Here is a 57671-nt window from a genome sequence, read left to right on the forward strand (position 1 = left end):
AAGCGCCAAAATTCACTAAGGCTAAAGCCATTTCCAAATCAAATGATACCGCAGACAGCGCCAGCGCTCCCACCAATAAGACATTAAATGCAGGGGTACGCCACTTAGGGTGGATATAAGCAAACCCTTTACGTGGCAGCATGTTATCTCGCCCCATCACATACAAAATCCGTGCAACGCCAGCGTGTGCAGCCATGCCGGATGCCAACACCGCCACTGTAGTCGCCACTAATACGATGGACTGAAATAGGTTTCCTCCAACGTAGAGTGCGATTTCGGGCAATACCGCATCAAGCTGCTGGAAGCGGGAAATATCGGGGAAATAAAGCTGAAGGAAATAAGACACGCCGACAAAAATCACCCCACCAATCAAGGCAGTCAACACGATAGCGCGAGGAATAACACGCTGCGCATCCTTCGTTTCTTCGGTCAGCGAGCTCAAACCGTCGAAGCCGAGGAAGGAAAAACACAAAATAGTGGCGCCAGTAAATAACGGCACAATCGCCATATTATCGGTATAAAAAGGTCGTACGCTCGCAATCGCACCTTCGCCTTCACCAAGGGAAATGCTATAGGCCATTAATGCTATAAACACGAGAATAATGGCGATCTGCACAAACACTATCACCCCATTAAAGTTAGCCACCAAATCAATCCCTTTAAGATTGAGCAGGGTCATTATGGTCACGAGTGCGAAAATGAAGATCCAAGGTTCGACAGTGGGGAACATGGCGGTTAAATAGATTTTTGCCAACAACATGTTGATCATTGGCATAAACATATAATCAAGCAGTGACGACCAGCCCACCATAAAGCCGACATTCGGACTAAAGGTTTTCTGGGCGTAGGTGTAGGCTGATCCCGCGTAGGGATATTTACGCACTAAGTGGCCATAACTGAACGCGGTAAACAAAATTCCCGCCAGCGCGAATAGATAAGACGTAGCCACATGGCCAGAGGTAATCTCGGAAACAATACCAAAGGTGTCAAAAACAGCCATAGGCGTGAGATAGGCGAGCCCCATCACTACCACTTGCCATAAATTGAGGGTCTGCTTCAAACCCGGTTTGTGTTGACTCATGATCACGCCCCCATTGCACAGGGTTGAACAGCTAACCATGCATCTGCAATTGGTTTTGGCATGTGACTCACCATCAGCACTTTAGGCTTAATGGCTAACTCAACAACTTGATTTACGGCAATGACCGAAAATTCGGCGCACAACAGCCCCATTGATTTGTCCTCATTAAAATAGGTTCAGCCGAACCTCATATCATTTCCGGATGTTTACCGGCCTCAATTGTTTTAAAACGCATACTCTCTAAATAAATTAACCGAGATACTGAGTACCTCGGCCATTTTTTCGGCGCGCATTCTCCCCCAAAACCAATAAGAAGACAACCCAACAAGGGCACTTTGCTGGCTATCTGCGCGATGAGAGTTAACTTAACGGAATAAGCAGGGATAAGCTCAAGACAGGATAATTTTTCATTTGTATTAAATTTGTTATTGGAAATGAAGCAGATATAGATATAATCGTTCGGCAAAACTAAACAGGGGCCGTTTAATTTGCGAAGCGACTGCTTCATTTGTTTTATCGCATCAAAAGGAAGATGACATGCGTAAAATTACTTTAATCTCTCTGGCCATTGGCAGCTGTTTTCTCGCCGCCTGCGCCGCAAAACCACCTATTATCGCTCAAGAAAAAACCGTTGAAATCGATGGTATTAACCTAGTTTTTGGTGGCAGTTTTGATACAGAACGCAAAAACATTTCACTCTCAGTAAATGGCGACTCTGTTATGAAAGGCACTTTCCCTCCTTATACTCCGACCCAAAATTTGAGCGGCAAATACAAGGATTTCAAGATTTCTAGCCAATGCTATTTCGGCTCAGTGCTCAGCAGCCAAGGTGGCGCATTTGGCGCGATTGCTGGCGTCATTCAAGCGACTAAGTCGAGCTCAGGCGATAAGTGCGATATGCTCGTGGATGGTAAAATTGTTGAAAGTCTCTACTTCTAAAGATTAATTCCAGAAGTACCTAAACTGCCCCTGTAAAGTACAAGACCTGTAAACACTCGCGAGATGCTCTGTCCCGCGAGTCCCATCAAAGCTGATTAGCTTCAGCCAACAATCTCGCTCTGCGCTTAATACCTAAGAAAGCTAAGCCGAAGAAAACCGCAAATAAGCCCCAGAGTTGTAGCCACTTGGGCATCACACTCGCCCAACTTGCGCCCATTTGATTGAGTTCTAACATGCCCATAATTGCGGGAACGGCAGGGATAAACTGCGAACCTAAAACCAGTGGTTCAGGAATGAGCGCTATCGGCCAGACAAAACCTGACACGAATAGAATTGGCATTGAAATCAACAGTAGCACTTGGGTCGGTAAATCGCGGCGGGTAAACAAGGTGCTCATGGCGACCCCAGCAGCGGCGGTAGCCAATAAAAAAGGTAACAACCATAACGCGACAACACCCAGACTTGCCTGAATGCTGACGTGATACCAGTGATAACAATAGCCGACGTAAAAACTAGTAAAGAAAAGATAAATCAACATGAAGGCGAGTATTCGCCCACATAAAAGTTGTATGGGCGAGACCTGCTGCCAATAGCCTTTCTGGCGCCATTGCCCTGCCCCTAAAATACCTGTGCCTATGAGCAAGGTTTGATGCAAGATCAGCAAAAATAGTCCAGGTACTACATAGGGCGTATAACCTAGGCTTGGGTTAAAGGCGGGCACGCTATTGAGGTGAATTGAGTTGACACTCTGCTCAGCCTGTTTAGGATTTGTGCCTTGGGCCAACATGCCAATCAATTGCACTTGCTTGCCCGCGTCCATACCCGCGCTCACTAAGCCTTCGACAACCGCGGAGTAAATCAGGAAATAACTGGCATCGCCGCCATAACTTAACGTCACTCCCTTACCCAGCATTAAGTCACGGCGGAAACCTTCTGGGATCACCAGTAAGCCGTGGGCCTTGCGCGTCTCAATAAAACGCTTCGCCTCGGTAATCGAACCCACTTGGCCTATGACTTGGATTTTTGCACTAGCGTCAGCATGGCGGATCAACTGGCGGCTTAGGGAGGAATGATCTAAATCTACCACGATCAGTTGTTGCTCGGTCGGCACTTGGTTCAGATAAGGTAAAGGATATAAAATCGAATAAAACAGCACACCACCAAACAAGGTCACTGCGATCGCTTTATCGCTAATAATGGCCTTAAGTTCAGTTAATATCAGTCGCCACATATTCATCCTATTGCTCCTTCGCAGGTAAGGCTGCGTCCGAGTCATATGCAGTCACGATAGTATTGGCGGTGATCGTGATGGGCAGTAATTTACGCGATAACAAATAGATCAAAGGCAGCAAACAGATAAAGCCCCAATAACTGCTGAGCTGGCTCGCCACATTAGGCCAAGCGGCGCCGTAACTGACGACGCTCACATGGGACTCAATATAGTGGCTCGACGGCATTATCTGTCGCCACCACTGCGCCAATTGCGGCATATCATGGGTGGGGAAAGTGATCCCCATAAAGGCAAAAGCGGGCGCAAATAAGGCTGTGCAAAAACTGATGACCCGCGCACTGTCACGCATTACCACAAAGATTAATAACACCACACTCCAGACCGCCAGCAACATCACTAATTGCGCTAACAGCAATAGGGCTAAACTGCCGGCCATCGGCAGCGCGAGATACAAGTACAGCCAAGCTAAAATAAAGCCGCCCTGCAGCATCAATATCGGCGTAAACAACACTAATTTGGCCAGCACCTTAGGCCAAAAATGCTCGGTTAAGGTATTTGCTATGCCATTGACCTGAGTCGTGGGCGCTAAATGCAGCTCTCGATTTAAGCTGTTGGCCATGACCAACATAGATAATAATTGCCACAGCGCAACGAGCACTGGCGGCACTAAGAAGCCTATATAGTTGTTATTTCGGTTAAACAAAGCCGTTGTTTGGCTTTTGATTGGGCTTAAATTGACTGCCACTTGGGATTTAGGTGTACCGTTGGCGAGCTGTTTTAAACCCGCGACTTGCAACAAACCATCACCCAGACTCAGCTGAATTTGGCTTGAGAGTAACTTGCCCACCAGCAAAAATTGGCTGTTGTAGCGCACATCTATGGTGGGCTTGTGGCCAGTGAGCAAATCTTTTTTCATATCATAGGGAAAGACCACGATAGCGTAGACTTTCGCCTGCTGCATCGCCGACACAGCCGCGGCTAAATCGGTGAAGTTTTGTGGCTCAGTCACAGGATTTGCCTTTAGCTGACGGGTCAGCATGCGGCTTAACTGACTGTGGTCTTGATCGACAATCGCCACCGGTAATTGCCTTGGCAACCCCGCACTGAATAGCCACCACAGGCATAACATCCCGATCAGCGGAATATAACTGATCAACGCCAGCTGCCAAGGGTCGCGCCACAGCGCATTGAGCTCACGGCGAACTAACGCGATGAGCAAGGCCATAAAGCTTCTGCTCGATGGCTGTGATTCATCCTTAGTTTTGTCGACCGTATTGGCGTTGGGCGTGCGTTCAGTCACGGCTTTTACTCACTGCGCAGCAACACAGACATACCGACACGCAGATCGGCAATCGGCTGGCTTGGACGCAATTCCACTTCGAAGGTGCGCATATCAAAATCATGACCACTTTCGGTCGAACGCCAAGTAGCAAAATCGCCCATCACGCTGATATGGGACACAGTAAATTCCACATCTTGCCCGAGTGCTGGAATATTCAGCTGAACTTTTTGGCCTTGCTTGAAGCGCTTAAGTAGGTCTTCGCGCACTTGGAACACAGCCCATGAATCCTGCATATCAATCAGGCTCACAATCGGAAAACCGCTAGGCGCTAATTCACCCGCCTGCAATAACACGTCGCTGATTTCACCCGACTTAGGCGCGCGCATTTGGCTATCTTGCATAATGGCGTTAACTTCTTTTACCGCACCTTCGGCCATACGGGCGTTACCTGCGGCAGCGGCTTTGGTTTCGACCCGCGCGCCTTCCTGTGCCATTTGATACATGGCTAACGCCGCTTGCTCTGTGTATTTCGCCGCTTGCCATTGGGTAAAGGCTTCATCGCGTTTTTGTCTCGCGGCCACACCTTCGTTGAAGAGATTTTCGACGCGAGTATAAGTGGTTTTAGCCAGCGTTGCAGCTGCCTGTGCCTTGAGCCATTGCTCTTTGGCCGCCATCACTTCTTGGCTACGGGCACCGTTGTTAGCTTCAAGCTGCATCGCTTTAGCGGCATCGCGGCCACCTTCGGCTTGCATCAACTTAGCATCCAACTCAGGGCTGTTGATGGCGAACAGCAAATCACCTTCGGCCACACTGTCACCACGGCGCACCAGCACTTGCTCAACACGGCCTGGCACCTTAGAGGAGACATTGTATTCGCGGGCTTCAATCTGGCCCTGTAACAGGCTCGGCTGCGGACTGTAAGCCAGCTTGAGGCCATAGGCCAAGATAAGGCCTAATGCGACCAACGCCACAAGGGCAAGTATTCTGTTAGCGCGCATTGTTTGTCTCCTGCACTTGGGTAAGGGCTATGGTACGACCGATAAATTCATCTAATTGACCACTGATGGCCATTAATCTGGCATAGGCTTGCACATAACGATAACGGGCGGCCAGTTGTTGAGTTTTGACTGCGCTGAGTTTCAGCTCGGCATCGACTCTGTCGATAGAAGTTGAAAGCCCTTGATTAAAGGCGATTTCACGTAGGCGCAGGTTTTCGGTGGCGAGTTCGAGTGAGGTATCGAGCGCCGTCACTTCTTCTTCGGCCTGTAATAATTGGCGATAGCTTTGGTCCAGTAACAGACTCAAGTCTTGCCGAGTTTGCGCCTTGGTGTAACGGGCTTGCAAGAGTGCACTCTTGGCAGCTTCGACCTTACCACTGCGACCGTCGCGGCTGAGCAGAGGGATATTTACACCGACACCTACCATCCAGTTAGGCGTAATACTCGACAATAAAGTGTCTTCTTCATACAAGGTATAGTTACCAAAGAGAAAGACCGTTGGATGGTATTTGCCTTTTTCCAATGAGATTAAACCGTTTGCTTGAGCTTCTTTTGCTTCGAGTAATTTGAGTGCAGGATGTTGGCTCAGCGTCACTTGGGTGAGCTGACCCAAAGACGGCGCATGCGGCAAGACAAATAAAGGTGACTCAGTGCCGACATCGCTTTGCTGCAACATACGCGACAGGGCGATAACCGCCATTTCATGTTGACGGCGAGCGCTGCCTAAATTGACTTTGGCATTGTCTAAGGCGACCTGCGCATTGAGGCGCTCAACCTTAGCTATTTGCCCTTCTCGCTCTAACGCTAGCGCATGATCAACATGCTTAGTTAAAGAGCCAACGAGATCGGTTTGGGTGTTCACCAATGCCAGCGTGACATCAACAGCGTAATATCTGTCCACCAGCAAGGTAAATAAATCACGGGTGGCAAGCTGTAATTCTTGTTGCTTCTCAGCCACCATAGCCGCGTGTATGCCTTGGGCTGCGGTGATCTGCCCGCCCGTATAAATCGGCCACATAGCCTGCAAACTAGCATTAAAAATATCTTGCTCGCTTAAGGGCAACGGGGGAATACCCGCAATGATGCCCCCCAGCGAAGGCGGGATAGATATAACTGAATTTAACTCTTTTAAATCAAACTCTATCGGTTTATCTAGATGAGTATAGCTACCGTGAATTTCTAAAGAAGGCAGATTTAAGCTCTCGCCCGCCTCTTCTTCACCTTTAGCGCGATTAACTTCCTGGGATTGCGCTTGCAACTTGTCGCTCACCTTCAGCACTTGTTGCCAAGCGTCGGTGAAGCTCGTGGGCTGGGCATGGCCAGCCAAAGGCAATAAACAAGGCAAGGGCAGTAAACACAGCCAAGCCACACGTGATAGTTTCATTAACACCTCTAGAGTAGTTACTCTAATTTCCTTTGCGAATGATAACATCCATCATGGTAAGCGGCTAGAAGGACGATCACAGAGGATCGAACCTAGTACTCTTCGACCGAGCGACTAAGGCGATTTATCTCAGTTTTGCTCCTTGGCGCTCAACATGCTCATGCGCTTAAGCATGAACATGAGCATACATTTCAATATGAGCATGAAGCCGAACAAAGCCTTGCCAGTTAACGCACTTATCGCCATCGCGCATCTACAAGCTCAACGAATACTAAGCCGTACCACCCACAGTTAAGCGATCTAACTTCAAGGTTGGTTGACCTACGCCTACAGGGACACTTTGACCGTCTTTACCGCAAACGCCAACACCTTGATCTAAAGCCATATCGTTACCGACCATAGAAATCTGACTCATGGCCTCAGGGCCGTTACCGATTAAGGTGGCGCCCTTAATGGCTTGTGTGACTTCACCATTTTCAATCAAATAGGCTTCGGATGCGGAGAACACAAACTTACCCGAAGTGATATCCACTTGGCCACCGCCAAAGTTCGGGGCGTAAATGCCCTTCTTCACTGACTTGATGATCTCGCTTGGATCCGACTCACCCGCCGTCATATAGGTGTTAGTCATACGTGGCATAGGTAAATGCGCGTAAGATTCGCGGCGACCGTTACCCGTTGGCGCAACGCCCATCAAACGAGCATTGAGTTTGTCTTGGATGTAACCCTTTAAAATACCGTCTTCAATCAATACGGTTCTTTGAGTCGGCACACCTTCATCGTCGATGCTGAGTGAACCGCGACGATTAGGCAAGGTGCCATCATCGACCACAGTCACTAACTTAGAGGCGACTAACTGACCCATCTTACCGCTGAAAGCACTGCTGCCCTTACGGTTAAAGTCGCCCTCTAAACCATGTCCAACCGCTTCGTGGAGCAATACGCCGGGCCAGCCATTGCCTAACACCACTGGCATTTCGCCCGCTGGCGCATCAATAGCATTAAGATTGACCTGCGCTTGACGCACAGCTTCGCGGGCAAAGGCGAAGCACATAGGTAAACCTGTGTCATCGCTTGCCATTAACACGCCGTAGTCATGACGACCACCGCCACCGGCACCGCCACGTTCACGTTTACCGTTTTCTTCTAAGATCACGCTACAGTTAAAGCGCACTAAAGGACGAATATCGGCCGCTAAAGTGCCATCGCTGGCAGCGATAAGGATTTCTTCGTGCACGCCCGCAAGGCTAACAACGACTTGAATAATGCGGCTATCTAAACTGCGAATAAAAGCATCTGCTTCTTTCAGCAGATTGATTTTTTTGACTTCTTCCATCGCCGCAATCGGATCTAAACTGTCGTATAACGCCAAGGCTTTTTGACGTTTAAAGGCTTGAACCTGAGTTTGCTCACCGGCACTGGCAATGCCGCGTGCGGCCTGTGCGGCAGCGCTTAGGGCTGCTGGCGTAATATCATCGGCATAGGCGAAACCGGTTTTTTCACCGCTGATCGCACGCACGCCTACACCGCGTTCGATATGGAAACTACCGTCTTTAATGATGCCGTCTTCCAGCACCCAAGACTCGTGGCGACTACCTTGAAAATAGAGATCGGAATAATCGATTTTGTGCTGATGTATGGTGTTTAGATAGGTTTGCAGCCCCTCTAACGCTAACCCATTCTTCAATAAACTTTGCTCTACTTGTGCTAAAAATGGCATCTATGCTCTCTTTGACCCCAAGGGATCTTGATATTCTGAGTGTAAATTCGCTGTACTAATTCTGTACGTAAATCGCTGTCTAATTCGGTATTGCCGCTCGCCAGTGCGGGCGGTTATTTCAAGCTTGGCTCAAGGAAACGATTATGCTGCATCACGGGCATTTTACGGCGAATACTGTGCAGTTCGGTTAAATCGACCTCGGCCTGCACCCAACCCGTACCCGTTTTACGTTCAGCCAAAATATTGCCCCAAGGACCGACTATCATGCTCTGCCCCCAAGTTTCACGACTGCCTTCGTTATGCTGTCCCCACTGAGCTGCAGCAAGAATAACGCATTGGGTTTCAATCGCTCTGGCCTGTAACAAGACTTGCCAATGGGCTTCACCTGTCACTTTGGTAAAGGCCGATGGCAAGGTAATGATCTCGGCCCCCGCAAGACGCATCGCCCTAAATAAGTCGGGAAAGCGTAAATCATAACAGATGGCTAGGCCAATTTTGCCAAAAGGTGTATCGATAACGCTAATGTGATCACCGGGGCAGAAGGTTTCGCTCTCACGATATTGCTTTGTACCATCGGCAACATCCACATCAAAGAGATGCAGCTTATCGTAATGCCCTAAAGTATCACCTTTATCATCAAACAGATAACTGCGGCTATAGACGCGGCCATCCTCAGCCAGCGCCGGAATAGTACCTGCCACCATAAATACCTGATATTTGGCGGCCAGTGCACTTAACGCCGATTTGAGCGGGCTCTGATGAGCATCACCCGCATAGGCGAGTTGCTGACTTTCGTGGCCACCAAACAGTAAACTGCATTCGGGCAACACGACTAAATGGGGCGCATCGGCATCCCGTTTGAGTTCGTTAAGCTGCGATTCGATAAACAGCAGATTGGCGCTGACGTCGCGACTGCTCTGACATTGCAACAGGCTGATGTGCATTCTGATCTCCCTGAATTTGCTTAATCGGTTCTACTGCTGGCTGATTCTCTGGTGTGGCAGGCGTGTTCGGCGCTTCAGGCGAAGGCGTTGCTTGAGGTTGCACCAACTTTAAATCGGGCGCTTTCATTTGATCTGTGGCTGGCTTTGGCTCTTCTGACTTTGATTCTTCAGTTCTGGCCTCTTCAGGCTTAACGTCTTTTGGCTCAAGCGCTTCTGATTGTGCTTCTTGAAGCTGTGGCTCAGATTTCGTCTCTACCGGCTGAGTGATATCGGTATTATGACTTGCGGCTTCGGTCGGCGCCGCTGGGCGCTCAACTCCAACAACAGGTAAAATGGCCTCAGGAATTTCAATTTCTTTACTCTTACGCTCCAGCTCTTCAACCACAGGTTCAGCCATAGTGCCGGTCACCCGAAAACGAATTTCTGAAATCACCTCAATCACAGGCTCAAGCACTTTTGTCAGCGCAAATGCGCCCAGACCGAGCGTCCACGCACTGGTACTGAGCAATACCACAGTCGGCACACTCGAGGCTAATTGCGGCACAAAGCGGATGTCGTAATTCAAACTTTCAGTGGTGAGATCCGTATAGCCACGGACCTTCATATTGCCCGCAATCGCATCCATTTCGGTATCAGTGGTTTTCACTACACCGTTATCAATTTGCAGATTGCCATTGAAGGAGTTGAAATACATGCCCTGACCGAAGACATCGGTGAAATCCAGCGACAGTTTGCGTACCAAAGAATCTAAGCTGAACAAGGAAAAAATGCGCGCGCCCTTATCACTCACCTGAGATAAATGCCCTTTGCCTAAGTCGAACTTCACCTTGCCATTTAAGGTTTCGAGGGAGAAAGCATAAGGCGCACCTTGCCAAGACAAATCCGCGTTAACCTTTAATGGCGCTTCATTGACGCCGGGATCTATGCCCAATTGGGCCGAGAGGTAATTAAACTGAGTGGCGTTCAATTCGACACTCAAATCAGTTTTATTCTGCCCTGCCTGTTGTTGCCAAATACCACTGCCCTGCAAGGTCACATTGGGCGTAGTCAACGACAGGGTTTGGATTTTATAGCCTGCCGCTTGTGGGCCCGCCTGCAAGACTAGCTTGCCAAAAGGCTTATCGAAGAAACGAAAATCCTCCACATTCACGGCCACGGGTGGCAGGTTAGTGAGCACTTGATCACTGGCAAAATCGGCATCGGTATCCGACTTAACCTCGGGTGAAAAATAGAATTTGCTCGCCACAACTTTGAGGCCTTGGGTTCGCCAGTTGGGATAGAAATCGACCCAGCCGTCAAATTCGTTGGCAACGGTATTAAAACGCCAGCCCGTTTCATTGGGTTTCGCATTGAGCCTAAGCTCGGTCAGCTGTTGTCCTAAAAGGTCGAGGCGGCCAATATGGGAATCGATACTCGCCACCGCAGGGAATAAACTGTCATGGGCGATATCGTCGACGAGGATGCCGGTTTTAGGTAATTTCTCTTGGCCAACAAAGGCATTAATCACAGGTAACCAGTCGGCTAGTTTCGCCTTACCAAGGTCAATTTGAATATGACCTTTCTCAGTATTTCGGGCTTCATCCTCATCGAATAAACGCCCCAATAACAAATCAAAATAACTAAAGTTAGCGCCTTTTTCAGTATCGAAACCACCGATAAACTCGGCATGACTCGCCAGCTTTACATTTAAGGTCGCATCATTTTGATCGCCAATAAACTCAGCGACTAAAGGCCGCGGCTCATCTTCGGGTTTGGCAAAATATCCCGGGAATGACAGTTGAGTGCCAACCATATCCGAAGTCACTTTGGCTTGGATTTGATAACCTTTTTCAGTAAACAGCATAGTCATAGCGCCGTCCCAACTGATTTTACCCTGATAAAAATCACTCAAAGGATTATGCAATTCTTCGGGGAGACGATTCAGATCCCAACGACTTTTGAGTAATAGATTAAGGCCAAAATCTTTGCCTTTAGGCTGAGTATCAAAGGTTAAGTTGAGCGGCTGTTCGAACAAACGCGCTTTAATACCTTTACCTGTCACCACCTCATTCGCAAAGTCGACGATACCCGTTACGCCATTAAGCTGCAGTCCGGGCTGGGCAATATACACAGGCGTGTTATCAAAACTAATTTGACCACGAATATCTTCTGCGCCTCCTTCATACAGCGGAATACTGATATCCAAATTGCCAGTCACAGCGCCTTGCACTTGCACGACATCTAAGGTTTTACCCACTGAACCCGCCAAAGGCGAGGCTTGTAACACCTTAGTCGCCGCGCTGCCTTGGGTGGCAAGTTCAGCTTCAATCCTTAGCAGCGTGTGCTCGCCAATCGCGGGAATAAATACATGGGCCCCCGTGGCATCCACGTTCATTAGCTTGCCTTGGTTGAGCCAAAGGTCCATACGGGCATTTTCAAATAAGGCATTAAGGGATAAGTCTGTGACTGCAGGCCAATCGGGTTGAAACTGGAATTGGGCATCCGTTAAAGTAAATGCCGCTTGAAACACGCCGCTATTGTCATCGAAGGGGAACCCGTTTAAGGGACCACGCCAAACGACCTGTGCATCTTGAGTCTGACCCGATTTAAGCCCTGTATCCAAATATTCAGCCAGCGATTCGCCCATCGCCTTATTGGGGAAATACTTGTCGGCATTGGCGACATTATTGATATGAACATTAGCGGCCAGCGCCATATGCGCCGCAGCACTGAAATCCAATTTAAGCGCAGCATCTAAGCCTATGTCATCGTTCTCAAGCTGCAACTGCGACACGTTTAAACTCAACTCTGCAGTATTGAACTGACCATCAATTGCCGCACCGTTAAAGACGAGTGGCGCCGAAAATTCATCCCCAAAATCCACGCTATAAACTTGTGCTGGCAAAGAGAAATACAGCGTCTTGTCTTGCCAATGTAAGTTCAGATCTAAAGGATGGGTATTGGGGATACCGTCGACCTTCTGCCAATGTAGCTGTTTCACTTCAGTAGTGGCGAGCAAAGGCTGATCGGCCTTTTGATACAGTCGAATGGGCCCAATGCTGGCTTCAGGCGCTAAAGCATGCCATTGATGTAATACGGTTTTATCGACTCCGGGGAATAGCGGTAACAGGGGTAATAGGTTTTGAGTGTTAACTTGATTCACATAGGCAAAGAATTCGTCATGTTGACGCTTAGCCGCCAGCGTTAACTGCGGCCAATGCTCACCGTTAGTGACAAAGTCGAGCCCTGAGCTCTGTACTTCCCAGCCTGAATCCTTTGGCTGCCAAATGATATCACCCGCTTGGATTTCAAATCGTTGTGGCGCTTCCTTTAAGGTCCATTGCAACCAACTCGGCTCAAAATGCACCATGGCAGAGCTGATGCTGCGATCGGCAAACGTAAGCCAAGCCTTAAGATTAACGACCCCTTCTAAGGGTAATTTTTTGCTCGCATCATAGGGGTTAGGCTGACGCGACGCCCACTCACCTAAGTCTAATGAGTTCGCCGCCAGATAAATCTGTCCCGTTAAGCTGTCGGGATTAGCGCCATCGCCATTGAGATCTAACTGTAATCCCAGAGATTCATGCTCAGAGGCATTATCATCGAGATACAGTTCCCCTGCACCGCGGTGACGCTCACCGTTATTGCGCCAGTTTAGCTGGCGAATATGGATCGGGCGAAACTCTTGGCGCAAACTCAGCAACTGCACTGTGGCATGGGTTAACGAAAATCTGTCGAGTTGCTTGAGCAATAGGGCATAGAGCCAATCAACTTGCGGCGCTTTATTGGTTGCGTCGGGATTATTTTCGGTCAGCTTGTCCATATTTAACGCGATATGGACACCATCAAAATTGACATCTTCGATACGCGGCGTGAAGGTCAGCAGCGATTGCCAAAAATCTAACTTCACTTGTACATTCTTGATAATCAGGGTAACAGGCAGCTGCTCCTGCGGCGGGATAACTAGATTATCTATGTTAATTGCCGGACCAAACGCTTGCCAGTGGGCGGATAATTCCCCCACTTGCACATCAACCTTATATTCGCTTTTTACGTAATCAACCAGTTGCTGGCGCACCCCATCAACCTGTGGCAATAAGCCACGGATCAAACTCACTGCAAGCGCAAATAGCACTAAGATTAGCGCGATAAATTGCCAACAAAAACGACTTAGTTTTTTTGCAGTAAAAGGTGCCGCCACTACATCATCACCACATCGTATTTGTGCTGTGAGTACATAGGCTCATTTTGCAAACGGATACGCTTACCTATGTAAACCTCAAGTTCAGCAATCAGATGATTTTCATCGGTATGCAGGCTTTGATACACGGCTGGCGAACAGTACAACAGGAATTCATCGGCATCATAGGCGCGGTTTAATCGAATGATTTCGCGAAACACTTCATAGGAAACGGTCTCAACCGTCTTCATGCTGCCCGTGCCATGGCAGGCGGGGCATTCGCCGCAAACCACATGCTCTAGACTTTCGCGGGTTCGCTTACGGGTCATTTCAACTAAACCTAAGCCAGAGAATCCACTTACATTGGTTTTCACTCTGTCTTTAGACAAAGCGCTGGTTAAGCTGCTGAGCACCCGAGCCTTATGATCCGCCGTCATCATGTCGATAAAATCGATAATTATGATACCGCCGAGATTACGCAGACGTAACTGCCTCGCTATGGCTTGGGTCGCTTCGAGATTGGTATTAAAAATGGTTTCTTCAAGATTTCTGTGCCCAACAAAGGCGCCGGTATTGATATCCACAGTCGTCATGGCTTCGGTCTGATCGATAATCAAATAGCCGCCAGACTTGAGCTCAACCTTACGACCAAGCGCGCGTTGAATTTCGTTCTCCACATCGTAGAGATCGAAAATAGGCGCAGGCCCTGAATAATGCTCAATCTTCTCGGCAATCTCAGGCATAAACTCTTGGGCAAAGGACTGTAACTCGGCAAAGGTGCGGCGAGAATCGACTTGAATACGGTCAAGTTCAGTACCGACAAAGTCACGCACAATCCGCACGGGTAAGGCTAAATCTTGATATAAGAGCGACACACCGCTGCGCTTACGTCGCTCGCTCACCTTTGACCAAACTCGCCTTAAAAACGCCGCATCTTGGGATAATTCATCCTCACCCACACCTTCGGCGGCAGTGCGGATAATAAAACCACCGTCATCATCGACATAGGGCAAAGTGATTTGCTTGAGGCGACTGCGCTCTTCTTCAAGCTCGATACGCTGGGAAACGCCAACGTGGCTAGAGCCAGGCATAAAGACTAAATAACGGGAAGGCAAAGTGATATCGGTAGTCAGGCGTGCGCCCTTAGTGCCCAGCGGATCTTTAACCACTTGCACCATAATGTCTTGTCCTTGACGGACTAATTCGGCGATATCACGGACAACAAAATGACCTTTCTCAACATCGGCAACGCATTCAGTGTGCGGCACTATGTCGGAAGCATGTAGAAAAGCGGCTTTATCTAAGCCAATATCGACAAAGGCGGCTTGCATACCGGGCAACACACGGCTGATTTTACCTTTGTAAATATTGCCAACTAAACCCCGTTTCATGCGGCGTTCAATGTGTACTTCTTGCAGCACGCCATGCTCAACTAAGGCTACGCGCGCCTCAGAGGGGGTTACGTTGATCAGTAATTCTGAACCCATCTTGCGCTGTATTTTATTTGGATTTAAGCGACTGGTATTCACGACTCACCCCATTCGGGAAACTAGATTAATTAATCGAAGTTACAAACTAGAAGTTACCCACTATCTAAGCATGAAAACCGAATAAAGGATCAAGGCTAAGGGTAACTTCATGGAGATACTCGATTAAGAGCCTAAAACCTCCACAAGGTTCATTCTAACCTCAAGCCGCAATACCAGTAACAAGGCGTTAAATCAGCCCAACCTCGGCTAACAACTCACGTGTTTCAACCAAAGGTAAACCCACTACGCCAGAATAACTGCCTTCAATCTCAGCCACAAAGCAACCGCCAAGCCCTTGGATACCGTAACTACCGGCTTTATCCATTGGCTCTTGTGAAGCGACATAAGCGTCGATATCGGCGGCCGATAAAGCGCAAAAACGCACTTGTGTTTCGACTAAGCGCACTGAGGTTTTGAAGCTTAAATCTACATCTGCTTGGTAAGTCAGCGCCACAGCGGTCATTACTGTATGCGTTCGGCCAGATAATTCAATGAGCGTACGCTTAGCATCGGCCACATCCAGTGGTTTGCCTAATATTTGGTTTTCAAGCACAACGATAGTATCAGAACCTAATACAGCAGGCTGTGACATATCTGCGCATAATGCCAGTCCAGCATGGGCTTTTTCGGCGGCTAAACGTCGTACATAATCCCTTGGCGCTTCACCTTGCTGCACGGTTTCATCGATATCTGGAGCCACTTGCGTGAAACAAAACTCAGGACGACCGAGTCCAATGTGTGCCAATAATTCTTTGCGACGTGGCGAAGTTGAAGCTAAAACTAAATCCACAGTTAGCGAACCTTATAATGACGTCGAACCCGACGTAGAATCCAAAATATCCAAGGCCAGATCACTAATCCTGAAATCGCAGGTAAGAATAGATCCGTATCGAAGACCGCCTCTTGCATGACAAACTCGACCCAGTAAATCACTAAGTGATACATACAAATGAGCAGCATGATCACCAACGACTGTTGCCACTTAGGGAAATTTCGCAATCGCTGGCAATGCAAGATGGCGACATAAATCACCAAAGACATCGCTAAAGAGCGCACACCTAAGGTGGCACCCAATAAAATATCCAACACTAGGCCTAAGACCCAAGCGGTTAAAATGTTGTATCTATGGGGTAATGCGATAGACCAGTAGAGCACAATCATCAACAACCAGTCGGGACGCCAAGCATCGACCACACTCGGCAAAGGCATGATCTGGCTGATCACGCCGATAAATAATGTCACCCAAACAATGAAGCGCCCATTGGCTGCTTGAAAACTCATTGGTGCACCTCAGTCGCTGGAGGAGTGGTTTCCGTTGCCGGTTTGGCCACAGTGGCTGCGGGTGTAGTCACAGGCTTAGTCGTGTCTGCAGATGTACCTTCCGCTGGACTCGCACTGCCAATTTTTGATGAGTTTTCAATAAGCGAATGATCCGCAGCGGGGACTGTAGGCTGATTAGGCAAGGTCACACCCGAATCGGGAGACGGCCAAATCAACAACACATAACGAATACGATCTAAAGCGGCTAACGGTTGGGCCGTGACTCGAGCGTAACTTTGACCATCTTCAGTCAAAACCTCCATGACTCGCGCAACGGGATAACCTTCGGGGAAACGATTGCCTAAGCCTGAAGTCACCAATAAATCGCCGACACGAATGTCAGTACTCTTGGCCACATGGCGCAGTTCTATCTCATCAAGCTCACCCGTACCATTGGCGACAAGGCGCACATCATTACGGGTAATACGCACAGGTAATCCGTGCGATACATCGGAGAGCAATAACACCCGGCTGGTCATTTCACTGACCTGCACCACTTGGCCGACAACACCTTGTGCATCCACCACGGGCTGACCGACAAATACCCCGCTACGGGAACCATGATTCAGCACCACGTAATGATGGAAAGGATCGCTGGCGACCTCTAGCACTTCGGCCACCATCTTGCGCGAATCCAGATAGGCGGGTGAGCCTAACAGTGCACGCAAACGCTCATTTTCTTGGCGTAAGTGTTCGAAACGCTGTAAGCGTTCACTCATCAGCAGTTGTTGCCTGAGCAGCTCTTTATTTTGCAACGCCAGCATATTGCGGGTGGCAAAACTTTCAGATGACCAGTCAAGCGCCGCACCGGGCACGCTGGCTAAATACTGTAATGGACTAAAGACAGAGGATAGGTTTTGCCGCACAGGATCGAGGCGATGATTAGCCACAAGCAAGGCCACCGACAAAATAATTGCCAGTGTCAGACGGAATTGGTTTGAAATACCACGAACAAAAATTGGCTTCATAGGAAAGCTAAGGCGGTGATTAACCGCCCTATACCGAAGTTAAATTAGGTTTCTTCGGAGAACAGATCGCCGCCGTGCATATCAATCATTTCGAGGGCTTTACCACCGCCACGTGCTACGCAGGTCAATGGATCGTCCGCCACCATTACTGGAATGCCGGTTTCTTGCATTAATAAACGGTCTAAATCACGCAATAACGCACCACCGCCAGTTAACACCATACCGCGCTCAGAAATATCTGAAGCTAATTCTGGTGGAGATTGTTCTAACGCCACCATCACAGCACTTACGATGCCAGATAATGGCTCTTGTAAGGCCTCTAAAATTTCGTTGCTGTTCAGTGTAAAGCTACGAGGTACACCTTCAGCCAAGTTACGGCCGCGGACTTCGATCTCTAGCACTTCATCGCCAGGATAAGCAGTACCGATAGTGTGCTTGATACGCTCAGCCGTGGCTTCACCAATTAAGCTACCGTAGTTACGGCGAACATAGTTGATGATCGCATCATCAAACTTATCACCACCGATACGGACGGAAGACGAATACACTACGCCATTCAGCGAAATAATCGCGACTTCAGTGGTACCACCACCGATGTCCACTACCATAGAACCCGTCGCTTCAGATACAGGTAAACCCGCACCAATCGCAGCAGCCATAGGTTCTTCAATCAAATACACTTCGCGAGCACCAGCGCCCATGGCTGATTCACGGATCGCACGGCGTTCAACTTGAGTGGCGCCAACTGGCACACACACTAGAACCCGTGGACTTGGACGAAAAAAGCTATTGTTGTGCACTTGTTTGATAAAGTGCTGCAGCATTTTCTCAGTCACATAAAAGTCAGCGATTACACCGTCCTTCATTGGGCGGATAGCTTGGATATTACCAGGCGTTCTGCCGAGCATTTGTTTAGCTTCTGTGCCGACCGCGGCAACAGATTTCTGACCGGAGCCACCACGCTCACCACGTATAGCAACAACAGAAGGCTCATTGAGCACTATGCCTTCGCCACGAACATAAATTAATGTGTTAGCTGTACCCAAATCGATCGATAGATCATTAGAAAAAATGCCGCGTAGCTTCTTAAACATGTAACTAGCCTGTATTCTGTGGAGTCAGAAGAAAAGAAAAATCAGCTAACTTTATCAATGCCACCCTGATTCCACAAGACCGAGGAGGTTAACAATCGCTAATGAAGTGATTTTTTTTCAAATCGTCCTCTAAAAAACAGTATTTAAGCGGAAAATACTGTTTATTGACGAAAATATCGACAACCGAAAACGAAGAAACATACAAACCAACAACAAATGTCAAACTCAGAAATTGCATTTAGAATCTGTCGCTAGGGTTTCAATCGACCTTCAATAAATGAAACTGATGCGCATTTCATACGAAAGACTCAGCTCGATTCAATAGCTGAGATAACTCAGATTAGTTTACCTCACGCCAATAGATAATTTTGTCATGCCCTCGGTAGCGACCAAAATACGCACTTGCCCGCGGATCAGTAAGATCTGTTGGTGATACACTATTCCAATTCCAGTACCATTCAAGCCATGTCGGCACATCCAAGGGCGCAGTCACTTGACCGCGGTATGGCGCACCACTTGAGGTGACCGCTTGCCAGAGCAACTCAAATTGGCCAGCTTGGAACGTTGCAGTCCCGCCAGAACGAGTAACACTTTGCCCCACCACTAAGTCGGGATCAAAATTGTAGCCAAGGCCGGCATTGTCCACTTGCGAACCCAAACCATACACTGCAGTGGTGCAGCTATCGTTGGTATTCAATACCCAACTGCTACCATTCCAATATTCGGCCCGAGTCGGCATACGCAGTATTTCAGTTTCAGGACCATAGGTGTTATCCATCACCACACGGCCATGACGATATTTCTGTTGGTTAGCGGATAATACAACTGCATCACAATTGCTACCGACACTGCAGTCGCCAAGGGTGGCAGCATTCATATTGGGTGTTGCTACTGAACTCACATTACCGTCATTATCAAATACTTTAATCCCCAACAGCATTTGTTCATAGGTACCATCAACTTCACCACCTACTAAAGCAGGGAGGCGCGAGAAATGGGGTTGATAATCTATGTTAGCCTCACCTATCACCCAAGAACTCGATTGCAAAGGTACAACCACGTCATTTAATCGTGCCTGCATATCATTACCATCATCATTATTTTCCCCCACCAGCAATCCCGATGCCTTAGCAAAACTGCCACGATAATTTTCTGTCACAACGCCAGCGATATTTAGCGCTTTAAGATTAAATGCCACAGCAAAATTTTGATCCATATAACTAAAGCTATTGCTACATGCAGGCATTACGCTCGGTGCGTTCACCCCAAAGCGGTCAGGAACAAATCGGCCTATGTTGGTACTCTTTGCCAGTGGTATTGAGTAAAAACTTGATCCCAAGTAACTCGCGGGCGGCGCAGCACTAAAGGTAAATACCCCCACCTCACTGATACTTTGAACGACTGTATTGAGATTATTTGTCGCGGCCACTTGATCGTAACTGGCAATACCTACTTCGCCCTGAGCACCGGGACTTGGCGCCACCAGTTGGCTCGACAACGCAATACCGGATTGAACGTAATTGGGCGTGCTTGGGTTATCGCAATAATTACTGTCGTTATCAATAACCCAGGCTTTTGCAGCAATCTGCAAATTAAAACTCTCACCGGCTTTTTTATATACAGCGCAACTAACGTCTCCCGCTGGGCACAAAGCACCGCTGTCTTTGGGCGTGATACACAGGCCAACAGGAAAACTGACGAAGGGATCGCTACCTATCATCACCAGCCCTTCATCGGGCGTGCCAGCAACACCGGTATATTTGGCGTTTAGCTCAACTTTACCAGCGTCGCTATAATTGACCGCTATCGTTGCTTTACCGCTGGCATCAAAGGTTAAATTCTGGGAAGAAGGTGACAAACTCGAACCGCTGATAGAAGCTGAGTTAATGCTAACGGCTGTTGGGGTAAACATAGATGTAGCGACAGGCGAAATATATTGACTCCATAAATCGACCCTTTTTGTTTGACCAGCAAACGTCGGCACGCACTCTAGGTTGTCATTTGACTTTCTGACCGCAGAAATAGTCGCATTTTGGGCTTTATTGGCCAGTTTATCTGGCATATCAATTAAAAAGCCGCTATCTGCAAATGACAGCGTACAAGCCGCGGTTGATAACGCGCCAGCGCCACTGCGGCACAAGGTATTACTACCAGGGACGGTGGCAGGATTTGAACTCGATACTCCGATTGTGACTGGGGTGGTGACATTATGACGTAAGTCAACAGAGGCGATTCCGTTGATGAAACCGACATTACTAACACTACTGCCATTTTGGTACCAACCGCCATTACTAGCAGGATTCAGTGACAATTGCGCACTAACAGGATCAGTAAACAGGGTACAAGGAATATTTCCATCAGCACACGCTCTGATCTGCATAGGCTCTGCCTTACAGGTGAGCGGTGATGATGAGTAATCAAATTCAAAATGATGTACTTGTAAGCCAATCGGTTTGGATTTTATTGCACAAACTTTAAAATTATCGATTTCGTGGTTGTTATTGGCGCCACCAGTAGAACCCGTAAATGACAGATAAAAATCGGCAGGAACAGAATCTTGACCTGATATCGCTCTCGCATTAAATCGAGGGACAAGTACCTGATATCCATTACCATCACGCACATCTCTGTCTAGCGATACCCAAGCTTGACCTGTGATAGTTGAATCAACTTTAATCCGATATTTATGATTGGGTGCTGCGGTTGACGTACTACGAACATCAATTCTAGGATTCAAATTCGCCGCGGTACCAGCCAAATACTGATAATTTGCCGCCACAGAACCGCGTAATGTTACCGATTGAGATCTAAATCCAGGGCCACCGATCTTCCCCTCATTCGGATTGGAAAAATTACCATACTCATCTAAACCGACACCAATCCAACCTCCCGCAAAGCCCGGCGTACCATCATCACGTTGTGCATATCCGAGTGAACCGCCAAAGCTGCCAGGTTGCGGTGTAACAGAAGCGTCCGATAAAATAACCGCAACCCCATCACCTCCCGTTCCAGATGTAGGTGACCAAGCATAATAATCAAACTCTATCGTGACGAGATTGCCTTCAGCAGGAAATAACCGCTGGTAAGTACTTGCAGTGGCCTGATTACCCAATGCTGGCGTTATTCTTAGTCGTCCCCCGTTGATAGCCGGCGGAGTAGAAGAACCCAGCACTTTCGTTGCCCAATCGTTACCTAAGCTGCTGCGGGAAAAGTCATCAGTAAAACACTCTTCAACTGGCGCGACTTTCTCCAGCGCAACAAAGCCATAGTCTTCAGCAAGATGACTACGCTCACTATCGCCATAGGTATCTTCGTCGTTCACCATACTGACTTGAGTTGCACTCAAATTACAGCGTCTTAGCCAGCCACCATCGCCACCTCGACGAGAATCTTTCCCCGCGACTAAAGTCGGAGGATTAACAAATCCAGTCAAACTCGTGTTGTAAGCACATTGCTCAGCCAGCGTTTTAGTATTTCCCCCGCCTGTGTGGGTAAGTGCAGTACCGAATTGATAGTGAACATCCTCACCATTCAGTATGACTGTGCCAACACTGGATTTTACCGCTAAATAACCAATCGTTTCTGATTGTAAACTTCGCAGATTACCAGGTTTACATTGAGTTCCAGAACGGACCTCAGAGGTATCTAAATTGAGTTGAATACCACTCGAATTTAACTGTGCCACGCTTGTCAGCCAGCAGGAAGAATTATTGCGCGTCTGCAACTGATTCAATACGACATTCAGAGACGTATTCAGCGGCACATTCGTCCAGGCAGAGTTACTCATGTTCAATGCGTTAACGGTAGAGATTCTACCTGCTTCAAGTTGACTGCCATCGGATAAAACATGTGAACCTGCCGTCACAGCAATCCAATGCACTTCCGGCATACTATTCGAAGCGATATAGCGGTTTGAGGGACTCGTTGGTTCACTTTGCACCCAAGTAAATCCGGTATTAGTCACAGATGATACAAAGGTTGATGCAGGTCCATCGTTGCTAGTATTCGCCGTTGATATTGTCGGCATAAGGAAAATAAGTGGTTTCACGCCAACAGGGAAAGCATTGGCAAACGTCACTGAAGTAGTGGTCGCTTTACCAAACTGTAATTGTAGCGGTGCAACAGGCAAATCTTCATTAATACTGCCACCACTCATGACTAAATAACGACTCGTGACACGACCATTAATAATCGAGTTATTATTTAAACTTAATGTTGCATCGCTATAAACTCGCCCATTGAGTAAAGCATCACTATTTAGCTGAATATCGCTATAACCGATAATAAGTGCAGAAGCCGTATTATTTTCATTAAATTTACCGCCATTTAACTCAAATTTTTGTTTGGTAAAAATGCGGACATTACCTTGCAAAATCACCTTAGCATTTTGGTTCAAGGTAAAACTATCTACCCAATAGTCCCCCTCGGATAAAACGAGCGTCGCCCCGCCCCCAATAGCGATAGTGTTAAATCGATACTCATTTTGAGTTGCCGATAGAGTCAGAGTACAAGCAGAATAAAGCGAAACATTGCTAAACTGATTTTGCCCATTAGCACCAAGTGTTAATTGCTCGCCACTATTACAAGAACCATAACCGCCACCAGCGCCGCTACTCGATAAAAAAGCATTGCTCCCAGTTAATTTTAACCCTCGAATATCACTGCCATCGATAGTACATTTACGCACTCCACCAGAACCGTTATCACAACTGTTATTAGCAAGCCCGCTGCCATCGTTACTCGAACAATAATCTAATGCAGCACCACCAGTACCATTAATAATGCCATTACCGTTTATCATCAGCTGTGGCGATGATATCTGATGGCATACGTTAGAGTTATCGCCATGATGCCCTTGAGCAACCTTGGCAAAAATAACACTCTGGTCAATAGGGTCGAATGCCATCACAGCAGAAGGGAAACTCAAGATAAGTACTGCCAATATGGCACGATGAAAAAGATTAATTCCCACGGGCTTCTACCTCAACTTGTCGGCTGACGCGCGTTTCGCCGCTTTCGCATACCGCTTTACTGCTGATTCGATATTGAGTGACTGTGTCTACCGCATATGCTGTACAAGTCAACGTCACACTACAGGCATGAAAACCAGTTACATCGGGCGGTGTCCAAACATCTGATGCTAAACACGTTCCAACATTGCCATTCAATGGAAACAGCTTAGCCAGCAACGCATCGGCGCCACTGTTCGCCGCTGCAAAGGCACGGGTTCCCCATACTTCTTGGGTGAGCCCAACATCACCGTCTTCCACAATATTGATCAGTGCCGATGCCAGCAGAAACATCACGGTAATCACAAACACACCAATGATTAACGCACTACCACGCTGGCGCTCAGGCAGTGCGTAAGATTTTGATCTTGATAGTGATGATCTGGATGCTGAATTACGCCCTATCGAGCGACGCTGTGAATTAAGGAACATTGATCACCTGCACTTGATGTCGATATTGGAACGTCTCACCATTTACATTAAACCGCGGTTGTAAATGCACCATAGCATTATTCACTAGGCTAGATGGCGTTAAAATCAGCGGTAAATCAGCACCATTATTTAAAACATTTGCCACACTTTGCGCCATTAGCACGCCCGTGCCCATAGTGGTAGGCATAGCGGCAGGATTTGGCTGAACGGCATTAAAGTTATAACCAGCATAACGCAATAATTGTAATTCATTGCCGCTTGGCCCCTTTTCAAAGCAATAGCTCACTGGACTCGAACCAAAATAGATCCTTTGCCGTGGTGATGCTTCTGCAAAACGTGTTGGCGCAGTAAAAGTCAGCGTAACTTGATGCTCCAAAGGGGAAGGCGAAGTAGCAATCGTTTTAACCTGTGCCCGCTTTTGTCTCGCGCTGCTATACACATCGGCATCAATCAAGGGATAGATCCAAGCGAATTGATTCACGCGAATCGCACTCACCGTATTATCTAGAATAACTATCCCAGTGCTCGCGGCAGCATCGGGGATGATTGGCATAGTGAGATAAGTCGTGCTGGCTTCGATAGGCACAAACTCGATACATTGATAGGTCAGCGAATCGGTATTAACTCGCACACTATTAGGCAAAGCACTACGCAGCTCACGGGTCATTCGCTCAACGGCAAAACGGCTCTGGCTTAGTACTTGATCGACTGAACTCGACTCAACAAAAATCCGCATACCAAAAATAATAAAACTACTCACCCCGACCACAAGAATCCCCAGAATCAAGATAACTGTGACCATCTCGACTAAGGTAAAACCCCGCTTGGATGTTTGCATACGCTTTGCTGAAAAAGAGCCCATTAGTAATTGCTCCTTACCAGATTGTAAGTGATCACTTCATTGTCCGGCGTCGTCACATTAATGGTCACTAGCTTAGTATTGGGCGCAGGCCCATAGGCGACAGTGACACTTAATTGATAGTTAGGATAAGCAGCGGCATACGTTTGGGTTGAGTTGAGCATAGTCGCTGTTTCATTTAAGCCGTTGTAATCGTCCACATCATTAAAGCTGTTACGACTCTCACCCACCTCTGGACCCAAGGAAGTGGAACAATTGCTTCCTAGCGGACTATCACAGGCCGGCGTTCCACCATTGGCATTAGTGTTTTGATCATAACGCTTGCCCCATATTTCATTCATCACCGAATGGGCAAGCTCAGCACTGCGTACTCTATGTAAGGTGCTGGCCGCACGATCTGCTTGGGGAAATAACATGCTGGTTAGCATCACTATCGCAATGCCAATCACCAACATACCAATGACTAATTCGATAAGGGTAAAACCTAATTGACGGGCTTGAATATGTCCTTTAAAGAGAGCATTAGTTGGCATAAATATAACCCTCGCTGGAGACGTTAATCATCACAGTGTCATTAGCAATCACATTAATGCATGGCCCATTACAAGCCAACGAAAGTCTACCGTTGATATCGAAATCGAGGGTGAAGTTGCTGCTGTTAGTGCTCACTAGCACTAATTGAGCACCACCTTGAAAAGCCTGGCTATAAAGCGGGTTTGGCGATAACGCAGTGCCAGAACAAGCTGCCCCATTTCGGGCAGAGAATTGACTCACTTGATAACCAGTGACAGAAACAGTTACACGAAAACACCTGTCGGTATTATTGAGCGCTTTTTGCTGTACTTGACGCAGCTCGCTAATGAACTCATTACGTAAACTATAGGCACTGTAAGAAGATTGGGTAAACAGGCGAGGCAGCACAACCACAGCAAGAATTGAAATCAAGATGATGGTCGTCACTAATTCGACTAAGGTAAATCCGGCCTGTTTTGACATAGAGAAGTTAAGCATCGCTCTGGTTAATTGCTGATTTCAAGTGCTAGGTTCAGTTTCTGCCAACGATATAATTAACGCAAATAAATGTCAGCAAATCCTTGGCAGACTCATTTCTTTAAAATCATGTAAGAACCGCATTTTATCTAAAAAAAAGGCCTGCTAGGCAGGCCTTTAAGAGTATTAATCAACTAGCATTTCGATGCGTCTGGAATTGCACTATAAGTTGGAGTGCTTGTCGCTGTCGCTGGTGTATAAATCAACACACATGAATCTGGCGCGCCATTTTGCCAAAATGAAACTGTACCGTTATCTGAAAACATAGCCCAATCTTCACCATCAGTAGTAGTGACATTTCCAGTAGCAGGAGCAGCACCCAATGTCTCCATGCTTACTTCTAACGCCGTAGGGAAGTTAGTTTCCGTATCATCCATATAACCAAAAATAGTCGATACTGTATCACCTGCAGCATTTATCGTTACGTCGGTTGCTGTAGTATTTTTATCAACACCAGCGATTGCCGCCTTAGAATAAACTAAAGTATTTGCACCTTGAACCGATGCTTTAAAACCCTCTAATGTCGACACACGAGCATCAGATTGCAGGTTAATAAACTTAGGTGCCGCTGTGACAGCAAGAATACCTAAGATAATGATCACTACGACTAATTCAATTAAGGTAAAACCTTGTTGTCTTTTCATATCAAACTACCTTTCTTTATCAGTGAGTACTCGTGTGAGTACTAATTAAGTTAAGTCACTTCTGAACTAAGTTACTTAAAACATGAACAAAATAAAACTGTTAATTACAGCCTATGGCACAAATGGCGTTTGAGTAAAGCTTAGCACTTTACCTGTGCCTGGGTTATACACGATTCCTTTCGCACCAGCTGTTGATAAATCCGGTGTAGGAGTGGGTACGCCAGTTGTTTGATTTAGCACCAGTGAAGCAACTTGGTGATAAACACATAAATCTAAACCAGCAACGACAGTGCCTGTAATCGAATTAGCGCTACCACCTGCGCCATCAATCACGCGCACGGTATAACGTTGATTACGCGCATCTTGAGTGTAGAGCACATTACGAGGAGCGCTCTGCAGCACGGTATTAAATACTTGTTGGCAACTCGCATCAGTCATAGCAGTCACATCCGTCACTGAAGTTCCCGTTGGATAACCAAAACGAGGATCGAGCGAAACTGACGTACCATCTAAGATCACACTGCTATTTTGGCGCCCATCGACTTCCCACTGCGAACGCACAAAGCTAACGGCAGTCGATAAACCACCGGCCACGCCGTCAACACTGGCGTCTTCAGCATCATCGGTGACATTTAAAAATCGTGGGATCGCGGTTGCAGCGAGTAGCCCTAAAATCACAATCACAATCACAAGCTCTATTAATGAGAAACCTGTTTGCTTAGTTTTCATATATATGCCCCATACTTAAGAAATTTTATTCTAACAGCTAAATCAATTTTAAAAAGCCTTTGAGTTAACAATATTTTAGGGTGCAGTCAAAAAAATGACCCTGCCAGAGTTCAGTTGATAGCCTAAACTATCGCCATTGTGCGACCGATAGTGACAGCTGTTATCCTTAACTAAGTAATCTGCAACTAGCCCTGCGTTATCCACTTCTGCGCCCATAAGTTGCTGCCATAAATCTTGGCAACCTTGGCCGTTTAACTGTTTAGGTTGCGGCCAACCTAAACCATTCACATCAACGACACTTGGCTCAGTTTCCTTTGCGGAATTGTCAAACACTTCCCAGTTCAACTGCATCTGCGGCGGCTTACCCAAAGATAACCATTGGGAGCGCGCCATCACCAGTACATTTAAAAAACGCGCATGATCCACTTCTAATCCACGGGCCGCAATTTGCGGTAGGGTAAAAAAGTACTTAGCTCCAATCACCGCCATGATAACCAACACTAACCCTATGGTTATCATACGCCCATAGATGCGTAATAGATCGCTTTCTGCCTTTTGCTGAGTCTGCATTTAACCTCAGCCCCACACATAAGATAGAAGATAAACATTATCCATATCGATTATTTACCGCCCTTGACCACATTAAGCATATCCCACATGGGCAGGTATATCCCTAAGGCCAACACGAGTACAATCACGGCCACAAAACCGATCAAAATAGGCTCCAATTTAGCGGTGAGGTTCTTTAAATCATAGTCTACTTCGCCCTCATAGAAGTCTGCCGCATCATTGAGTAATTGATCGATTTGCCCCGTCTCTTCACCCACTGCCACCATTTGCAGCACCAACGGCGTAAATAACTTACTCTGATTCGATACCCTTAGCATAGAGTCACCAGACTCAATTCCACGGCGCATACCGACTATTTTGTCGTGCATGTAGGCATTATCTACCGCATCAGCCACTAAACTTAAGGCCTGCGTCATCGGCACGCCAGCGCTCAGCATCATAGAGAAACTACGACAATAACGGGCTAACGTCGAGCGCTCGATAATCGATCCTACGGCGGGGATGTGCAGTTTCCACTTATCCCACTGTTTCTCGCCCTTTTCCGTATGGTGCCAATAACGGATGCCGATAATAGTGCCGATCAGCGCCACCAACATCAGGGCCCAATAATTCACAAACAGATTCGATGTACCAATCAGCACTTTTGTCGCCCAAGGTAAGTCGGCGCCAAAGCGGGAAAACATCTCGGCAAACTTAGGGATCACCATAATATTGAGGATCACCATAGCGAGCGCAATCGCAATCAAGACAAACATGGGATAACGCATGGCCGATTTAATTCGCCGCCGTGTTTCCTGCTCACGCTCGATATAGCCCGACAGCTGAATAAAGGCATCTTCTAACTTACCTGTGTTTTCGCCCACGTGCACCATAGAAACAAACAAGGAATCAAATACATCGGGATGTTGATTCATGGATGATGATAAGGGTCGGCCTGCGGTGAGCTGCTCAGAAATATCATTGAGCGCATCTTTCATCCGCTGGGAATGCGCCGTTTCAGACAAGCCCGCAATCGCCCGCAAAATCGGGATGCCAGAACGGGTCAAGGAGTACATTTGCCGAGTAAAAATCTGTAATTCTTCTAACGCGACTTTTCCACCAAATAACTTAGTCAGTGAGAATGACTTAACCACTTTGGCGACTTTGACCTCAAGGGGGATAATCCCCCGCGCCAATAGCATGTCAGCAGCGGCACTTTCCGATGCCGCATCCAATTGCCCTGTAACGGATTGACCTTGACCACTGCGTCCACGGTATTGATAAATCGGCATAATTACGCCTCAACGCCTTGTTGGCTAATAATATCCTTCGACAAAGGTATCTGTGATTCACTCACATCCTCTACCAGCTTAGCCACCTCTTCAATGGTCGTCATGCCTTCGCTCAAATATTGCAACGCTGACTCGGCGAGCGGAGTAAAATTCGGGCTCTGCAACGCGGCTCTGGCAAAATCCTGCGGATTACCGGTACGCATCGCATCGATCATCTTTTCGTCGAGCTCGAGGATCTCAAAAATACCAATACGACCACGATAACCACTGCCGTTACAACTCTGGCAACCGGTACCGATTCTAAAGTTTGCATGGGTAAAATCTTTACGACTCACGCTACTCAGCCAGGCTTTTTCCTGCGATGTCGGCTGATACTCAACACCACAGTTATGGCACACGCGGCGCACTAAACGCTGGGCAATAATCACCCTTAAGGCACTGGCAACTAAATAACTCGCAGCGCCCATATCGAGTAAACGCAGCGCACTGGTGACCGCATCGTTAGTGTGCAAGGTCGATAGCACAAAGTGACCCGTTAATGCGCCCCTCAGGCCAATCTCAACGGTTTCTTGGTCACGCATTTCCCCTACCATGATGATATCGGGGTCTTGACGTAAGGTAGTTCGCAATACGTTGGAAAAGTTTAAGCCAATCTTATGGTTAACTTGTACTTGGTTGATCCGTGGCAATTGATACTCGACCGGATCTTCCACTGTGATGATCTTACGGTCGGCGGTATTGAGCTCGCTCAAAATACCGTACAAGGTGGTGGTTTTACCGCTACCCGTGGGACCAGTGACCAACAACATGCCGTGGGGGCGTTTAATCTGTTTACGAATACGCGCCAAAATAGCAGGCGGCATACCGGTTTCGTTTAGGGTCAATAACCCCGCCGATTGGTCGAGTAAACGCATTACCACAGATTCACCGTGGTAAATCGGCATAGTCGACATACGCACATCGATATGGTGACCTTTGATTTCCATGTGGAAACGGCCATCCTGCGGCAAACGTTTTTCAGAAATATCGAGTCCAGCCATCAACTTAAGTCGCAATACTAAAGCCGCGGCAATATTAACTTCATTCAGAATCGTTTCGTGTAGCTGGCCATCGATACGCTGGCGAATACGTAGGGCTTTATCACCGGGTTCGATATGGATATCCGAGGCGCGCATTTGCACCGCATCCTCAAAAATCGACTGTAGCAACTTAACCACTGTGGTTTCATTGTCACTGTCACCCGAAGTCAGACTGGCTAAATCGAACATCTCATCGGCGGCGTATTCTTCTTCGAGCTTACCGGCGATCTGAGCAATTTGGTCTGTACGGCGATATAAGTTATCAAACGCTTGCAGCAGTTGCTGCTCGGGCGCTACCGCTAACTTCAAACGCTTAGGTGCGATAAGCATTTCGAGGTGATCGAGCGCCTGCAAATCGGCAGGATCACTCATAGCGACCAGTACGCTATCGCCCCTGTCTTCAACCGCTAAAGCGCGGAAACGTCGGGCTTGCACCTCAGGAATAAGATGCACGACTTCCGCTGGGATCGGCATTTTACTGATATCAAGCAAAGGCACATTCAATTGCTGCGACAAGAACTGCAACAACTGATGCTCAGTAATCGATTGCAGATCAATGAGGGTACGACCCAGTTTTTTGCCCGTATTACGCTGCTCGCCTAACGCCTGTTGCAACTGCGCTTCGGTAATAATGGCTTCTTGAACTAACAGATCGCCCAAACGCATTTTTAATCTGGGTTTCATTGGCTATCTCCTAGCTGAGTCAAACGTTGTTCGATAAAGGCACTCGCCTGCGCCGATAAGCCTCTGTGGCCTAACGCAGTCCGATAGGCTTGGCGTGCTTGGAGAAATTGCTGCTGCGAATCAAGCGCATAAGCCAGTCCCATCCACCATTTAGCCTGTTGAGGTTCTTGTTGTAATAACTGCCTGTAGGCTTGTTCCGACACTGAAAACTGCCCTAGCTTTTGTGCCAAATCCGATTGTGCCATCCACTTTTGTCTCGCCAGCGGATGCGTATCAGGTATGTTAGCTAACGTCACTAATGCGAGATCAGCCTGACCAGCGGCTTGCTGAACCCGAGCGAGCAATAAGGCAAAGTCTAACTGCTGCGGGAATAACAGCATGCCTTGCTGCAACACTTCACTGGCTTTGGCTAATTGACCTTGGCCATAATGCAGTGCAGCTAATTGCTTGCGCGCTTCGTGCATGCTGGGTTCAAGCGCCAAGGTTTGCTCATAATAACTAATGGCATCTTTGAGCTTGCCATCCCTTTCTGCCTCACTCGCTAACGTAAACCGCTTCTTTGCCAGCTGCTTTGGCGTTAACTTCACCTCAGTAATCGCCATTTGCCCTTGTTCTTTGGGCGCGAGTCGATTAGTGCCTGCATCAGCGTCGTTAAGCCCATTGCTCGCATTACCTTCATTATCGGCGGCAACACTGGCCCGCTCCGACATCATTAACGCAGAGGGTGCAGCTACAGTGACCTCGGCGCTACGCACACTCGATGTCGCACTACTTGGCTGTGAATGGCTTGGCTGCGAGTGGCTTGGCTCGCTTACCGTATCAACCTGATCATTTGCGAGTTCAAGGCTCACGTCTGCTTGTGGTTTTTGTTGGGGTTGCGACTGAGACTGAGCTTGTTGCTCATGCTCAGCTTCTTTTGCGGTTCCCAATTCTGGTGCCTGACTCGATGCCACTTCGGTGGCACTTGGTTCAAACTCTTCACTATTGGCTGTCATCGCCGCCGCAATCTTCTGTGTCGTCGCAAGCTTCAATGGTTTAGCAGCGGCATCGACGTTAGGTGAAGCTTCTTCTGAGGCAACACTGTCGATCCGCACAGACTCAGTTTGGGCGGTTAAAGTATTTTGTTCCTGCGCTTGAGATGAAGCTGTCGCTTCTGCAGGCTCTGCCATGAAAAATTGCCAGCCATAAACCGTGCCGCCACCGAATAGCAGTGAAAAACCACAGAGCAGCAGCCAGTGAGATGATGAACGCCTGCGAGCTAAATATTGCACCTGCGGTTGAGTGACGTTACTAAGTTCGTGCCCCTGCTGACGTTTGTCGAGATCCTGCAACATCTTGTTGATCACGCTCATACAACACTCCTCAAAACGTGTTGTAATCCCAAACCGAACACCACAGTTATCAGAGAGAAAAAAGGTAGCCATTTCCACGACAATAATCGGCGCACGCTCGCATCTTCAGTGTCTTGAATCGCCGCTTTAACGTGGGAGGTTTGCACACGCGTAGCGCCCTCGCCGAAACTCAGTAACAAGGCTTTGTGGGCAAGAATATTGATCAATCTGGGGATCCCTCGGGACGCATAAGCAATCTGACGTGTTTCCCGTGATGTAAAGAGTGGTTCGCCCGCACGCCCTGCTATGGCTAATCTGTGACGAATATAAGCATCGGTTTCATCCCATGTCAGTGGGCGAAGGTTGTAGCTAAAAGTAATACGTTGTCTTAATTGCCTGAATTCTTGGCGTTTAAGTCTTTCATCAAGTTCGGGTTGCCCAAATAACACCACCTGCAATAACTTACGCGTCTCGGTTTCGAGATTAGTGAATAACCGCAGCGCCTCTAAACTGTCGTCCGGCAATGCCTGCGCTTCATCGAGCACTAATACGATGGCGTGACCATGGGCGCTCAAAGCTAAAAGCTGCTGCTGGATAAGCCCAGTGAGCTGCTGCTGGTCGATATTGCTGGCGTATTTAAGGCCTAACTCACTCGCCACCGCCCAGCGTAACTCTGCAGGCGTAAGGTAAGGATTGGGTAGATAGGCGCAATGGAACTTAGTCGGTAATTCATTGATAAGCTTGCGGCAAATCAGAGTTTTACCTGTCCCCACCTCCCCTGTCACCTTGATAAAACCTTCACCCGTTTGTAGCGCAGTTTGCAACACTTGCAGGGCTTCTACGTGTGGCGATAGGCCGAAAAAAAATCCGGTATTGGGTGTCAATGAAAATGGGGCTTGGTTTAAGCCAAAATGCTTCTGATACATAGAAGCTTACTTTGTCTCCGGATACCAACGATCTAATAAGGTCTTAGAACGTTGTAGCTCAGTTTTCCAGGTATCGACGCCAACTACCGTAGGTTTTAACAGAATAATCAGCTCAGTTTTCTTCTTTTGCTTGCTGCGGTTTTTAAACAATTCCCCGAGGAAAGGAATATCCCCCAACAAAGGCACTTGCGAGACGACTTCGGTATTTTCGCTCTTCATCAAGCCACCTATGATGACTACGTCACCGGAAGCGGCGCGGATAACGGTATCAGACTCGCGAATTTCACTCTGCGCTAAAGGTAGCTCCAACGAAGCATCACTCACTTTGATATCTTTAGTCTGCTCTTTCACATCGATAACGGATGGATGCACGTGCAATAACACATTACCGTCACTATCAATTTGCGGCGTGACATCTAAGGCAATGCCTGAGAAAAACGGCGTGAGCTCGACTTGTGGAGTGGTCACAGGCGTTGCGCCCGCTACTGTGGTCGATGAAACGTCAGTGACAAAATACTCATCGGTACCGACTTTAATCACAGCTTTTTGGTTATTCGATGCTGTTACCCTTGGGCTAGACAATACATCCACATCGCCTTGGGTATCTAACAGATTGATCATGGTCGTAAAGTCGGAGCCTTTAATACTCAGCGAGGTCACGCCACCAATCGCCGAGGTGATTTTATCGCTTAACCCAGGGCCTTTCGAAGTCCCAAAATTCACATTCGTATTGCCGACATGACCCAGCACATTCTCCCATTGGATACCTTGCTGATAGCCATCAGATAATGTGACTTCGATGATCTTAGCCTCCAAGATTACTTGGCGCTGCAGATGACTCTCGGCAGAATTTAAGAAAGTGCGAACTTGGCGTAATTCACTAGGGAAAGCACGAATGGTCACTAAACCCGCCTGCGGCGTAACCACCACTTGCCGCCCATTTCCTGTGTCACCAATAATCGCCGTCAGCGTTTCTTTCAGCTCGCCCCAAAAATCAGTCTTAGTGCGCGAGCGGATAAATGTACCGTTACTGCTATCGCTGCTGCCATTGCTGCTGGAGTTGTTGCCGTTACTGCTGTTGGAATTATTATTACTCGAACCACTGTTATTTGAGTTGTTATTGTTCGAATTACTATTGGAATTATTGCTATCGGAAATCCGCCCAGAACTCACTGAGGTCACAGATAAGCCGTCGCGCTCCATATAAAGATAATTCAGCGGGAAAGTCTCAGTACGCATTCCAGCGGGGAACACTCTTAGAATACGCCCTTCACGGCTCACTTCGTAACCGTAGATATCTTCAACCACTTGAATCGCTTCGCTTAAGGTTACACCTTTAAGGGATAACGAAATCGTACCTTGCACATCAGGATGCACAGCAACACTCAGCGGCGTACCTTGGACTAAACTTGGAAAAAATACTTTGGCATCCACATCATGGGCAGATACATCGAAACGACGCTCAGTTTCCAGCGCAGGGGTTAAGCCTGACAGTAAAGCGCCCGAATTCAATTCTCGCTGAACCGCATCCGGCATAGTCGCAGGCGGTGGCGTCGTTGATGCCGTAGCCGTCGCCATTGAGGCCGCTAGTGCCGCCTTACTCGCCTCCGGTTGTGGCCTATTTGTGGTCTGACACGCCACAAGGCAAAGTGAGAGCAGAGGTGTAAAGTATTTAATCGCTTTCATCTGAGGTGTATTCCCTATCTCTCTGTTATTGCTTGAAACAATGTCAATTTCCGTCCATCGGACAGCGACACATAAGTGGGGGTGATCTTGACGATACTCAGCCCCTGAATGCTGTCGCCAACAGACAATATCTTGTTATTTATCACAGCATAAGCCGTGTTGCCTGAACTCACTATGCTGTTAAGTACCATTGCCTGATCCTGCACTTGACTCGCATGACCCACCACAGCAAAACCTTTACCGGGCAAGGTAGGGTCGCGCAGTGATTCAGCAGACACCATAGGGCTGCTGAGTAATAACAACACATTGATAATATAAGACTTATTTAGAGACACTGATAAAGTCCTTATTAATACTCAAGGTATAAAGTTCAATCTCTACTGTCGCTTGGGGATATTCTGCAACTTTATAGTCGAGACGCTTCCAATAAAGTTTATCTGGCATGGCCTCTACGGCTTCCACAAAGCGCAGCACAGAGAAATAATCGCCCTCTAAGCTCATACGAATACCATGGCTATACAGATTGAGTTTCTTCTCTTCACCCACAGCTAACAGGGGAATAGGCGCAATCGACATAAACTTAATTAATTTAATCCCTTGCACTTGTCCCAGTAAATTACCCAGCAGCTCTGGCATATAGTCTGCCGGCACCATATCCACCATCTGCTCATTAAGCTGGGCATCTAAGGCTTGATTCTGTTGCTCTAACAAGACTAAACGCTGTTGGTAATCTTGATTGGGATCTAACGCTAAACGTTGCTGATACAAGTCAACCTGCTGGGCCGAAATCACGTTTTCTTGCTCTAAGGCTTTTAGCTGTTGTGACAACGCCACATGGGTTTTCCACAGGGACTCTAAGGGTAAATAACTCAGCATACCGACCACGGCCAGAATAGCGACTGAGATCAGCACTCGCTCGCGGCGACTTAACGCATCAAACTGTTGCCCTAGTTGGGCTAACTTTTGCTTCATTGCGCGGTCTCCTCCTTGCTATCGCTCTTCAAGGTAAAGGCCAAAGGTTTATCTTCACCGCGATCCATACTCATCGACGAGAAAGCTTGCCCCTTTAAAGTCTGCGTTGTTTTAAGTTTGCCAATCCACTGCGGAATGCTTTGAGGATGGTCGGCAAAACCTTCGAACATAAAATCTTGCTCATTAATGACGATATGACTAAGCCACACGCTCGCATCCGACACGACCGCTAAATCTTTAAGTACAGGCGCAAAACCTCGGCTGGTTAAAGAGGCCCTAAGACTCAATTCACCCATGAGTAACTGCTTCAGCTCTAACTGTTGTGCCGCTAAATCCACTCGCGCAACGAGATCGGCATCGGGTTTACGCGCGGCAATTTGTGCTTCTAATGCCTGTTTTTGGGTATCGAATTGCAGCTTTTGCTGAGCAGCCAATTGCTGAGCCTGTTGCAGCTCACTGACTTGCCAGTAGCTATAACCGCCTAAAGCCGCAAATAGGACCAAAAATCCCGCAGCATAAGCCCCCAAACGTGCAAAGGTTAATCTTTGCTTTGGCGGAAGTAAGGAAGGAGTGTAGAGATTGACTCGGTATTTAATCACTCAGCACCTCTGGAAAATTCGGCAAAGGCTAATCCCGCTAATCGCGCGCCAACACAGCTTTTATCGATAACATTCACAGCTTGATTAAAGTTTGCCGACACTAGCTTAGCTAAAGTATCCACGGCGCCATCGGCGAGAAGTTCAATAGAAGATACCGGAGCTTGCCTTAACTGGCTTTCAAAGTAATCCATAGAGCGCTGAATCTCTAAGCTTAAATTATCTGCCATGCCATAAGTTAACTCATCGGCTTGAGTCTTATCCAACTGGGTAAATCCGCGCACACGCCGCTGCATGTACAGCTGCCCTTGCTTAACCACAGTCAATAACAATTCTTGCCCTGGAATATGGCTGACCACCAGACGAGCTTGGTGGTCATCACCAAATAAGTTGGTCATGGCTAACTCTTCGATACTGATACCGATAAGTTGTAAATTTTGTTCATGAATGGCCTGTACCATGCTCACGAGTTTAGCTTTATCGACCACCACCACATTGATTTTATTACTGGGAATGGGTGACTCGAAATAGTCTAAATGGATTTGCGGCACAGGTAGCGTCACCATGTCTTTAATTGACCACAGCAAGGCTTGGGATAATTCGACAGTATCGACATTGGGTTTATCAGTCAGCAGTAATTGATAAAGCCCTGAAGCTAAAACCAGTTGTAATTGAGCATTAGGGAAGGATTTAGCGACGGCAGCAAACGCCGATGACCAGTGCTCATCTTTAAGCTCGAAGGGTAACCACAGTTCAGTACGATCACTTTGAGCAGGTGCGTAAACCCATAATTTATCGGCATAAACATAGATGCCAAGGCTAGTCGGATCCGTTTTTTTCTGCCAAAAGGCGAGTCGACCTATAAGACTTTTTTCCATAAAGATGCCTGTAACCAACTGAATTTAAAAGCGTGAGTAGTCTCTTATGCTTAAACGTCCTGTCACTCCACTCTCCAGTGTTCCTTGCCCTCTGACTTGCTTTATCGCTAATTTAAACAGCAAACGTCATTATTTTGGCACTGGATAGTTTAGCTGCAAATACTCGTATTTTATAGATAAATACGTGAATAATAGGATCTATTTGTCTCTAAGACGACATTAGTCACCCAAATACCACACTTGCCTTACTTAGCTTCAATGGGTTCACTGAAATACATTCCCTGCGCTGCGCCAACGCCGAGGATTTGCAGCGTCTGCCATTCTTCGAAGACTTCAACCCCTTCGGCACAAACTTGCACTTCCGTTCGATACAAACCGCCAATCAAGCTACGGATGAATAATTGGTTTTCTGGGCGTAAATGAATATGCCGCACAATCGATCTATGTAGCTTAATTAGATCAAAATGACATTCACGAATATAGTAAGTGCCAACGACCTGCTGGCCCACATGATCGACGCATAATCTCGCGCCCATTTTACGGATCATATCTAATTTAGGCTGCAACTTTTCTTGATGTTGAATAACGATATCTTCCGATACTTCGAAAATCAATCGCGTGGTCAAATGACGATATTCTAACAGCGTCGTTTTTAGCCATTGGGTAAAAGCTCGACTCATTAGCGAATCCAAACTCAGATTTATACTGTATATCTGTGGCGCTGATTTCTTATTTTTTTGAGTATTCGACACGCCGTCCGCTAATTCATTAGACTGTAACAATAATACCCGCTCAATAATTTGCCGTTCGACTTGCGGCATTAAACCACATTTATTCGCCATTGGAATAAACAGTGTGGCACGAATTAACGCTCCTTGATTATCCCGCGCCCGAGTAAATATCTCTTTATGGTGCTCATTACCATCTGAATCAATTATCGGCTGGCTAAAGGGGAAGAATCGCCTTTGCACTAACGCGTTTTCTAAAAAGCTACGCCAACGCACCGAGCCTTTAGCAAACTCTTCATCAATCGCGCCTTTGTCGTACATAAACCAATTACTGTTACCCTGTAATTGTGCCGCCCTCAAAGCCATATCGGCTTCTTCAATTAACTGCGCCGCATTGTCGCCGGCGGTAAAATAAGCGCATCCGAGGTGGAAAAAATTATCGCTATTCTCGACTTCAGGTAAAGGCTGGCTCAAACATATCTTAAGTAACTTACTGGCGAATTGGTCGGCTTCGATTAACGAGATTTGCGGCACAACTATGGCAAATTGATTGTGGGAACGACGGGCAAAGATACTGTTGGCTTGGGTTTGCAGTAATTGGCTTATCGCGTTAACAGTCGAGTTTAATAACTCTTTGGTTACCGCTTCACCTTGGGATTGCTGCAGTAAATCCAGATCATCCATCTCTAATAAATAAATCACCCCATGGGCGAGCATCGCCTGATTATGACTAAGGGCGTCGAGACGGTTATTTAAGAAAAGTCGATTACCAATGCGCGTTTCCGCATCGAGAAAGGTATTAGAACGAATGAACTTGTCAAAACGACCGCGCTCTTTTTGTGCGTCTTGTAATTCTTCTAACAACTTGGTCAAAGCGCGGTTAATCAGCCTTGGCTTGCCATTTCCGGGAGTCGCGAGTGCTTGCTCGTGCTTACCTTGCAAGATCAATCGACTGCGTAAGGCTAATTCTTCAATGCCATCCAATTGCTGGGAAAACCATAAATAGCCAAAACGCACTAAGGCTGCCACAGCTAACACACCGACCAACAGGATGAGGATTTCATACCAACTAAAAGTGTAATGCTCGAAGGGTTGGGTCAAGGTCAGCTGCATACGCAGACCAGATTTTGGATCTAACACATGGTCATACACCATGGCATTTTGCGTAGTCAGATTGCCTTCATAGGCAAAGATCACTTCATCTTTCAAGGTCAGCCGAAAATCAACAGCATTGTAGGCGAGCAGCATGGGCGGCAGCCAAGCCTCCAAATCCCAATCGGGTTGGTGTTGATATTGGTCCACTAACATAGTTTCGAGTTCGGCGACTTTCTGCTGCTGAAATTTATAGGTCAGCTGCACGAAACTCATCATAGCGCTCAGCAAAAATACGAAGGCGATAGCGGCTAATGACATTAACCAAAAGCTGGTTAATTTTGTAGTTAACATTCGGGTGAATTTCATCTATCCGCTATCCTGCAGGATTATTATAATTATTTGTGCGATTTTAACAGGAGTACAACAAAGTTGTCCGTTGATTATTCAGTAGCATAACCTAAAAGGCAACCAAGACGCTGTGACTTTAATGTCCACTTAAAAACAAAAAAGAGGCTAATTAGCCTCTTTTCGATGTTTTTACCACTTTTAGCCTAGTCGGCGTATTTAGGTAAAGTAGGGATAGCAGCAACACCAGAGTCGATAGCCGCCTGTGCAACCGCACGGGCAACATTAGGCAATAAACGTGGGTCCATAGGTTTTGGCAGCACGTATTCAGGGCCAAAACTCAGTGAAGTCACATTAGGATAAGCCTTTAATACACTCGCAGGCACAGGCTCTTTTGCCAGTGCAGCAATGGCATGAACCGCGGCGATTTTCATCTCATCATTAATGCATGACGCACGCACATCCAAGGCACCACGGAAAATAAACGGGAAACACAATACGTTATTCACTTGGTTTGGATAATCGCTGCGACCGGTACCCATGATCAAATCGCTACGCGTTGCGTGAGCCAGTGCCGGTTTGATTTCAGGATCTGGGTTAGAACAGGCAAAAATCACCGGCTTATCGGCCATCAGCGCAACTTCTTCTGCACCAATCACGTCAGGACCTGATAGGCCTAAAAACACGTCTGCGCCTTTAATAACATCAAGAAGCGTGCGTTTGTCGGTATCATTCGCAAATAGCGCTTTATATTCATTAAGATCCGTACGGCCAGAATGAATAACACCTTTAGTGTCTAGCATATAAATGTTAGCGCGATTCGCACCACATTTAACCAACATAGTCATACAAGCAATGGCTGCGGCACCGGCGCCCATACACACAAACGTTGCATCGCTGATCAACTTGCCTTGAATTTCCAGCGCATTAATCATACCCGCCGCAGTCACAATTGCAGTGCCGTGCTGATCGTCATGGAATACCGGCACTTTACAACGGGCAATCAATTCACGTTCGATAACAAAGCATTCGGGCGCTTTAATATCTTCAAGATTGATACCACCAAAAGTGTCAGCAATCGCTGCAACTGTATTGATAAATTCTTCAGGCGTATTGTGGGTGATCTCAATATCTGTCGAATCGATATTTGCAAAATGCTTGAACAATAATGCTTTGCCTTCCATCACAGGTTTAGAAGCCAAGGGGCCTAAATTGCCTAAACCTAAGATCGCCGTACCATTAGTAATCACGGCAACCGTATTACCTTTATTTGTATAACGATACGCATTGTCAGGATTAGCCGCGATTTCACGCACAGGCTCAGCCACACCAGGGCTATAAGCTAGGGCGAGATCGTGACTCGTTTCGGCAGGTTTGGTAAGGCAAACTGCGGTTTTGCCTGGTATTGGAAATTCATGATAATCGAGTGCTTGTTGACGAATATCTGACATTTTAAAATCCTGAAATGCGACATTTATAATTTATGAGAGTAAGGCCTACCAACACACATCTAGTCTCACCAAAGGGTGATGTTAATAGTCTGGCTGGTCGGGGTAAGATACGCCAATAAGGGGAATTTTTAAATAAGAGATTCAGAAATTTCACTTTAGCCTGCAAATAGACCCTCTAAGCTTAGTTTTATAAACTTATCTCCTATAATAAAGCTGCATTTCTTAATATATTTTGTAGGAAACAAACATATATTTTGTAGTTATAGCGCTAGTTGTAGCGAGTTAATCTCAAAAATGTTGGTTAAATTACAATATATAACGGCTAGCATATTTATCTTATAGTTAATTGCTATAAATAAGTCGAATTACATACTTGAACTCGCAATACGCAATAAGTTGACGATTAATTGAGTGAAGTCGTACCAGATGGGGGATTTAACATAAGTATTAAGATAGGCGTAAATAAAGCGGTTCGGCAAATGATAGAAAACAAAAAGGCGCCATAGGCGCCTTTTCTAGAAACATTGCAATCGCAATTATTTCTTTGCAAGCACTGCGAAGCGCTTGTTGAATTTGTCGATACGACCGCCTGTATCAACAACTTTTTGTGTACCAGTGTAGAATGGGTGACATGCACCACATACGTCTAAATGCAGATCTTTACCAGCAGTAGAGTTTACTTTGATAACGTTACCACAAGTACAGTTTGCAGTGATGATAGCGTATGTTGGGTGGATACCTGGTTTCATTGGGGTTACCTCAAAAGTGTAAGGCCATGTCGCTCTTCCAACCCGTAGTCGGACACCACATGCATGTTAATAACAATATGTTTAGGGCGCAGAATGGTACAGCATACCCACAAGGGATACAAGTAGATTATCTGAGCGTTTGACGGTTATTCTGCGGCTATTTTGACTTTAGTTCGCCGCTTCATTTCCCCGCCTCTTTAGCTTCAAACATCGCCTGCGCCTCTTTGGCGTTAGCATGCTGTGCCAAAATCATTTTTGAAGGACAGGACAGAGCCGCATTACTCTTGAGTGCGTTGATTTTATTTTTTGAGAATGCCGCTGGATTCGCCTCGTAGATCGCCAGCATAGCGCCATAAACACTCACGTCCCAATCGTTGGCATAGCGATTCGCAATGCGCCACAAGGTCTCACCTGCAAGATAAGTTAACTGACAATGTTCAGGTGTCTGCGAAGCTGTTGGGGACGTTTCAGCAGCATTCACTTTGAGTTCGCTATTTGTTGTCTTCGCAGTTTCTGTAGCTACGACTTCAGACATAACAGTCTCAGGTACTACAGTTTCAACAGGCGTTGTTTTAACGGCAACAGATTCAGACATCACAGTTTCAACAGGCGTTGTTTTAACAGCAACAGGTTCAGAGGTTTTGGCGACAGGCTTTGCCTCGGTGACTGATATATTTTGCTCATTCACTGCTTCAGGGAATTTAAAACCAGTCACGATTTCAGCCGCTGACACTGTGGGCTTAGTATCTACATGAGTATTTGCAGCCGCGATAACCGCCGTCGTAGGCTTAGCCTCCAACACTCGCGTGGATTCAGCGGCCACTTTTACAGGCTGAGCATTCACTTTATCCGCACGCTTTTGCACCTGCGCTATCGTCGTATTTTTACTGCCCGATGCCGCTTTTGCGGTTAGCGTGGCCAATGTTGGCTTAGCCTCGCCAAATAGATTGATACTTTTGACCTCATACCATCGGTCGAGTCGATACTCCCTCACTAAGAGTTTAGCCTTGTCATCTTTTACATCTTCAACACCCGTGAGCAAAACTAAAAAGCGATTAAGCTCCTCAACCATTAACTTTTCTTCGCTGCCGGCTTGCTGCACTACAAACTCTAAGCGCGACATGTCTTGATTATCCGCAATCACATTCACCCTGAGTTTAGGATAACCACCTAACTCAAACATGCGGCTGTTAACGCTCACATGGGAGACTTGTGCCATGCTCGGTGCGCTACACACTAACGCGAGTAGACCTAATGATTTCACTATATTAGCCATTTATTTACTCTCAACTATCCTTGGTAAACCATCATTAGGGCTAGCCCTAGCCAGCCGCGCTGAGTACACTAAACCACATTCTTGCCTAAGACTTGCCTGCATATGTCATTGTTTGTCGAAGTTGCGTTACCTGTGCCTATGCGGCAAACCTTTAGCTACCGCGTACCCGAAACTTATCCTAGTACACCGCAGATAGGCGTGCGCGTTAAAGTCCCCTTCGGTCGTCAACAATTAATCGGATTAGTCACAGGTATCACAGATACGTGCAGCTTAGCGCCTAAGCAGATTAAGTCTGTGCTTGAGTTTATCGACGATAAACCTTTGTTGCCTGAATCACTTTATAAATTAACCCTTTGGGCCGCGAGATACTATTTTTGCAGCCAAGGGCAGATGCTAACCCAAGCCTTACCAGTGGCCCTTCGCAAAGGGCTCGATGCCGCGCCGCAAAAGATCCAATTCTGGCAATTAACTGAGATAGGCCAAAATATTGCGCCAGAAGCGGTTAAGCGAGCACCCGCACAGAAAAAATTACTCGAGTTACTCAAACCAGCCAGCTTAACCCAAGAAGAAGTGATCAGCTTAGATATCAGTAAAGCGGCACTGAAAGCCCTAGAAGATAAAGGCTGGGTGGCACGCCATGAAAAAATTGCCGAGCTTAACCTCGACTGGCGCACCACACTCGAAATGGACGAAACGCCACATAAACTCAATAAAGAACAAGCCGTCGCCGTTGCCACCTTAAATCTGCAACAAGGGTATCACTGTACTTTATTAGAAGGCATTACCGGTTCGGGTAAAACTGAAGTCTATTTGGCGGTGCTCGAGGAAATCCTCAAGCAAGGCAAGCAAGCGTTAATTTTAGTGCCTGAAATCGGTTTAACACCCCAGACTATCAATCGCTTTAAGCGCCGTTTTAAAGTCAATGTCGCCATATTGCACTCAGGGTTAACCGACAATCAAAGACTCGAAGCTTGGCGCCAAGCCCGCTGTGGTCAGGCCGCCATCATTATCGGCACCCGCTCGGCCTTGTTCACGCCAATGGCCTATCCCGGCATCATCATACTCGATGAAGAACACGACAGTAGCTTTAAGCAACAGGAAGGCGTCGGTTACCACGCCCGCGACTTGGCAGTCATGCGTGGCCATTTAGAATCAATTCCTGTGATATTAGGCACGGCAACGCCCTCACTCGAAAGTCTACAAAATGCCTTAAGTGGCCGTTACCATCATTTGCAATTGGGAGAGCGTGCTGGCGCCGCTAAAAAAGTGCGCCAAGGGATTATCGACATTAAAAATATGCCGCTCAAAGCAGGAATGTCGGTACCGCTGCTGAACGAAATCCGTCTGCATTTAGACGCAGGTAACCAAGTATTACTGTTTCTCAATCGCCGCGGCTTCGCACCCGCTCTGCTTTGCCACGAGTGTGGGCACTTACACGAGTGCGACCGCTGCGACGCGTTTTTTACTGTACATCAATCCCTTGGTGAAATTTGCTGCCACCATTGTGGCAATCAATATGCCATCCCTAAGCAATGCCACAAATGCGGCAGCACTATGCTGATGGGCCAAGGTATAGGCACAGAACAACTCGCCGAGGCACTGCAGCTGGAGTTTCCGAAACATCCAGTGGTACGCATCGACCGCGATACCACTCGCTTAAAAGGCTCACTAGAAACCCACTTAAACGCAATTCATAAGGGCGAATATAAAATCCTCGTCGGCACGCAAATGCTGGCTAAAGGCCATCACTTCCCTGATGTGACACTTGTTGGGCTACTCGATGTCGATGGTGCCTTATTTAGCGCCGACTTCCGCGCGCCCGAGCGTTTTGGGCAACTCTACACCCAAGTCGCTGGTCGTGCGGGCCGCGCCAGTAAACCCGGCACGGTATTATTGCAAACTCACCAGAGCGACAATCCTATTTTGCGGGATTTGCTGCATCGCGGTTATGGCGAGTTTGCCCGCAGCCAGTTAAAAGAGCGTCAACAAGCACTGCTGCCGCCAGCATGGCACATGGTGTTGGTGCGCGCCGAAGCCCATTTAGCCAGTGATGCCGATAACTTTCTCAACGCCTTCGCCGCGCTCTTGCCGCAAGATAAAGAATTTGAGGTGATTGGTCCTATGCCAGCGCCCTTAGATAAAAAAGCCGGCAAGTTCCGTCGCCAACTGCTATTCCAAGCGAAAAACCGCAACCGTCTACAGCAAGAGTTTGAACGTATTCATCCGCTTGTAGAGCAGCTTATCGAAGCCAAGCGCTGCCGATGGAGCTTAGACAGAGATCCGCAGGATCTCCTCTGAGTCGAGTATTTGATAAGTATTTAAGCGCCATTTGATAAAAAATCATCGGGAAGATAGCAATTGTTAACCACAAACGGCTAAAATATGCGGTTATTCCCTGTATTCACTCTTAAAGTTAGTGCCGATTAGAACCCATGAAATCACATATCCAATCATTACTTGAACAAACTCTAGAATCCTTTAAACAACAAGGTATTGTGCCTGCTGACTTTGAAGCGCGCATTCAGGTAGATCGAACCAAGGATAAGAGTCATGGCGACTTGGCAACCAACTTAGCCATGATGCTGACTAAGGTCGCAGGCAAGAATCCACGCGAATTAGCCCAACTGATCATCGACACCTTACCGGCTTCGGCTTATGTGGCTAAGGTTGAGATCGCAGGTCCTGGCTTTATCAACTTTTTTATCAACGACAGCGCCTTAGCGGATCAACTGCAAAATGCCGTCAACGATGAGCATTTAGGTATCAAGTTACCGACACCGCAAACCGTTGTTGTTGATTACTCTTCACCAAACCTCGCCAAAGAAATGCACGTAGGTCACCTACGTTCAACCATCATTGGTGACAGTGTGGTACGTGCGCTGGAATTTTTAGGCCACAAAGTCATTCGTCAAAACCATGTGGGCGACTGGGGTACACAATTTGGTATGTTGCTGGCCTATATGGAAGAGCTACGCGCCAAAAATGGTGAGAAAGCGCAACTTGAACTGTCTGATTTAGAAAACTTTTACCGCGCTGCCAAACTGCGCTTCGACGAATCGGCCGAGTTTGCGACCCGCGCTCGTCAATTAGTGGTTGAGTTGCAATCTGGCGACGAATACTGCAACAAACTGTGGCGCGAATTTAACGACATTTCGTTGAGCCACTGCCATGAAGTCTACGCCCGTTTAGGTGTGAGCCTGACCCGCGCCGACGTGCACGGTGAAAGTGCGTATAACGCCGATCTCGAGCAAGTAGTTAAAGATTTAGATGCCCAAGGTTTATTAACCGAAAGCAACGGCGCCAAAGTTGTATTCCAAGAAGCCTTCCGCAATAAAGAAGGTGAGCCACTACCAGTGATCATCCAAAAAGCTGATGGCGGCTACTTGTATGCCACCTCAGATCTTGCGGCAATGCGCTACCGTTCGAACGTGTTAAAAGCCGATCGCGTACTGTATTTTGTTGACCTACGTCAGGCGCTGCATTTCCAACAAGTCTTCAGCCTAGCCAAGCTGGCTAAATTTGTTCGTGAAGATATGTCATTGGAACACTTAGGTTTTGGCACGATGAACGGCGAAGATGGCCGTCCATTCAAAACCCGTAGCGGCGGCGTCGTTAAGTTAGTCGACCTGTTAGAAGAAGCCAACGTGCGCGCACTTGAACTCGTTCGCAGCAAAAATCCAGATATGGATGAAGTCACGCTGACTGAAATCGCTCGCGTCGTTGGGATCAGTGCCGTTAAATATGCTGACTTGTCGAAAAACCGTACCAGCGATTACATATTCAGCTTCGAACAAATGCTCAGCTTCGAAGGCAATACCGCACCTTACCTGCTGTACGCATACACCCGTGTTGCAGGCATCTTCAAGCGTGTAACCGATCTGGATCTCAGCCAAGCGAAAATCGTGCTTGAGCATGAAAAAGAGAAAGACCTCGGTAACAAGTTAGCGCAGTTCGGTGAGATCCTCAGTCGCGTTGTCGATAAAGGTCAACCGCACGTACTGTGTGCTTACCTGTATGAATTAGCGGGAGCTTTCTCAAGTTTCTACGAAGCGTGCCCCGTACTTGCTGCTGATAACGACGCGCAAAAGAACAGCCGTTTATTACTCGCACAGCTGACGGCTCGTACGTTACAAAAAGGCCTAAATCTACTCGGTATCGAAACCTTAGAGCGGATGTAAGCCATGAGTAATCGCGATTATGCCAATAGAAGGCCGCAGTCGGGCGCTAAACCGCGCCCAGTCCGCGCGACTCGCCCAACCCGAGCAAAGCCTTCACAATCTAAATCAGCGCCGCGTAAGAAGCTGCCGCTGACGCTGATAGGCTTTGTCATACTCGCTGTGGGTTGTTTCGTCTATTTTCTATGGAGCATTAAAGATAATGCTCAGCAAGAAGAGCAGCCGAGGCCAACTCCGGCTAAGAAAACTGAAGTCCGAGTTAAGCCGCAAGAAAATGTGGTGCTCACCCCTAAGGTGAAAGAACCCGAGCGTAAAGCCGTCGTTATTCCTGTGGCGACAGAGGAGACAGCAGAGCCTGTTGCTCCGCCGAAAAAGGACCCTAACGCTCTGCCGCCTCAACCGAAGGAAGAATGGACCTATCTCAGTGAGCTTGAAAACAAGCATGTTGAAGTCGATATTCCCGATGTGGTCGCGAGCCGAACACCGATGCAATATCAGTTGCAGTGTGCTTCTTTCCGCCAAGAATCACAGGCGAACGAGATGAAAGCCGTGATCGCTTTCCAAGGTTTAGAGGCGCAAGTAAGACAGGTCGAAGGTACGACAGGTATGTGGTACAAAGTCGCTTTAGGTCCTTACGAACGTAAGCGTGATGCAGAACGTAAGCGTCATACGCTACAAAATGCGGGGATTAATGGTTGTCAGATTCTGGCAATCCCTAAATAAGGCTTCACCCTTTCTAGGCTTATTTTAATAAGCCTAGTCACAAAAAATAGCGGCCAGCGTTTATAGCTCGTCACTATTTTTTATCCGCTACGATTTAGCTTGCTGCATAACTCAGCATTCGCTCCAAGCTCATCTAGACACGCCCAGTTTTAAACAACCCTATTTTTTAAAGTACTGTTTTGCTAAATCTATAACTGATTATTTATAAACAACAAAATCCTTTATTAATAAAGATTAATATGCAGTTTAATTGACCTAGATCAAACTTAGGCGTATCTCTTAAGTAACAGCAAGACTGTTGTATCTGTGTCAAATCCAACCTTAGGGTGAAGTATTATGAATGCATTAATCGAGATAGAAGCCACCGAATTCAGCCAACTTTTCAAAAGTGGTGACATGCTAGGAATTAGAATGTTTATGGAGCATGTTCGCATGCCGCTGGATGTTCAAGACAAGATTTATGACGAAATTTCTGCGCTTCAGCAATTAGAGCAAAACCAAATTGCCAAGCTCATTGAAACCCACGCCCATTCCCAAATTCATGAACGCCTAGCTTATTAGCCTTCCATTCAATGAAAAATTTATCTATGCCCAACTGCAGCTTCTCGCGGTTCACTCAACAGAAGCTGCATGATCTCCCCCTCTCCTCTACACTATCCGCCACACAAACCGTCACACATCATCCAATTACAGCCAAAAAATAAGGCCAAATACCTGAGTATTTGACCTTAATAAACTAGCTAATTTCAGATGTTAACCAGAGCCTTAGCTCGGCTTTTCTTCCGTTAAGCCTATGCTATTCATCCAGTAATCGAAATCCACCATATTACCCGGCAATACTACTCGGCTATTCTTCTGGCTTAAGCCATCGAGCTGTTTAAAGTACTGTTCACCGAGCTGCATCCGCAGAGCATTGTGACCACCCGGCGCGGCAATCACAGAGGCTAAACGCTCAATCGATTCCGCCGTCGCGCGGGAAATCGTTAAAATTTCCTCAGCCTTACCTTCGGCTTCGTTAATCCGGCGCTGCATCTCACCTTCAGAGCGGTTTACCGTCTCAGCTTTAACGCCTTCTGAACGATTAATCTTGCTCTGCTTGTCGCCTTCACTCTTAGCCAATAATGCCCGGCGCTCACGCTCAGCATTCACTTGCATTTCCATGGCATTTTTAACGGTTTCAGGCGGCGTGATATTTTTAATCTCATAACGATGCACACGTATTCCCCACATGGCACCCGCTTGATCTAAGACTTGCACTACCTTGGCAGAAATCACATCACGCTCTTCGAAGGTACGGTCAAGGTCCAGCGTCCCAATGACAGAGCGTGTGGTGGTTTGCGCCAACTGGATAGCCGCGTAGCGATAATCAGTAATACCGTAACTGGCTTTGACTGGGTCAGTTACAGAGATATAAATCACCCCGTCGACCTCAACGTTAACTTCGTCGCTCGAAAAACACTCCTGCGGCGGTACATCGATGGTCTCTTCTTTCAAATCATGAATGAAAGCGACTTTGTCCACAAAGGGGATCAAGGTATGGAAACCCGCATCTAAGGTGCTGTGGTACTTACCTAAACGCTCAACAATATAAGCCGATTTAGTGGGTACTAGGCGAATAGATTGAAAAAGCTTAATCACGAAAATGGCAAAAATCAGTCCCCAAATTGCCATCACAATCAAATCTGTATCTAATGGAATATTCATTATCGCGCTCCTTTGCCACTATTATTCTGGCCACTCACTGTCTGAGTGACTTGCTCCATGCCTTCGAAGAAACCTTCGAGTTTCGCCATTTCAGCGGGGACCACAGAAACTTGTGCGTCATTGAGGATCTTGCCAACCTGAGCGATAAACTGCTCTTTCAGTAACATATTCATCGCATCGGTACCGCCATTAACAGCTAACGCCTGCGAGATCATTGCCATGCCTTCGGATTTCGCTTTAGCGATAATAGCAATCTCTTGCCCTGTACCTTTGGCTTCATTAATCCGTTTCTGTTTTTGACCTTCTGACAGGTTAATCGCCTCTTGGCGCTCACCTTCAGACATATTGATCATCGCCGCTTTTTCCGCATTGGCCAACGTGATTTCGGCGCGTTTGCGACGCTCGGCTTCCATCTGCTTCTCAAGGGTGTGGATCACATGGCGCGAAGGAGTGATATTGCGAATTTCATAGCGCAATACTTTGATCCCCCAAGGCTCAGACGCCTTATCTATTTCCCGCACTATGGATTCATTCAAACTATCACGCTCGGAGAATGTCTCACTCAAACTCAGCTTACCTATCTCAGAACGCATTGTAGTTTGGGCTAAGTTCACAGCCGCTTTACGATAGTTTTCAATACCATAACTCGCCAGTTTGCCGTCCATCACTTTTAGGTAGACTAAACCGTCCACTTCCAGTTGAGTGTTATCTTTAGAGATACAGCTCTGTGGCGGCACATCTAATACTTGCTCACGGGTATCGTGACGGTAGGAGACGCGGTCGAAGAAAGGGATCAAAAAATGAAATCCAGGGCTTAATACTGCACGGAATTTGCCAAGACGCTCAATGACATGCACTTCACGCATCGGCACGATAAGCATCAACTTATAGAGAATAAAAAAGATAAATAAAATGACTAAGGTAAATACAAACATAGATTCCATCCTTTAGTTTTTGGAAGCTTCTATTGAAATAGGCTCAACGACTAGAGCGATATTTTCACGACAAATAATTCTGACTTCGGTCCCCGCAGCGATAGTGGTGCCATCGCCAAGCGCTGGCCATTCACTCCCCTGAAATTCCACCCGCCCGGGTGTTTGCCCTGGACCTATGGTCTGCTTTACGCGAACAATTTGATTGTATAGATCGATTGCTTCATCCGTGTTATCCACATGGGAATCACCACCAACGAGCCTTTGAGTCACTTGTCTGAAGGTCAATAACAGCACAATGGCCGAGATAAACCACAGGGTCATGCTCTGCACTAAGCCTTCGACTAGCCCTATGCCTAACGCGCCAGCCACGACTAAACAAGCCGCACCCAGCAACACTATGATGCCACCGGGAACCACTATTTCGGCGAGCATGAATACTAGCCCCACCACAGCCCACACTAAAATCGGATTTGAAAACTCCATATTTCCCCCTGAAATGAGAGTGTCCTTTGCAGCAACTATAACAGCAGCGTTTCGGATAAGCGACATAATATGTCAAAATTTACTAAGCCGAATGCGCAATCAATCTCCTATGTGTTAGGCCTCATTCTCCTACATCCATACGGCAATGCCCTTAGGTTGTTTTAAAATTAAGCATAATCAATTCAAAAAGATAGCAAACCTCAAAGCCGACACTTATTCATCCACAGAAAAATCTATTTAAAATCAATCGGCTAAAAATGGATTTTCACCATAACGATTATGTGATTTTGACAACAACATTCGATAAAAACTTTGAATAAATGTAAATTTTTGCATATATTGCCCCCACTTTTGTGCCAGTCCTTTGACGTACACTCACGCTAGGTTTGAACTTACCCATCAAACCATGCCATAGGTCAGAGAGCGGATTGAGTAAGACGCGAATTAACTTCCACCTATACAACAGGAAATAACAATGAAAAAAACATGCCTATGCCTAGCACTTATGCTTTCTCCTCAAGCATTTGCGGGTGACTTAGTACAATGGTGGGATTTCAGTGCAACAGCCCTCTATGGCGAAGACTACGATTTAGCGCCATCAGACAAACAAGCCACTATTACCTTAGAAACGGCGGGCGGCTGGAAATACGGTGATTGGTTTGCCTTCCAAGACTTTATCTATTTCAAAGGTAACGACACTGGCATGGAAAGCACCACCTATGGTGAAATTTCGCCACGCTTCAGTGCCAGTAAAATCCTCGGCGAGAAAATCGCCTTTGGTCCAGTAACAGATTTATCTCTGGCACTGACCTATGAAGAAGGTGAAGGCCCAGTTCACAGCCTTCTTTACGGTTTAGGCGTTGATGTCGCCGTGCCTTATTTCACTTACCTGAACTTTAATACCTATCGCCGCAATGGTATGAGCACAGGTAACAACAGTGACGGCTGGCAGTTCACCCCTGTATTTCGCATCGACATTCCCGTTGGTTCAGCCAACATAGTACTCGATGGCTTTATCGACTGGGTATTTGCCACCGACGATAACGGCTACGAGGAGAACTTCCACTTCAACCCACAGCTGAAATACGATCTTGGTAAGAGTCTGTTCGGGGATCATCAAGCCAATAAATTATTGGTGGGTATCGAATATGATTTGTGGACCAACAAATACGGTGTGAAAGGCGTCGATCAAGACACTTACTCTGTGATTGCCCAGTACCACTTCTAATCGGTATCGACACTATTTTGAAGTAACAAAAAAGGTGCCATTGGCACCTTTTTTAGTTTGGTCACTCACTTTGCAGGGGAGTGTCGCTTAGCGTAATAAAATTAGGCTAACAATTTTTTCGCTGCTGCAACCACGATAGAAACCGCACTGACTTCGGTTTTCTTCATTGTAGCTTCATCAGGAATTTCTTGTTGGGTGCGGTTTACAATCACACCAGCAACACAGGCAGCACGCCAGCCTTGAGTGGCACACATAGTGAATAAGGTGGAAGATTCCATCTCATAGTTCAGTACGCCCATATCTTGCCATTCTTTCATTGAACCCGCGAAACGACGCGTTACACGGCCAGTGACAGTATCATAACGCTCTTGGCCTGGGTAGAAAGTATCAGAAGAAGCCGTTACGCCAATGTGTGGCTCTACGCCTGCATCGCGACACGCTGCAACCATAGCAGTGGTACATTCAAAGTTTGCAACCGCAGGGAACTCCATAGGTGCAAAGTGTAAGCTCGCGCCATCTAAACGCACTGAAGCTTGAGTCACAATTACATCGCCCACATTCACGTGGGGTTGAATTGCACCTGTAGTACCAACGCGCAGGAAGGTATTCACACCTAACTGTGCAAGTTCTTCTACTGCGATAGAAGTCGATGGACCACCGATACCGGTTGAACACACGACTACTGGCTTGCCATCGGCATAAGCTAAATAGCTTGTATACTCGCGGTGGCTAGCAAGAAACGTCGCATTGTCCATTAGTTCGGCAATACGTTTTACGCGCTCTGGATCACCTGGAACGATTGCCAAAGTTGCACCATCGAGCATTGCTTTGGTCAAACCTAAATGAAATACATCAGCCATTGTGAAAACCCCTTTCATTTTTGATAATTAAATTCTTATAAAATCGACTTTAACCTAGTATCGAAGCGGTGAAGGTTAACTTGATCACAGAATTATCGGCAAGAAGTAATTGTTTAGTCGTAATCAAATTACCAATCCCCCTCACATCTGATCACAAGATAGCAAATTTGCCCGCACTGCGAATGTCAGTCTGATTTATGCCTAACAAAGTGTGAACCAGATCCTAATCACATGCCATAGATAGCGGCAAAGATCGTTTAATAAGCTGATTTATAAGAAATTAAAATAAATCATCATTTAGTATTAATCTGAAGCGGGATGAAAGGTGATCTAAATCACGTTTCACTAGAGAGTGAAAGGTTAGGGTTAAGACGAAACCAGAAGTGTAATAAATGACGACAAGGAGAATGCCGATGTTTCCAGAGTACAGAGAATTAATTTCCACCTTGAAAACCCAAGATGCTCATTTTCAACGTAAGTTTAACGAGCATAATCAGTTAGACGAGGAAATCAAACAACTGGAAAAACGTGTCGCCAGTGATTTCAACCCGACAGTGAAAGAACTCAAAAGCAGAAAGTTACACCTAAAAGAAGAGATTTATCAGATCCTCAAATCCCACGAGTAATTCCAAACTTCTTTAGCGAACAACAAGGGCGCCTAAGCGCCCTTATTCATGTCATCGTAATCGCTTACAGATAGTAATCTTTCAGCGGTGGGAAACCGTTAAAGCACACTGCCGAATACGTCGTCGTATAAGCGCCAGCGGTTAACCAATACATGCGATCACCAATGGCTAAGTCATTCGGTAAACCATAGCTGTAGTGCTCATACATGATATCGGCACTGTCGCAGGTTGGGCCGGCAATCACGCATTTATCCAGCTCGCCTTGACGATCAGTATAAATCGGGAACTTAATCGCCTCGTCCATCGTTTCAATCAAGCCTGAGAATTTACCCACATCGGTGAACACCCAACGCTCTAACGCTGTGTAGGATTTTTTGCTGATCAGTACCACTTCAGACACTAAAATCCCCGCGTTAGAAATCAACGATCGGCCCGGCTCCAGAATAATTTGCGGTAAATCGTCACCGAAATCTTCCTTCAGGAAGTGAGTGATCTGCTCGGCATACACACCCAATTGATTGGTTTTATCAATATAGTTAGCAGGGAAACCGCCGCCCATGTTGATCATCTTCAGGGTGATATTGTGCTCATCACGCAGACGGTCAAAAATGCTTTTCACTTTACCAATGGCAGAATCCCAAGCACCGATGTCACGTTGCTGTGAACCGACGTGGAAAGAAATACCGAAAGGTTCTAAACCCAATTCCTGCGCCAATACTAATAGCTCATAGGCCATTTCGTTTTGGCAGCCGAATTTACGCGATAACGGCCAATCAGCCGTGTCTGTACCTTCGGTCAAAATGCGCACGTAAATACGCGATCCCGGTGCTTCTTCGGCGATCATTCGCAGATCGGCTTCTGAGTCGGATGCATACATACGCACGCCGCGCTCATAAAATGCACGTACATCTTGACGCTTTTTAATGGTATTGCCGTAGCTGACTCGGTCGGTTGTCACGCCGACATTCATGACCATATCTAGCTCATAAATCGAGGCAATATCAAAGTTTGACCCTTTATCTTTAAGTAAAGATAAGATCTCGGCCGCGGGGTTTGCCTTAACTGCATAATAAACGTTGGCGTAAGGAAAACTATTAACCATGTCATCGTATTGTTTCGCTATGATACTGGTATCAATCACTACGAACGGGGTTGCTTTGTCTTTGGCAAACGCTTCAATACGCTTGAATGTGTCCATGTCATAATAGTCAGCAACATCAATAGATTGAAATTGGCTCATTGGGCCAGAGTCTCCTTTGGGTCAAGTAGAAAAAAGTGAGTGTAATGTCTTAAAAAACGTGCGCAGTAAACGATATTTTATCGCTTTACGCAACGAATTTTTATGCTGATTTTATAACTTTTTATTCCACAATGTTTTAAGGGGCTAAACCATCAAAAAAAGCCTCTATAAAACAAATAATTATGCACACAAACTCTAATACCAATCGTATTAAATATCTGTTCATTCAGCGGGAGTTCAACGCGCTTTAGACAAGGCGAAGGCTTGAAGGCATAGTGGTGCTCTGTCGAAAGCTTTAAACGCAGTATAAAGCGCGTTGAAACCCGCCCTTCGGGAGTCTCACAGGCATCCCACTCCGGTGTTACATTGACTTAAAAGGGAATAACCATTTCTGCGTCAATGCGCCTTGGATTGAGATGCCTGTGAGGCTCTGAACTGATTAGATATTTAATGTGATTGGTATAAGGTAAATTTGTGTGCATTAGCAGAATAAAAAGTGAATTTTTTACGACGTTATCGCAAAGGAGATGGATTGACTGGCTCACGCCAACATTTCCATCCCAAAGCGATAAGCTTGAGGGGCGAGCGCACCACGAAAGAAGGCTAATCTGATGCCTTAAAATAGTTCAAGTAAATTAAATCGTTACTGCGGCTGATTCAGTTTTGCGAGTGCTTGGCCCAAGGCTTCACTGGAATCAAAATAGGCGATATCTAAAATATTACGCTGATTGAGCAATATCATAGTGGCCATATCTTTGGTATCTGGTAGTAAACGACTGATCTCACCTTCCCTATCTAACCCAATCGCAAAGGGTAAATCTTGCATTTGTGGCACAGCAACAAACTTAGCAATCAAAGAAGGCATGCCACTGATATCCGCGACATAAACTAACCCAGCAGGCATTTGAGTCGTACTCAGAGGCGTGAGTGCTTCTTTAATCACATCGCCGCCTTTCATGCTGCGGCTAAAGAGTAAAACTTGAGTTTCATCTGTCACACTTATCGTTTGATCATTTTGATCGAGAAGTGAAATAGGATTAATCGCATCGCCAGCAACATAACTCGCAGCATAGGCCCACATGGGGGTTAATAGACAAGACAGACATAACAACAGCGTTTTCATAAACACTCGACTCCATTATTGGATAGGCGGACAGCATACCTGACTCCCCCTATCGACTCATTAAACCAACCGCGATTACATGATACGCTTCACACATGCATGGCGAATAAGCATTTGATGGGATTTCTGCGCTATACTCGCTCAGTTAAGTTTATTACAAGGATATCATAATGATAACACCTGGACTCGATCAGGAATTGCAGCAACTACAAGGCGTTTATCAGCTGATCACAGAGTTTTTAGTTACCTATAGCTTCCAATTGGTCGGCGCTTTGCTGATCTTTTTACTGGGTTTGTGGGTCGCCAGTAAGGCATCACGTTTAGTCGCGAAGCAGTTCGAAAAACACAATATCGACATTACCTTAAGCAATTTTGTCAGTAACCTTATCCGCATTCTGATCATCATAATGGTTGGGATCATCGCCCTCGGCAAAATTGGCATCAGCGTCACCCCTATGGTGGCAGCCATTGGTGCAGCCTCCTTAGGTGCTGGCTTAGCCTTGCAAGGCATGTTGGCCAACTATGCCGCCGGCGTGACCATTATCGTCACCCGTCCTTTCGTGGTGGGAAACACTATCGAAATCAAAGGGGAAAGCGGCGTCGTTAAACGTATTCACTTAGGCATGACCATTCTGAGTAATGAGGAAGGCGAGCAAATCAGCATTCCCAATAAGCATATCGTCGGTGAGATCCTGCATAATTCCTTTAGCAATAAACTGGTCGAAACCCAGTTTAATCTCAGTTACAACACAGATCCCGAACGAGCTATTAGTGTGATCACTGAGTTATTGGGCAACAATCCTTATGTCTATCAAGAGACCATGCCCAATGTCGGCATCAATGGTTTTAATGCTATCGGGATTGAAATGGGAGTGCGCTATTGGGTGCCCACGCAAAGCTATTTTCAGCATAAATATAAGGTGAACTTAGCCCTCTACAACGCCCTTAAGCAGGCGGGAATAGAGATTGCCTGCCCCATCAGGGAGATCCATCTGCAAGATAAATAACGCTAATGATCCTGGGGTTGACCGGCGTAGTCGGTCAGCCTAGCTCACATTGTAAACTTGCATTCTTGTACGAATTTACGTTTACTATGCTCCCAAATATCGATAGTGATGGATTACTATGTTGTTGATACTCATAATTATTGCTTTTGTTGTACTGTTTATTTTCTTCGCTAAATATCAAAAAAAACAAGCTCAAGCCGAAGCGCTTGCCGCAGGAGAGCCCAATGCGCTACTCCATCATGGCATCGCACTGATTAATAAAAATCAAGTGGAAGCTGGCTTAGATTTTATTCATCAAGCAGTGGATAAAGGGCTGGCCGTTGCGGCTATCACCCTTGCCGAATTATATTCGGGTCGATTCCCACAAATCCCCGCCGATCCCAAGGCATCTAACGATTGGTATAAAAAAGCCGCCGAAATAGAGCCTCAATATTTACCCATGCTCACCTTACCTAATTTGCTCTCTTCTGGATCGCAAACACTCGATGAGTTAATCGCACAAGTAGAGCAACTCAAACCTAATGCCGAAGCGGGGCAAGCCGAGTTTCAATATGAGCT

The 57671-nt window shown here is 46.8% G+C and carries 50 protein-coding genes (2 of these 50 cut by a window edge); 9 read left to right on the plus strand and 41 right to left on the minus strand.

Translation table 11 applies throughout. The annotated features are described in order from the left end of the window. A protein-coding gene (locus Q4Q57_RS08935; RefSeq protein WP_311890618.1) for an APC family permease crosses the window boundary here: on the minus strand, positions 1-1081 show its 5' portion. It extends 251 nt beyond the left edge of the window; the window shows 1081 of its 1332 coding nt (coding positions 1-1081); its start codon is at positions 1079-1081; its stop codon lies beyond the left edge, outside the window. Positions 1082-1083: 2 nt separating this feature from the next. Then, on the minus strand, positions 1084-1233 hold the full coding sequence (locus Q4Q57_RS08940) for a hypothetical protein (RefSeq protein ID WP_259560319.1): 150 nt from the start codon (positions 1231-1233) through the stop codon (positions 1084-1086). Between the two features lie 385 nt (positions 1234-1618). Between Q4Q57_RS08940 and Q4Q57_RS08945 the strand changes: the two genes are divergently transcribed. Further along, positions 1619-2020, plus strand: a complete 402-nt coding sequence (locus Q4Q57_RS08945) for a hypothetical protein (RefSeq protein ID WP_220776333.1) — start codon at positions 1619-1621, stop codon at positions 2018-2020. An 85-nt stretch (positions 2021-2105) separates the two neighbouring features. On the opposite strand, the gene Q4Q57_RS08950 is transcribed toward Q4Q57_RS08945, so the two are convergent. From Q4Q57_RS08950 to Q4Q57_RS09110, 33 genes are all read right to left on the minus strand, one after another. Further along, the gene (locus Q4Q57_RS08950; protein ID WP_311890619.1) at positions 2106-3257 is read right to left on the minus strand and encodes an ABC transporter permease; all 1152 of its coding nucleotides are present in this window, start codon (positions 3255-3257) and stop codon (positions 2106-2108) included. 1 nt (position 3258) lies between these two features. Beyond that, positions 3259-4476: an ABC transporter permease gene (locus Q4Q57_RS08955; protein WP_311890647.1), complete on the minus strand. Its 1218-nt coding sequence runs from the start codon at positions 4474-4476 to the stop codon at positions 3259-3261. An 80-nt stretch (positions 4477-4556) separates the two neighbouring features. Continuing rightward, positions 4557-5531 carry an efflux RND transporter periplasmic adaptor subunit gene (locus Q4Q57_RS08960; RefSeq protein ID WP_311890620.1) on the minus strand — a complete coding sequence of 325 codons (975 nt, stop codon included), beginning with the start codon at positions 5529-5531 and terminating at the stop codon, positions 4557-4559. Then, the gene (locus Q4Q57_RS08965; protein ID WP_259574097.1) at positions 5521-6915 is read right to left on the minus strand and encodes a TolC family protein; all 1395 of its coding nucleotides are present in this window, start codon (positions 6913-6915) and stop codon (positions 5521-5523) included. The genes Q4Q57_RS08960 and Q4Q57_RS08965 overlap by 11 nt, the downstream gene beginning before the upstream one ends. Positions 6916-7186: 271 nt before the next feature. Beyond that, positions 7187-8635, minus strand: a complete 1449-nt coding sequence (tldD, locus tag Q4Q57_RS08970) for a metalloprotease TldD (protein ID WP_006083249.1) — start codon at positions 8633-8635, stop codon at positions 7187-7189. Between the two features lie 113 nt (positions 8636-8748). After that, a complete protein-coding gene (locus tag Q4Q57_RS08975) occupies positions 8749-9579 on the minus strand; it encodes a carbon-nitrogen hydrolase family protein (RefSeq protein WP_107402719.1) in 831 nt (276 codons plus the stop codon). Then, entirely contained in the window at positions 9503-13759 is a 4257-nt protein-coding gene (locus tag Q4Q57_RS08980) for a YhdP family protein (protein ID WP_311890621.1), read from the minus strand. The genes Q4Q57_RS08975 and Q4Q57_RS08980 overlap by 77 nt, the downstream gene beginning before the upstream one ends. After that, on the minus strand, positions 13759-15225 hold the full coding sequence (gene rng, locus Q4Q57_RS08985) for a ribonuclease G (RefSeq protein WP_006087039.1): 1467 nt from the start codon (positions 15223-15225) through the stop codon (positions 13759-13761). Before rng ends, Q4Q57_RS08980 begins: the two co-directional genes overlap by 1 nt. 229 nt (positions 15226-15454) lie before the next feature. Continuing rightward, positions 15455-16057, minus strand: a complete 603-nt coding sequence (locus Q4Q57_RS08990; RefSeq protein ID WP_006087040.1) for a Maf family protein — start codon at positions 16055-16057, stop codon at positions 15455-15457. 2 nt (positions 16058-16059) lie between these two features. Continuing rightward, positions 16060-16548, minus strand: a complete 489-nt coding sequence (gene mreD / locus Q4Q57_RS08995) for a rod shape-determining protein MreD (protein WP_006083254.1) — start codon at positions 16546-16548, stop codon at positions 16060-16062. Further along, positions 16545-17555: a rod shape-determining protein MreC gene (gene mreC, locus Q4Q57_RS09000; protein WP_006087041.1), complete on the minus strand. Its 1011-nt coding sequence runs from the start codon at positions 17553-17555 to the stop codon at positions 16545-16547. Before mreC ends, mreD begins: the two co-directional genes overlap by 4 nt. A gap of 44 nt (positions 17556-17599) precedes the next feature. Beyond that, on the minus strand, positions 17600-18649 hold the full coding sequence (locus Q4Q57_RS09005; protein WP_006083256.1) for a rod shape-determining protein: 1050 nt from the start codon (positions 18647-18649) through the stop codon (positions 17600-17602). 340 nt (positions 18650-18989) lie between these two features. After that, positions 18990-23621 carry a DUF6701 domain-containing protein gene (locus Q4Q57_RS09010; RefSeq protein ID WP_311890622.1) on the minus strand — a complete coding sequence of 1544 codons (4632 nt, stop codon included), beginning with the start codon at positions 23619-23621 and terminating at the stop codon, positions 18990-18992. Beyond that, complete coding sequence (locus Q4Q57_RS09015; RefSeq protein ID WP_006083258.1) at positions 23611-24090, minus strand: hypothetical protein; 480 nt, start codon at positions 24088-24090, stop codon at positions 23611-23613. Before Q4Q57_RS09015 ends, Q4Q57_RS09010 begins: the two co-directional genes overlap by 11 nt. Continuing rightward, a complete protein-coding gene (locus Q4Q57_RS09020) occupies positions 24080-24952 on the minus strand; it encodes a type II secretion system protein (protein WP_311890623.1) in 873 nt (290 codons plus the stop codon). Before Q4Q57_RS09020 ends, Q4Q57_RS09015 begins: the two co-directional genes overlap by 11 nt. Beyond that, entirely contained in the window at positions 24952-25482 is a 531-nt protein-coding gene (locus tag Q4Q57_RS09025; RefSeq protein ID WP_011847937.1) for a prepilin-type N-terminal cleavage/methylation domain-containing protein, read from the minus strand. Before Q4Q57_RS09025 ends, Q4Q57_RS09020 begins: the two co-directional genes overlap by 1 nt. Further along, entirely contained in the window at positions 25472-25960 is a 489-nt protein-coding gene (locus Q4Q57_RS09030) for a type II secretion system protein (RefSeq protein ID WP_311890624.1), read from the minus strand. The genes Q4Q57_RS09025 and Q4Q57_RS09030 overlap by 11 nt, the downstream gene beginning before the upstream one ends. A 173-nt stretch (positions 25961-26133) precedes the next feature. Then, entirely contained in the window at positions 26134-26643 is a 510-nt protein-coding gene (locus Q4Q57_RS09035; RefSeq protein WP_268650161.1) for a type II secretion system protein, read from the minus strand. A gap of 111 nt (positions 26644-26754) precedes the next feature. Next, the gene (locus Q4Q57_RS09040) at positions 26755-27372 is read right to left on the minus strand and encodes a prepilin-type N-terminal cleavage/methylation domain-containing protein (protein WP_311890625.1); all 618 of its coding nucleotides are present in this window, start codon (positions 27370-27372) and stop codon (positions 26755-26757) included. A gap of 75 nt (positions 27373-27447) precedes the next feature. Further along, positions 27448-27942 carry an MSHA biogenesis protein MshF gene (locus tag Q4Q57_RS09045; RefSeq protein ID WP_311890626.1) on the minus strand — a complete coding sequence of 165 codons (495 nt, stop codon included), beginning with the start codon at positions 27940-27942 and terminating at the stop codon, positions 27448-27450. Between the two features lie 50 nt (positions 27943-27992). Further along, positions 27993-29213 carry a type II secretion system F family protein gene (locus Q4Q57_RS09050; RefSeq protein ID WP_011847942.1) on the minus strand — a complete coding sequence of 407 codons (1221 nt, stop codon included), beginning with the start codon at positions 29211-29213 and terminating at the stop codon, positions 27993-27995. Between the two features lie 2 nt (positions 29214-29215). Further along, complete coding sequence (locus tag Q4Q57_RS09055; protein ID WP_311890627.1) at positions 29216-30976, minus strand: ATPase, T2SS/T4P/T4SS family; 1761 nt, start codon at positions 30974-30976, stop codon at positions 29216-29218. Continuing rightward, positions 30973-32328: a tetratricopeptide repeat protein gene (locus tag Q4Q57_RS09060; RefSeq protein WP_311890628.1), complete on the minus strand. Its 1356-nt coding sequence runs from the start codon at positions 32326-32328 to the stop codon at positions 30973-30975. The genes Q4Q57_RS09055 and Q4Q57_RS09060 overlap by 4 nt, the downstream gene beginning before the upstream one ends. Then, the gene (locus tag Q4Q57_RS09065; RefSeq protein ID WP_006087051.1) at positions 32325-33233 is read right to left on the minus strand and encodes an ExeA family protein; all 909 of its coding nucleotides are present in this window, start codon (positions 33231-33233) and stop codon (positions 32325-32327) included. Before Q4Q57_RS09065 ends, Q4Q57_RS09060 begins: the two co-directional genes overlap by 4 nt. Before the next feature lie 6 nt (positions 33234-33239). Next, positions 33240-34919 (minus strand): pilus (MSHA type) biogenesis protein MshL, encoded by a 1680-nt coding sequence (gene mshL / locus Q4Q57_RS09070; RefSeq protein ID WP_006083270.1) that lies wholly within the window; start codon positions 34917-34919, stop codon positions 33240-33242. 14 nt (positions 34920-34933) lie between these two features. Next, on the minus strand, positions 34934-35254 hold the full coding sequence (locus tag Q4Q57_RS09075) for an MSHA biogenesis protein MshK (RefSeq protein WP_311890629.1): 321 nt from the start codon (positions 35252-35254) through the stop codon (positions 34934-34936). After that, positions 35241-35891, minus strand: a complete 651-nt coding sequence (locus Q4Q57_RS09080; protein ID WP_300478510.1) for an MSHA biogenesis protein MshJ — start codon at positions 35889-35891, stop codon at positions 35241-35243. The genes Q4Q57_RS09075 and Q4Q57_RS09080 overlap by 14 nt, the downstream gene beginning before the upstream one ends. Beyond that, entirely contained in the window at positions 35888-36490 is a 603-nt protein-coding gene (locus Q4Q57_RS09085) for a fimbrial assembly protein (protein ID WP_263176124.1), read from the minus strand. Before Q4Q57_RS09085 ends, Q4Q57_RS09080 begins: the two co-directional genes overlap by 4 nt. After that, positions 36487-37365: an MSHA biogenesis protein MshI gene (locus tag Q4Q57_RS09090; protein ID WP_311890630.1), complete on the minus strand. Its 879-nt coding sequence runs from the start codon at positions 37363-37365 to the stop codon at positions 36487-36489. The genes Q4Q57_RS09085 and Q4Q57_RS09090 overlap by 4 nt, the downstream gene beginning before the upstream one ends. A 245-nt stretch (positions 37366-37610) precedes the next feature. Next, positions 37611-39554, minus strand: coding sequence for an RNase E specificity factor CsrD (gene csrD / locus Q4Q57_RS09095; protein ID WP_311890631.1), 1944 nt, complete (start codon positions 39552-39554; stop codon positions 37611-37613). Positions 39555-39739: 185 nt separating this feature from the next. Further along, complete coding sequence (locus Q4Q57_RS09100) at positions 39740-40984, minus strand: malic enzyme-like NAD(P)-binding protein (protein WP_006083276.1); 1245 nt, start codon at positions 40982-40984, stop codon at positions 39740-39742. A gap of 536 nt (positions 40985-41520) precedes the next feature. Then, a complete protein-coding gene (rpmE, locus tag Q4Q57_RS09105) occupies positions 41521-41733 on the minus strand; it encodes a 50S ribosomal protein L31 (RefSeq protein WP_063883331.1) in 213 nt (70 codons plus the stop codon). 181 nt (positions 41734-41914) lie between these two features. Continuing rightward, entirely contained in the window at positions 41915-43009 is a 1095-nt protein-coding gene (locus Q4Q57_RS09110; RefSeq protein WP_311890632.1) for a FimV/HubP family polar landmark protein, read from the minus strand. A gap of 102 nt (positions 43010-43111) precedes the next feature. Here Q4Q57_RS09110 and priA point away from each other — a divergent pair, with 102 nt between their 5' ends. From priA to Q4Q57_RS09130, 4 genes are all read left to right on the plus strand, one after another. Beyond that, positions 43112-45307: a primosomal protein N' gene (gene priA / locus Q4Q57_RS09115; RefSeq protein WP_006083279.1), complete on the plus strand. Its 2196-nt coding sequence runs from the start codon at positions 43112-43114 to the stop codon at positions 45305-45307. Between the two features lie 134 nt (positions 45308-45441). Continuing rightward, positions 45442-47187 carry an arginine--tRNA ligase gene (gene argS, locus Q4Q57_RS09120; RefSeq protein ID WP_006083280.1) on the plus strand — a complete coding sequence of 582 codons (1746 nt, stop codon included), beginning with the start codon at positions 45442-45444 and terminating at the stop codon, positions 47185-47187. 3 nt (positions 47188-47190) lie between these two features. Continuing rightward, the gene (locus tag Q4Q57_RS09125; protein WP_012088109.1) at positions 47191-47907 is read left to right on the plus strand and encodes an SPOR domain-containing protein; all 717 of its coding nucleotides are present in this window, start codon (positions 47191-47193) and stop codon (positions 47905-47907) included. A gap of 336 nt (positions 47908-48243) precedes the next feature. After that, entirely contained in the window at positions 48244-48468 is a 225-nt protein-coding gene (locus Q4Q57_RS09130; protein ID WP_006083282.1) for a hypothetical protein, read from the plus strand. A gap of 204 nt (positions 48469-48672) precedes the next feature. Here Q4Q57_RS09130 and Q4Q57_RS09135 read toward each other — a convergent pair whose 3' ends face one another. From Q4Q57_RS09135 to Q4Q57_RS09145, 3 genes are read right to left on the minus strand one after another with little or no spacing between them, the layout of a single operon-like run. Then, the gene (locus Q4Q57_RS09135) at positions 48673-49611 is read right to left on the minus strand and encodes an SPFH domain-containing protein (protein ID WP_063883327.1); all 939 of its coding nucleotides are present in this window, start codon (positions 49609-49611) and stop codon (positions 48673-48675) included. Further along, positions 49611-50546, minus strand: a complete 936-nt coding sequence (locus Q4Q57_RS09140; RefSeq protein ID WP_006083284.1) for an SPFH domain-containing protein — start codon at positions 50544-50546, stop codon at positions 49611-49613. Before Q4Q57_RS09140 ends, Q4Q57_RS09135 begins: the two co-directional genes overlap by 1 nt. A 12-nt stretch (positions 50547-50558) precedes the next feature. After that, complete coding sequence (locus tag Q4Q57_RS09145) at positions 50559-51029, minus strand: NfeD family protein (protein WP_311890633.1); 471 nt, start codon at positions 51027-51029, stop codon at positions 50559-50561. A 475-nt stretch (positions 51030-51504) separates the two neighbouring features. Between Q4Q57_RS09145 and Q4Q57_RS09150 the strand changes: the two genes are divergently transcribed. Further along, positions 51505-52257, plus strand: coding sequence for an outer membrane protein OmpK (locus Q4Q57_RS09150; protein WP_063883325.1), 753 nt, complete (start codon positions 51505-51507; stop codon positions 52255-52257). A 101-nt stretch (positions 52258-52358) separates the two neighbouring features. On the opposite strand, the gene udp is transcribed toward Q4Q57_RS09150, so the two are convergent. Further along, on the minus strand, positions 52359-53117 hold the full coding sequence (udp, locus tag Q4Q57_RS09155; RefSeq protein WP_006083287.1) for a uridine phosphorylase: 759 nt from the start codon (positions 53115-53117) through the stop codon (positions 52359-52361). A gap of 413 nt (positions 53118-53530) precedes the next feature. Here udp and Q4Q57_RS09160 point away from each other — a divergent pair, with 413 nt between their 5' ends. Next, entirely contained in the window at positions 53531-53743 is a 213-nt protein-coding gene (locus tag Q4Q57_RS09160) for a YdcH family protein (RefSeq protein ID WP_006083288.1), read from the plus strand. Positions 53744-53807: 64 nt separating this feature from the next. Here Q4Q57_RS09160 and Q4Q57_RS09165 read toward each other — a convergent pair whose 3' ends face one another. Both Q4Q57_RS09165 and Q4Q57_RS09170 read right to left on the minus strand, forming a co-directional pair. After that, on the minus strand, positions 53808-54983 hold the full coding sequence (locus Q4Q57_RS09165) for a type III PLP-dependent enzyme (RefSeq protein WP_006083289.1): 1176 nt from the start codon (positions 54981-54983) through the stop codon (positions 53808-53810). Positions 54984-55626: 643 nt separating this feature from the next. Further along, the gene (locus Q4Q57_RS09170; RefSeq protein WP_107946432.1) at positions 55627-56106 is read right to left on the minus strand and encodes a hypothetical protein; all 480 of its coding nucleotides are present in this window, start codon (positions 56104-56106) and stop codon (positions 55627-55629) included. 170 nt (positions 56107-56276) lie between these two features. On the opposite strand from Q4Q57_RS09170, the gene Q4Q57_RS09175 reads away from it, so the two are divergent. Beyond that, a complete protein-coding gene (locus Q4Q57_RS09175; protein ID WP_311890634.1) occupies positions 56277-57113 on the plus strand; it encodes a mechanosensitive ion channel family protein in 837 nt (278 codons plus the stop codon). Positions 57114-57231: 118 nt separating this feature from the next. Further along, positions 57232-57671, plus strand: partial view of a tetratricopeptide repeat protein gene (locus tag Q4Q57_RS09180; RefSeq protein WP_311890635.1) — the 5' end (the start) only. It continues 1096 nt past the right edge of the window; 440 of the gene's 1536 nt are visible here — the first part of the coding sequence; its start codon is at positions 57232-57234; its stop codon lies off the right edge, out of view.

The organism is Shewanella sp. SP2S2-6 (assembly GCF_031931965.1).
Lineage (GTDB): Bacteria > Pseudomonadota > Gammaproteobacteria > Enterobacterales > Shewanellaceae > Shewanella > Shewanella baltica.

What these genes read in the sequence shown, in the direction of transcription:
- Q4Q57_RS09175 (WP_311890634.1), top strand. Translation starts at nt 56,277, where the DNA reads ATGATAACACCTGGACTCGATCAGGAATTGCAGCAACTACAAGGCGTT.
- Q4Q57_RS09135 (WP_063883327.1), bottom strand. Translation starts at nt 49,611, where the DNA reads ATGAATATTCCATTAGATACAGATTTGATTGTGATGGCAATTTGGGGA.
- Q4Q57_RS08945 (WP_220776333.1), top strand. Translation starts at nt 1,619, where the DNA reads ATGCGTAAAATTACTTTAATCTCTCTGGCCATTGGCAGCTGTTTTCTC.
- Q4Q57_RS08955 (WP_311890647.1), bottom strand. Translation starts at nt 4,476, where the DNA reads ATGGCCTTGCTCATCGCGTTAGTTCGCCGTGAGCTCAATGCGCTGTGG.
- Q4Q57_RS08965 (WP_259574097.1), bottom strand. Translation starts at nt 6,915, where the DNA reads ATGAAACTATCACGTGTGGCTTGGCTGTGTTTACTGCCCTTGCCTTGT.
- Q4Q57_RS09130 (WP_006083282.1), top strand. Translation starts at nt 48,244, where the DNA reads ATGAATGCATTAATCGAGATAGAAGCCACCGAATTCAGCCAACTTTTC.
- Q4Q57_RS09170 (WP_107946432.1), bottom strand. Translation starts at nt 56,106, where the DNA reads ATGAAAACGCTGTTGTTATGTCTGTCTTGTCTATTAACCCCCATGTGG.
- Q4Q57_RS09030 (WP_311890624.1), bottom strand. Translation starts at nt 25,960, where the DNA reads ATGCTTAACTTCTCTATGTCAAAACAGGCCGGATTTACCTTAGTCGAA.
- rpmE (WP_063883331.1), bottom strand. Translation starts at nt 41,733, where the DNA reads ATGAAACCAGGTATCCACCCAACATACGCTATCATCACTGCAAACTGT.
- mreC (WP_006087041.1), bottom strand. Translation starts at nt 17,555, where the DNA reads ATGAAGCCAATTTTTGTTCGTGGTATTTCAAACCAATTCCGTCTGACA.
- rng (WP_006087039.1), bottom strand. Translation starts at nt 15,225, where the DNA reads ATGGGTTCAGAATTACTGATCAACGTAACCCCCTCTGAGGCGCGCGTA.
- Q4Q57_RS09035 (WP_268650161.1), bottom strand. Translation starts at nt 26,643, where the DNA reads ATGAAAAGACAACAAGGTTTTACCTTAATTGAATTAGTCGTAGTGATC.
- Q4Q57_RS09110 (WP_311890632.1), bottom strand. Translation starts at nt 43,009, where the DNA reads ATGGCTAATATAGTGAAATCATTAGGTCTACTCGCGTTAGTGTGTAGC.
- Q4Q57_RS09015 (WP_006083258.1), bottom strand. Translation starts at nt 24,090, where the DNA reads ATGTTCCTTAATTCACAGCGTCGCTCGATAGGGCGTAATTCAGCATCC.
- Q4Q57_RS09040 (WP_311890625.1), bottom strand. Translation starts at nt 27,372, where the DNA reads ATGAAAACTAAGCAAACAGGTTTCTCATTAATAGAGCTTGTGATTGTG.
- tldD (WP_006083249.1), bottom strand. Translation starts at nt 8,635, where the DNA reads ATGCCATTTTTAGCACAAGTAGAGCAAAGTTTATTGAAGAATGGGTTA.
- mshL (WP_006083270.1), bottom strand. Translation starts at nt 34,919, where the DNA reads ATGAAAGCGATTAAATACTTTACACCTCTGCTCTCACTTTGCCTTGTG.
- Q4Q57_RS09020 (WP_311890623.1), bottom strand. Translation starts at nt 24,952, where the DNA reads ATGGGCTCTTTTTCAGCAAAGCGTATGCAAACATCCAAGCGGGGTTTT.
- Q4Q57_RS09080 (WP_300478510.1), bottom strand. Translation starts at nt 35,891, where the DNA reads ATGAAGCAAAAGTTAGCCCAACTAGGGCAACAGTTTGATGCGTTAAGT.
- Q4Q57_RS09055 (WP_311890627.1), bottom strand. Translation starts at nt 30,976, where the DNA reads ATGAAACCCAGATTAAAAATGCGTTTGGGCGATCTGTTAGTTCAAGAA.
- Q4Q57_RS09025 (WP_011847937.1), bottom strand. Translation starts at nt 25,482, where the DNA reads ATGCCAACTAATGCTCTCTTTAAAGGACATATTCAAGCCCGTCAATTA.
- mreD (WP_006083254.1), bottom strand. Translation starts at nt 16,548, where the DNA reads ATGAGTTTTCAAGCAGCCAATGGGCGCTTCATTGTTTGGGTGACATTA.
- Q4Q57_RS08950 (WP_311890619.1), bottom strand. Translation starts at nt 3,257, where the DNA reads ATGAATATGTGGCGACTGATATTAACTGAACTTAAGGCCATTATTAGC.
- Q4Q57_RS08940 (WP_259560319.1), bottom strand. Translation starts at nt 1,233, where the DNA reads ATGGGGCTGTTGTGCGCCGAATTTTCGGTCATTGCCGTAAATCAAGTT.
- Q4Q57_RS09165 (WP_006083289.1), bottom strand. Translation starts at nt 54,983, where the DNA reads ATGAGCCAATTTCAATCTATTGATGTTGCTGACTATTATGACATGGAC.
- Q4Q57_RS09140 (WP_006083284.1), bottom strand. Translation starts at nt 50,546, where the DNA reads ATGTTTGTATTTACCTTAGTCATTTTATTTATCTTTTTTATTCTCTAT.
- argS (WP_006083280.1), top strand. Translation starts at nt 45,442, where the DNA reads ATGAAATCACATATCCAATCATTACTTGAACAAACTCTAGAATCCTTT.
- Q4Q57_RS09060 (WP_311890628.1), bottom strand. Translation starts at nt 32,328, where the DNA reads ATGAGCGTGATCAACAAGATGTTGCAGGATCTCGACAAACGTCAGCAG.
- Q4Q57_RS09160 (WP_006083288.1), top strand. Translation starts at nt 53,531, where the DNA reads ATGTTTCCAGAGTACAGAGAATTAATTTCCACCTTGAAAACCCAAGAT.
- Q4Q57_RS09150 (WP_063883325.1), top strand. Translation starts at nt 51,505, where the DNA reads ATGAAAAAAACATGCCTATGCCTAGCACTTATGCTTTCTCCTCAAGCA.
- Q4Q57_RS09050 (WP_011847942.1), bottom strand. Translation starts at nt 29,213, where the DNA reads ATGCCGATTTATCAATACCGTGGACGCAGTGGTCAAGGTCAATCCGTT.
- Q4Q57_RS09125 (WP_012088109.1), top strand. Translation starts at nt 47,191, where the DNA reads ATGAGTAATCGCGATTATGCCAATAGAAGGCCGCAGTCGGGCGCTAAA.
- Q4Q57_RS09045 (WP_311890626.1), bottom strand. Translation starts at nt 27,942, where the DNA reads ATGCAGACTCAGCAAAAGGCAGAAAGCGATCTATTACGCATCTATGGG.
- Q4Q57_RS09090 (WP_311890630.1), bottom strand. Translation starts at nt 37,365, where the DNA reads ATGGAAAAAAGTCTTATAGGTCGACTCGCCTTTTGGCAGAAAAAAACG.
- Q4Q57_RS09145 (WP_311890633.1), bottom strand. Translation starts at nt 51,029, where the DNA reads ATGGAGTTTTCAAATCCGATTTTAGTGTGGGCTGTGGTGGGGCTAGTA.
- udp (WP_006083287.1), bottom strand. Translation starts at nt 53,117, where the DNA reads ATGGCTGATGTATTTCATTTAGGTTTGACCAAAGCAATGCTCGATGGT.
- csrD (WP_311890631.1), bottom strand. Translation starts at nt 39,554, where the DNA reads ATGAAATTCACCCGAATGTTAACTACAAAATTAACCAGCTTTTGGTTA.
- priA (WP_006083279.1), top strand. Translation starts at nt 43,112, where the DNA reads ATGTCATTGTTTGTCGAAGTTGCGTTACCTGTGCCTATGCGGCAAACC.
- Q4Q57_RS08960 (WP_311890620.1), bottom strand. Translation starts at nt 5,531, where the DNA reads ATGCGCGCTAACAGAATACTTGCCCTTGTGGCGTTGGTCGCATTAGGC.
- Q4Q57_RS09065 (WP_006087051.1), bottom strand. Translation starts at nt 33,233, where the DNA reads ATGTATCAGAAGCATTTTGGCTTAAACCAAGCCCCATTTTCATTGACA.
- Q4Q57_RS08975 (WP_107402719.1), bottom strand. Translation starts at nt 9,579, where the DNA reads ATGCACATCAGCCTGTTGCAATGTCAGAGCAGTCGCGACGTCAGCGCC.
- Q4Q57_RS09005 (WP_006083256.1), bottom strand. Translation starts at nt 18,649, where the DNA reads ATGTTTAAGAAGCTACGCGGCATTTTTTCTAATGATCTATCGATCGAT.
- Q4Q57_RS09100 (WP_006083276.1), bottom strand. Translation starts at nt 40,984, where the DNA reads ATGTCAGATATTCGTCAACAAGCACTCGATTATCATGAATTTCCAATA.